The organism is Nocardiopsis sp. NPDC006198 (genome assembly GCF_040613895.1).
In the GTDB taxonomy this organism is placed as follows: domain Bacteria; phylum Actinomycetota; class Actinomycetes; order Streptosporangiales; family Streptosporangiaceae; genus Nocardiopsis; species Nocardiopsis tropica.
Genome location: NZ_JBEXSY010000026.1, coordinates 1 through 56,471, shown reverse-complemented (window position 1 = coordinate 56,471; position 56,471 = coordinate 1). Strand labels below are relative to the sequence as shown.

Sequence of the window (56,471 nt, the reverse complement as noted above, 5' to 3'; positions counted from 1 at the left end):
CTCGACACCCCGCCCGTGGCGCACACCTTGATGACGTCCGCGCCGTCGCGCATGAGGCGCCGCGCGGCCACCCGCGCCTCCTGGGGGGAGTCGACGATCTCGGTCACCGACAGCCCGTGCGCGTGGGGGTCGTGGCCCGAGGGGAGCGTGAAGTCGGCATGGCCGCCCGTGTGGCTCATCAGCCGCAGCGCCACACGCATGCGCGGGCCGGGCACGAGCCCGCTCTCCTGCGCGGTGCGGAACCCGGCGTCGGCCCCGCCCAGGTCGCGCACGCCGGTCACGCCCGCCGCCAGGGTGACCCGCATGCGCTCGGCGGTCTCCAGCGCGTGCAGGCTCAGCGGGATGTCGGCGTGGTTGACCGCCAGCGCCCGGCCGTCGGCCACGCCGAGGTGCACATGGGTGTCGATGAACCCGGGCAGGACGGTGCGCCCGCCCAGGGACACGGTCTCCGTCGCCCCGTCGGCCTCCGGGGCCCCGGCCGCGGGGCCGGCGTAGGCGACCGTGCCGTCCTCGACCAGCACGGCGGCGTCGGCGACCGGGCCGGCCCCGGTCCCGTCGATCAGGGTCAGGTCTCGGTACAGGGTCCTGGTGCCGGTCATGACGACTCCTCACGTCGGTGCTGCGCGGCGGCGCCGCGCGGTGCGGTGGTGCGGACGGTGCGCGTCCCCGGCGGGGAGCGCCCGGGACGTGCGGGGCCGGGGCCCGCGGACGCGGGCCCCGGCCGGGCGGTCGGATCAGATGCGCACGTTCATCCCGGGGCCGACGGGGATGCCGCCGAAGTAGAACACGGCCAGCACGCCGATCCACAGGACGGTGAACACGACCGTGAAGGGCAGGCACCGGGCGATCACGGTGCCGATGCCCGCCCTGGGCTCGTAGGCGCGCAGGAACCCCAGCATGATCACCAGGTACGGGCTGAGCGGTGACAGGACGTTCGAGGTCGAGTCGCCGATGCGGAAGGCGGCCTGGATGAACCCGGGCTCGTAGCCGAGCAGCGCGAACATCGGCACGAAGACCGACGCGAGCAGCGCCCACATCGCCGACCCGGAGATGATGAACAGGTTCACCATGAACGCCAGGAGGATGAAGCACAGGATCGCGCCGAAGCCCGTGAACCCGGTCGCCTCCAGTCCCTCGGCCCCCTGGATGGCGATCCAGCTGGACATGTTGGTCCAGTTGAACAGCGCCAGGAACTGCGCCATCACGAAGGCCAGCACGATGAACGGCGACATCTCCTTGACCGTCTGGCCCATCACGAGGGCCAGGTCCGCCCCCTTGCGGATGCTCCCGGTCACGACGCCGTAGGTGACGCCGGGGAGGAGGAGCACCATGAAGACGATGAAGACCACGGAGCTGAGCAGCGGGGACTCCGGCAGGAAGGCGCCGTCCTCGTTGCGCATCGGCGCCCCCGGGGGCAGGCACAGGGCGAGGACCGCCGCGGCGGTCAGCAGCAGAGCCGCCCCGGCCCGGCGCAGGCCGCGCCGCTCGGTGTCGGTGAGGTTCGGGTCCATGACCTTGGCCTCGGACTCCTCGGTCCCCGCCTCGGCCCGGACCTTGTCGCGGGCGATCCCCCGGCGGACCAGGGACGGCTCCAGGACGCGGTCGATCATGAACCCCGCGGCGAAGCTGAGGATCAGCGCGATGGCGAGGGTGATGAAGTAGTTGGAGATCGGGCTGACGTAGGTGCCCAGGCCCAGCGGTTCGGCGGCGGCGTTGGTGACGCCCGAGAGCAGCGCGTCGGTGCTGGTGACGAAGGGGCTGCAGCTGAACGCGGCCGTGGCCGCCGCGTAGGCGCCGAGCAGGCCCGCCACCGGGTGCCGCCCGGCGGCCTTGAACACCATGGCGGCCAGCGGCGGGATGACCACCATGGCCGCGTCGCTCATGATGCTGCCGGAGACCGCGACGAACGAGGCCACGTAGGGCAGCAGCCAGCGGGGGGCGCCGCCGAAGGCGCGCCGCACCAGCGCGGTGAGCAGCCCGGTCCGCTCGGCCACGCCGACACCGAGCAGGACGGTCAGCACGACGCCGAGCGGCGGGAACGACACGAAGTTGGTGACCAGGGACGTGGTCAGCCAGGTGATGCCCTCGGCGGAGAAGAAGCTCCTGACGGGCTGGACGCCGTCCTCGCTCCCGGGCACCTCGACCGTGGCCCCGCTGAGCGACATGACCGTCGACAGGACCGCGATGATCGCGAAGAGGATCAGGAAGAGGACGAAGGGGTCGGGGATCTTGTTGCCGACGCGCTCGATGCCGTCGAGGGAGCGCGCGAGGAGGCCGGGGCGCGCCTGGGCGGTCCCACCGCCGGTCGCGCCCTTCTTCGGGCTCTGCGTGGTCATGGTCACCTCACGGGGGGATGGGGGGCGGGGGCTGGGGGGCTCAGGCGGTGGCCGGCGGCCGGCCTGGGGCGGTGGTGTCCTTGTGGACGACGCCGTCCTTGACGACCACCGTGATGTTGGCCGGGTCTCCCGGCAGCGTGATGTCCTCCAGGGGGTCGCCCGCGCAGACGACGATGTCCGCGCGCTTGCCGACCTGGAGGGTGCCGACCCGGTCGGCGACGCCGAGGAGCTCCGCGGCCTCGCGGGTCCCGGCGAGGATCGCGCCCATGGGGGTCATGCCGTGCTCGACGAGCAGGGCCAGCTCGTGGAGGTTGCGGCCGTGCGGGAAGATGCCGGAGTCGGTGCCCAGGGCGACGCGCACCCCGGCGGCCACGGCGGCGGAGATGTTCTCGCCGAGGTGCTCCTGGAGCCTGAGCTTCTTCTCCACCGCGTAGCCCGCCGACTTCGCGGGGTCGGGCGGCGTGGTGGCGGTGGCCAGGGTGGGGACGAGGAAGGCGCCGTCGCGGAGCATCGCCTCGATGCCCTCGGCGTCGATCTCGTAGCCGTGCTCGATGCTCGTGACACCGGCGGCGAGGGCGTTGCGGATGCTGCGGGCGCTCTGGGCGTGGGCGGCGACCGGGATCCCGTGCGCGGCGGCCTCGCGGACGACGACCGTCATCTCCTCGATGTTGAGCCCGTCGTGCCAAGGGGTGTCCTGGGGGCTCCACACGCCCCCGCCGGCCATGACCTTGACGACCCCGGCGCCCTTGCGCATGACCTCGCGTGTGCCGCGCAGGGCCTCGGCGGCGCCGTCGGTGTTGATGGACACCGCGCCGCCGGGGCCCAGGACGGTGCCGAAGTCGAACCCGCAGCAGGTGCGGAAGTCGCCGTGGCCGCCGGTGGGCCCGAGCGCGCGGTACGCGGTGGTGATGCGGGGGCCGGCGACGATGCCCTCCTCGACCGCGCGGACCACCGCGAGGTCGAGGCCCGCGAGGTCGCGGACGCTGGTCACGCCGGCGTCGAGGGTGGCGCGCAGCCGGGGGATGGCCGTGTAGTAGCCGTAGTGCGGCGGCTGGTGGAGGAACGCGGCGGGGTTCATGCCGTCGCCCCCCATGGTCATGTGCACGTGGGCGTCGACGAACCCGGGGAGGACGGTGCCGCCGCGGGCGTCGATCTCCCGGTGCGGCGCGGTGATCTCGGGCGCGTCGGCGGCGGGTCCCATCCAGTCGATGCGGCCGCCGCGGGCCACGACCACCCAGTCCTCGCGCGGTCCGGCACCGGTCGCGTCCACGACCGTCCCGTTGCGAAAGACGACAGCGGTGTCCTCCGAAGCCATCGGCGCCACCTTCACCCTTCTCCTCGCCAGATCTCCGACATTGATTCCACAATGCGAAATCAATGCTCCGGCCATGGTTAACATTCTGGAAATACGCAGCTCAGAGCCGTTTGACGGCTGTGCGAAAACCTACGCTCGGCCACCCCTAAGATGCCCAGATCGCCGGAAAAGAGTTTTTCGAGGTCGCTGATGCAGGAATCCACCACACCCAACGAGTTCGACCTGTCGCTGGTCAACGCCCTGCAGATGGCGCCCCGCGCCTCCTGGGCCGAGCTGTCGCCGATCCTGGAGGCGGACCCGACCACGCTCGCGCGCAGGTGGAGGCGGTTGGAGGAGGAGGGGCTGGCGAGGATCGCCGTCTTCCCGCGGCAGCGCGTGATGGCGCGGCGCAACCTGTCCTACGTCGAACTCAGCTGCCGCAACGGCACCGTCGAGCGGGTGGCCGCCGCCCTGGCGCAGGACCGGGACACCCTCAGCATCCAGTTCGTGGCCGGGTCGCACCAGCTGATGCTCACCGTGGTCCCCGGCGCGGGGCTGGCCGACTACCTGCTCAACTGGGTCGGCGGGTTCCCCGACGTGGTGTCCTACCGGGTGCACGTCGTGACGGAGGTGCCCCGGGAGGCCTACCTGTGGCAGGTCCGCGCCCTGTCCCCGCACCAGCGGCGCCGGCTGCGGGCCCTCTCCCCCGTGCGGGGGCCCGGACCGGGCGACGAGCGCGTCACACCCCTCGACCAGCGGATCATCGACCTGCTGTGCGTCGACGCGCGCCTCGGGTACCAGCACATCGCCGAACGCCTCGACATCGCGCCCACGACCGCCGCGCGGCGCGTCAACCGGCTCCTGCGCCAGGCGCTCGTCGGGCTGCGCTGCGACATCTCCCGCGCCCGCATGGGCTGGCACGCGGCCGCCACCCTCTGGGGAACCGTCGACCCCCGCGTCCTGGAGGGCGCCAGCGACCTGGGCGAGCGCATCCCCGAAGTACGCCTGTGCACCACCATCGCCGGGCCCGAGAACACCCTCTTCATCCTGTGGCTGCGCAACGCCCCCGACCTGACCCGGGTGGAGCGCCAGCTCCTGGAGGAGCTGCCCGGCCTGCGCATCGCGGACCGGCGGATGACCCTGCGCACCTTCAAGTTCATGGGCGGGGTGATGGACGCCGAGCAGCGCTTCACCCGCTCGGTCCCCGTCCAGCTGCTCCCGGCCGGGACCCCCTGACGGCGGCGCGCCCGGTCAGTCCCCGGCGGCCCCGCCCGGCAGCGCGCCCAGCTCCACCAGCAGCTCCCGGGCCAGGGGCTCCCGCAGCTCCGCGTTCGCGTCGTCGTCCATCTCGATGCGCAGGGCGAACGTGTGCAGGTCCTCCCCGCGCTCCACCCAGCCGACCCACCAGCCGGGGGCCGGATCGACGTCCACCGCCCAACCGCTCTTGGCGAAGAGCGCGTGGCCGTCACCCTCCTCCACCAGGGCGATCTCGCGCAGCGCCTCCTGGTGGGCCGCGTCCACCGGCAGCTCCGAACGGGCCAGCGAGGCCAGGAACTCGGTCTGCTCCACGGCGGAGACCTCCAGCGGACCGTCCAGCCAGAACCGGTCCTCCACGTCCTCGCCGCCGATGTCCCGGTTCCCGTAGTCGAAGCGGTCCACCCAGGCCGCCATCCGCTCGTGCCCCACCCTGCGGGCCAGCTCCTGGTAGACGGGGAAGTTCGAGGCGGGGAAAGCCTCCCTCAGGGACATGTCCTGTTCCCACGCCTCGACGGGCTGCGGCCCGCCGCCGTAGGGCAGCACCTCGTCCAGTCCCGACACCGCGCCCGTCTCCAGGCCGATCAGGGTGTTGGCCAGCTTGAACGTGGACGCGGGCACAGCGCGCTCGTAGGCCGCCTCCGCCCCGACGAGGGTCGACTCCCTGGCACGGGTGTCGTGGAGCACGAACGTGCCCTCCACGCCGGCCTCGGCGAACACCGACTCCAGGTCCTGGCGCTCCACCGCGGCGACGTCGCCCCGCCGCTCGTGCGCGCTCGCCTCCAGCCGCCCCTCGGACGGCGCCTCCGGCCCGCCACCGCCGCCCTGCGCGCACCCGCTGCCCGCGGTCAGCCCGAGGACGCACGCCGCGGCCAGCACCGCCGTGCCGTGCACGGCCGCCGGCCGCCCCCCTCGGCGCGCCGCCCGCGCCCGTCCGCCCGTCTCCCGGTTCCCGTCGGCTCGCACCCGTCATCCCTCCCACGCAGGAAGTCCGTCCCCGGATCACGCTAACCCCCGGAGCCCCCCTCCGCGACGGGTTCGGCCCGACTCCTGCGGCCGGGCGGCGGCTCCCCCCCGGGGCCCGTGCCGGGCCCCGCCCCCGGCTCCCGCCCCGGCCCGGGCACCTTTGGGGGCCGTGTGCGCCCGCTGCTAGGCTGAACGTGTTGCTGACCCCGTACGGGAGAGTGCCCGCGTAGCCATCTCGGGCCGCCGAAGGAGCAATCCCTCCCCACGACAACCTCTCAGGCACAGCGGACCGTACGGGCGAGACCACTCTGGAAAGCAGGGACCAGCGTCCCTCGCCGAAGGTGCAAGCCACGCCGAGCGCGCGGCGAAGCTCTCAGGCACAGATGACAGAGGGGGAGGATGGCAACGCCTCTGCACGACACGACGCCCATCCTCTCGGGAGTGCCCATGTCCGATCCCGCATCAGCGCCGCGCGCCACCGCGCTCCGCGAGGTCCACGAGAAGGCCGGCGCCACGCTGGTCGACTTCGCCGGATGGCTCATGCCGCTGCGCTACGGCAGCGAGACCGCCGAGCACAAGGCGGTCCGCGAGGCCGCCGGGCTCTTCGACCTCTCCCACATGGGCGAGATCCGCCTCACCGGCCCGCAGGCCGCCGAAGCCCTCGACTTCGCCCTGGTCGGCCACCTGTCCCAGGTCAAGGTCGGCCGCGCCCGCTACACCATGATCACCGACGCCGGGGGCGGCGTCCTGGACGACCTCATCGTCTACCGGCTGGGCGAGGGGGAGTACCTCGTCGTGGCCAACGCCGCCAACGTGCCCGTGGTCGCCGCCGCGCTGGCCGAACGCGCCGAGGGCTTCGACGTCGAGGTGGCGGACGAGTCCGCCGACCACGCCCTGATCGCGATCCAGGGGCCGCGCGCGGTCGAGATCCTCGCGCCGCTCACCGACGCGGACCTGGACGGCATCCGCTACTACGCGGGGTACGAGCACACCGTCGCCGGCCAACCCGTCCTGCTCGCACGCACCGGGTACACCGGCGAGGACGGCTTCGAGATCTTCGTCCGGCCCGCCGAGAAGGCCCCCCTGGTCTGGGACGCCCTGATGGCCGAGGGCGAACGGCACGGGCTCGTCCCGGCCGGGCTGTCGGCCCGCGACACCCTCCGCATGGAGGCCGGGATGCCGCTGTACGGGCAGGAGCTCACCGCGGAGCTCACCCCCTTCGACGCCGGGCTGGGCCGCGTGGTCAAGTTCGAGAAGGAGGGCGACTTCGTGGGCCGCGGCGCCCTGGAGGAGGCCTCCCGCACCGCCCGCCCCCGCCGCCTCATCGGCCTCGTCGCGCGCGGGCGCCGCCCGCTGCGCAAGGGCCAGGACGTCCTCCGCGACGGCGAGACCGTCGGAACCCTCACCAGCGGCGCGCCCTCCCCCACCCTGGGCCGCCCCATCGCCATGGCCTACGTGGACGGCGACCTCGACACCTCGACCGGCGCGTTCACCGTGGACGTGCGCGGAAGGGACGAGGACGTCGACGTGGTCGAGCTGCCGTTCTACAAGCGGCAGCCGTAGCAGCAGGGGCCTTCACACCCCGAAGGCCCGCGCGCCCCGCGCGGCCGGATCCCCTGACCGGGGACCGGCACGCACGTGGCGCGACCGGGCGTAGGCCGGGCCGGGCAGCACAGGTGCACGGCAGGAAAATGGAACACCTCCAAGGAGAGTTGAAGTGAGCGTTCCCACGGAGCTGGGTTACACGGCCAAACACGAGTGGGTCGCGGTCGAGGACGGGATCGCCACCGTCGGGATCACCTCGTTCGCCGCCGAGTCCCTGGGCGACATCGTCTTCGTCGAGCTGCCCGAGGTCGGCAGCGAGGTGACCGCCGGTGAGCCGAGCGGCGAGGTGGAGTCCACCAAGTCCGTCAGCGACATCTACTCGCCGGTCAGCGGCGAGGTCGTCGAGGTCAACGAGTCCCTCGAGGACGCGCCCGAGACGATCAACACCGCCCCCTTCGAGGGCGGCTGGCTGTTCAGGGCCCGGCTCGCCGAGGAGCCCTCCGGGCTGCTCTCCGCCGAGGAGTACACGAAGCTGACCGAAGGCGAGGAGTAGGCCCCCGATGGCTACTGACAACACGCTCAACCAGACACTGGGCGAACTGGACCCCGAGGTGTCGGCCGCGGTCGACGCGGAGCTGGCCCGCCAGCGCGACACCCTGGAGATGATCGCCTCGGAGAACTTCGCCCCCCAGGCGGTGATCGAGGCGCAGGGCACCGTCCTGACCAACAAGTACGCGGAGGGCTACCCCGGCCGCCGCTACTACGGCGGGTGCGAGCACGTCGACGTCGTCGAGCAGCTCGCGATCGACCGCGCCAAAGCGCTGTTCGGCGCCGAGCACGCGAACGTGCAGCCGCACTCGGGCGCGCAGGCCAACACGGCCGTGTACTTCGCACTGCTCAAGCCGGGTGACACCATCCTGGGCCTGGACCTGGCCCACGGCGGCCACCTCACCCACGGCATGCGGATCAACTACTCCGGCAAGATCCTCAACGCGGTCGCCTACCACGTGCGCGACGAGGACGGCACCGTCGACTACGACGAGGTCCAGGCGCTCGCCAAGGAGCACCAGCCGAAGATGATCGTCGCCGGCTGGTCGGCGTACCCGCGCCAGCTGGACTTCGCCCGCTTCCGGGAGATCGCGGACTCCGTCGGCGCCCTGCTGATGGTGGACATGGCGCACTTCGCCGGCCTGGTCGCCGCCGGGCTGCACCCCAACCCGGTGCCGTTCGCCGACGTGGTCACCACCACCACGCACAAGACGCTGGGCGGGCCGCGCGGCGGCATGATCCTCGCGAAGTCGGAGTACGGCAAGAAGATCAACTCCGCGGTGTTCCCCGGCATGCAGGGCGGCCCGCTGGAGCACGTGATCGCCGCCAAGGCGGTCTCGTTCAAGGTCGCCGCGGGCGAGGAGTTCGCCGAGCGCCAGCGCCGCACCGTCAGCGGTGCGCGCCTGCTCGCCGAGCGCCTCACCCGGCCGGACATGGCCGAGGCCGGCGTCAAGGTCGCCTCCGGGGGCACGGACGTGCACCTGGTCCTGGTCGACCTGGTGGACTCCCGGCTCAACGGCCAGGAGGCCGAGGACCGCCTGCACGGCATCGGGATCACGGTCAACCGCAACGCGGTGCCCAACGACCCGCGCCCGCCGATGGTCACCTCCGGTCTGCGGATCGGCACCCCGGCCCTGGCCACCCGCGGGTTCGGCGACGAGGACTTCGCCGAGGTCGCCGACGTCATCGCCGAGGCGCTCAAGCCGGAGTTCGACGCCGAAACCCTGAGCGGCAGGGTCCGTGCCCTGACCGCCAAGTACCCGCTCTACCCCAACCTGTAGGGCGCCCGCCGTGCGGGGCCCCGGGCCCCGCACGGCACCCCTGCTCCCCGGGCCCTGTACTCAACGAGGAGGACAGCCATGGCCATCAGCGCGTTCGACCTGTTCAAGATCGGCATCGGGCCGTCCAGCTCGCACACGGTCGGCCCGATGAAGGCGGCCCGCACGTTCGCCACCGGGCTGCGCGAGGCGGGCACGGCCGACCGGACCGCCCGTGTCCGGGCCGAGCTGTACGGATCCCTGGCGCTCACCGGCAAGGGGCACGGCAGCGACACCGCCGTGGTGCTGGGGCTGATGGGCCACACCCCCGAGCACGTGGACGTGGACGGGGTTTCCGAGCTCGTCGAGGGGGTCCGGGACGACCGGGGCCTGTACCTGGGCGGCCCGGACGGGCCGCGGGTGGCCTTCGACCCGGCCGTGGACATCGACTTCCGCCGCCGGGAGAGCCTGCCCGACCATCCGAACGGGATGCGGTTCGCGGCCCTGGACGCCGACGGGGGCGAACTGGCCTCCAAGGTGTACTACTCGGTGGGCGGCGGCTTCGTCGTGGACGAGCGCGCCGCCGGAGCCGACCGGATCACACCCGACGCCACCGTCGTCCCGCACCCGTTCGACAGCGCCGAGGAACTGCTGGCGATCTGCGCGGAGACGGGGAAGTCGATCAGCGCGGTGATGCTCGACAACGAGCAGGCGTTCGGACGCACCCCCGAGCAGATCCGCGAGGAGCTCCTGGTCATCTGGACCGCGATGCGCCAGTGCGTGCGCCGGGGCGTGATGACCGAGGGCAGCCTCCCCGGCGGCCTGAAGGTGCCGCGCCGGGCGCACCGCCTGTACCGGCAGCTGGGCGGGAACTGCGACGAGGCGGGCCTGCTGGCGCCGACCGGGGTGGACCCCGACCCGATGCGCGGCAGCGACTGGATCACCCTGTACGCCCTGGCCGTCAACGAGGAGAACGCGGCGGGCGGCCGTGTGGTGACCGCTCCGACCAACGGCGCCGCGGGCATCGTCCCGGCCGTGCTGCACTACTACCTGCACTTCAGCCCGGGGGCCGGCGACGAGGGCGTGGTGCGCTTCCTGCTCACGGCCGCCGCGATCGGCATCCTGTTCAAGCAGAACGCGTCGATCTCGGGCGCGGAGGTCGGCTGCCAGGGCGAGGTGGGCTCGGCCTCCTCGATGGCCGCCGCCGGCCTGGCGGAGGTCCTGGGCGGCACCCCGGCCCAGGTGGAGAACGCCGCCGAGATCGCCATGGAGCACAACCTGGGGCTGACCTGCGACCCGATCGGCGGCCTCGTGCAGGTGCCGTGCATCGAGCGCAACGCCCTCGCCTCCGTGAAGGCGATCAGCGCGACCCGCATGGCGCTGCGCGGCGACGGCAGCCACTTCGTGTCGCTGGACAAGGTCATCCGCACCATGCGCGACACCGGCCGCGACATGATGGACAAGTACAAGGAGACCTCGCGCGGCGGCCTCGCCGTCAACGTCATCGAGTGCTGAGGCTCCGGCCGCCCGCGTCGACCGGGAGCCCCGCCTGCGGCTGCGCGGGGACGCCGGCCGGGCCGCGCGTGAGCGCGGCCCGGGGGCGGGTCACTTCGAGGCGTCGGCCTCGGCGCCGGTGTCGGCTTCGGGCGCCGCGACGGCGGCGGCCACCCTCTCCGGGTCCGGCGCCTTCGTGAGGAGGCTGACGACGACCAGGGCGACCAGGGCCGCGGGCAGGGCCGCGATGACCCCGTTCAGGCCGGCCGGGGTCCCGGCCAGCTGCCAGCCGATGGTCGTGGCCGCGCCCACGACGAGGGCGGCGACGGCTCCGGCGGTGGTCGCACGCTTCCAGAACAGCACCGACAGGACCACCGGGGTGATCGCCGCGCCGTAGACGGTGTACGAGTACATCTGGAGCTCGAGCACGGTCGGGAAGTACAGGCTCAGGGCCAGGCCCGCGAGCGCGATGCCCAGGACCGACAGCCGCTGGACCACGAGCTTGCTCCGCTCGCTCACCCGGTCCCCGACGAACCGCGCGTACAGGTCGTAGGCGACGTTGGAGGCTCCGGACAGCATGTACGACGAGCCCGTCGTGATGACGAAGGCGACCGCGCCGGCCAGGATCAGGCCGCCCAGGACGGCGGGCAGGTAGCCCTCGGAGGCCAGGGCGAGAACTGCCATGTCCCCGTTGATGCCGGGCATGAGGACGGCGGCGGCCGTGGCGAGCAGGACGACGGGGATGAAGACGAAGAAGCTGCCCACCAGCATGCCCAGCGTGGAGGACCTGGCGTCGCGCTCGTCCTTGGCAGCGGCGAGGCGCTGGTACATGTTCTGGTCGGCGAGGAGCAGCAGGAACAGCGGGAGGAAGTAGCCGAGGAGCTGGAGCGCGCTCAGCCCGCCGCTGAAGGTCCGCGCCTGCTCGGGCAGCCCGTCCCAGTAGGCGCCCGGACCGCCGACCGCGGCGAACACCAGGGGCAGCGCCATGCACAGGCCGAGCACGATGAGGATGGCGGACACGAAGTCGGTGTAGGCGACCGAGAACAGGCCGCCGCTGATCGTCAGCAGGGTCACGACGACGGCGATGAGCACGGTCCCCTGGGTGGCGGACAGCGGGGTGACCAGGCTGACGACGTACCCGCCGCCGACGAACTGCGAGGCGGTCAGCCCCAGGAAGGCGATGGTGGTGACCACCGCCGCGACGGTGCGGACCCCGATCCCGAAGCGCACCTCCAGCAGTTCGGGGATGGTGTGCCTGGACGCCCTCCGGATGCGGCGGGCCGCCAGGAGCAGGACGAGGATGCCCAGCGGGGTGCCCGCGAAGAAGACGAGCCCGGCCGTCGGCCCGTAGGTGTAGGCGAAGTTGGCGCCGCCGATGATGGTTCCGGACCCGACCCAGGTGACCAGCATGGTGGCGATCATGACCGGGCGGGGGAGGCTGCGTCCGGCGAAGAGGAAGTCGTCACCGCCGCTGACCCTGCCGGAGCGCAGGAAGTAGAGGGCGATCCCCAGCATGGCCAGGATGTACACGGCGAGGATCACGAGATGGGTCGTCTGCATTGGCCACCTGCGAGGTTCGGTTCAGGGGATGGGCACGGGGGGAGACCACCGGCGGTGATCCGTCCGCCATGAAAGCAGCCGCGCCAGTGAAGTGCAACACTTATTGCAAAGAACGTGATCCTGATCACGTCATGTGCGCGTCACTCCGTCGCCGCAGGTCATCCACCCGGCCGTCGCTCAGAAGAGCTCCGTCTCCTCCCACAGGCGCTCCGTGTCGCGCACGGCCCGCAGCACCCCGTCCCCGCCGATCCGCGCCAGCTCGGCCAGCACCGCGTGGATCACCGACATCGCCGGGACCAGCGAGGGGAACATGCCCACCCCCTCGCTCGGGACGAGCAGCAGGTGCGCGGCGCCCTCCGCCAGCGGGGAGTCCCTGCGGTCGGTGATGACCGCGACCGGCACCGACCGCTGCCCGGCGACCCTCACCGCGGCGCGCAGCGCGGTGGGCAGCCGCCACAGGTCGCACGCCAGCAGCAGGTCCTCCGGTCCCATCCGCCCCAGGGCGTTGACCAGCGCCGTCCCCCCGACGTCGAACCGCTCCACGTCGTAGCCCATGATCCCGGCGGCGTGCGCCAGTTGCAGGCCGGGCGCCGCGAAGGTGCCCGAACCCACCACCCTGGTCCTGCGCGCGGCGTGGATGGAGGCGGCGAGCGCGCGCACCCTGCCGGGTTCGAGCGTGAGCTCCAGGGTCCGCAGCCCCTCGCGGTCGGCGCGGACCGCCGCCCGGACCGGGTCGGCGTCGGACCCGGCGTGCTCGGCCAGCACCTCCCCCGCGCTGAGGGAGGCCAGGTAGCGCGAGCGCAGTTCGACGCGGAGCGCCGGCCAGCCGCTGAACCCGAGGGCCTGCGCGGCGCGGACCACCGTGGCGACGTTGACCCCGGCGCGCTCGGCCAATTCCGCGGTGCTCGCGTAGGACGCGAACCTCGGCTGGTCCCGCAGCACCCTGACCACGCGCTCGGCCGCGCGGCCCAGGCGCCCGTCGCCGAGCGCGGCCTCGATCCAGTCCGCCATCACCCCTCCGTCCCGGCGCGGCCGGAACACCCCGGGCCGCGCGTCCACCAAGCGATACCACCCCCTGGCCGTCCGCGCGCCTTTGATGCAACATATATTGCAGATGCGTGGCCCACACGCCGAGCCGTTCCATCGGAGGTACACATGACCCGCCAGTCCCAGCCGCCGCTCCTCTTCACCGGGGCGGGCCTCCTCGACCCGGAGGCGGGCACCAGGACGCCGGACTCCTGGCTGCTCGTGGAGGACGGGCTCATCGCGGGCAGCGGCCGCGGCCCCGCCCCCGAGAAGGACGGGGCCGTCGAGGTCGTCGACCTGGGCGGAGCCACCCTCATGCCGGGCCTCATCGACGGCCACATCCACGCGACCGCCTTCAGCGCCGACCTCGGCGCGGCCATGGACCACTCGCCCTCCTACATCGCCAGCTACGCCGCCACGTCCCTCAACGCCATGCTCAAGCGCGGCTTCACCACCGTCCGCGACGTCGCCGGGGGCGACTGGGGCCTGGCCCTCGCGGTCGAGGAGGGGCTGGTCGACGGTCCCCGGCTGATGTTCGGCGGCAAGGCCCTCTCCCAGACGGGCGGGCACGGCGACTTCCGGGGCCCCGGCCGCCAGGGCAACGACACCCACGCCTGCTGCCCCGGCGCCGGCGTGGTCTGCGACGGCCCCGACGAGTTCCGCCGGGCCGCGCGCGAACAGCTCCGCACCGGCGCGCACCACCTCAAGATCATGCTGTCGGGCGGGGTCGCCTCCCCGACCGACCGCATCGACTCCACGCAGTCCTCCGAGGACGAGATCCGCGCCGTGGTGGAGGAGGCCGAGGCCGCCAACCGCTACGTCACCGGCCACGCCTACACCGCCCGCGCCGTCAACCGGGGCCTGCGCCTGGGCGTGCGCTGCATCGAGCACGGCAACCTCATCGATCGGAGCAGCGTCGAGCTGTTCCTGGAGCACGACGCCTTCCTGGTGCCCACGCTCGTGACCTACGAGGAACTGTCCCTCCAGGGCGCCGCCTACGGCCTGCCCGCCGCGAGCCAGGAGAAGGTGGACACCGTCCTCACCCGCGGCATGGACGCGCTGCGCATGGCGCACGAGGCCGGGGTGAACCTGGTCTTCGGCAGCGACCTCCTCGGCGGTATGCAGGACCGCCAGAGCCGGGAGTTCGCCATCCGCGGCCGGGTCCAGCCCGCCGCCGACGTCCTGCGCTCGGCCACCGTCAACGCCGCCCGGCTCCTCGGCCTGGAGGGCGTCGTCGGCACCCTGCGCGACGGCGCCCGTGCCGACCTGCTGGTCGTGGACGGCGACCCCCTCGCCGACATCGGGGTGCTCGCGGACCCCGAGCGCAACGTGCGCACCGTGCTGCGCGACGGCCGCGTGCGGCACGAGCGCGGCGACGCGGACGCCGTCCTGGCGTAGGCCGTGTTCCGCGGGTCGTCCCGGGCCCGCGGCGATCGGCGCGAGCGCCGGGCCCACCGAAAGCACCCACGGACCACGCCCAGGTGTGCTGGCCACTGAGGTCGGGAACCGCCCACCCCGCCCGGCCCAGGCGAAGAGGGCCTCCGGTATCGGTGTGGATCGTCTGGATCTGCACCGACTCACCGGAAGGCCCTCTGCGACCCGCACCACCCGTGCCGACGCACCCCTGGCCCCGTGGGCGCCTCGCGCCGGCCCGCTGCGTGGTCGAGGACGGATGGTCGCCGCGCCGAGCCGGGGAGGGTCCGCCCGGGCCCTCCCCCTCAGGCGAGGCCCCGCCGGGGGTTCTTGGCCGGAGCGGTCATCGACATCCGCACGACGGCGGGCACCCTCTCCAGGTCGAGAGAGCTGCGCAGGTTCGCCAGGGCGTCCGAGCGCACCCGCTGCCACACCCCCCTGACGTCGGCGTCGTCGTCCAGGGTGAGCGCCAGCCGCAGGTGCGGCGCGTCGGAGGACTCCGTCAGCCTCGCACGTGCGCGGCGCACACCCGGGTAGTCCGCGACCTCCTGCTCCAGCGCTCCGCGGGCCACGCTCTCGGACATCTCCACCCGGCCGTCGTTGCCCTTGTCCAGGACCAGGCGCCCCACGGTGTCGTTGAGCCCCTGGATCATCAGCCAGCGCAGCGCCAGGAACCCGGCGACGAACGCCACCGCGACCGCCGCGTACGGCACCCACGGCCGTCCGAGGAAGTCGGCCGCCGACGCGCTGAGCAGGGGGCTCTCCGCGAGGGACGCGCCGAACAGCCCGCGCCCCGCGGCGAGCGCCGCCAGCCCCGCGGCGAGCGGGACCGCACCCACGACCGCGAGGCCCCACCGGTTCCCCCGGGCTGACCTGCGGGCCCTGTCTCGCACCACGGTCACACCTCCGCGTACCTGACATGGGTGGCGATCCGCATGCTGCGCAGCGGCGCCAGCTCCTCCAACCGCCGCTCCACGGCCGCGGTCACCTCCGCGGGCAGCCCCGCGGCCTCCCGCATACCGGTGCGCACGTGCACCCGGAGCCTGTTGCCCCGGACGGCGACGTTCACGGCGTCGACACCGCTGACCTCGTGCGCCGCCGCGGCCACCGCACGGCGCAGCGCGGGCCTGGTGAGCCCCACCACCAGTGCGGGGTCGTCGGTGCGCAGCGCGGTCCAGTGCCCGTGCCCGGGCGTGAGGGCTGCCACGATCAGCGCCAGGCCGATCAGCGCCAGGACGGCCGACGCGATCTGCACCGAGGGGGCGGACCAGGTGGTGGCCCCGGCGTATCCGGTGGCCGCGCCCACCGGGATGAGCCGCAGCGGGCTCCCGGCGAGCGCGGAGATCACCTCGGCGGCGGCGACGACGGCCACGAGGAGGATCACGAGCCCCGTGATCACCGCGGGCCACGACCTCCTCGGCCGGAAGGTATGGACCGCCACCCGCTTCGCCCGACGGTCGACGCCCTGGTCCGGGCGGCCGAGCACCTCTTCCACGGTGGTCATGTCAGCGCACCAGCTCCGCGATCTCGATGTCGATGTGGTGGACTTGCTTGCCGGTGGTCCGCTCGACCCGGTCCTTGACGTGTCCGCGGACACGGGCGGCGACCTCCCGCGCCGAGCGCGGGTAGCGCACGGTGATCCGCAGCCGCAGGAGGACCACGTCACCGCTCACCTTCGCCCGTGCGGCCCTCGACCTGGCCGCGCGGGCCCCCTCGACCTCGCGGACGGCCCGGGCCGCGACCTTCTCGACCACTCCGGGCTCGATGACGGTGCGGCCCGCGGGGCCGTGTCCGCGCTCGTGCCGCCCGTGGTCCGGCCCGCCGGGCGGGTGCTCCCTCTGCCTGGGGACCGTATCGGTCCGCACTCCGGCCACGACCGCTCCTTCCCTCCGGGGCGTGTGTGTCGGCGGCGCCCTCGCCCGTCCGAGGGGCCCGCCTCAGGCCGATCGCCGCGAGAACATCTCGCCGAGGTCGATCTCGCCCTCCATCGCCCGGCCCGCGACGAACCCGACGAGGCCCAGAACCAGGACCAGCGCGAAGGCCGCGAACCCGCCGAAGGCGGCGGCGAGCCCCAGTACCGTCCCGTAGGACAGGCCGACGATGGGCCACATGGCTTCCCCCTCTTGTCCAGCACCTGTTGCTTCCACGTTCAGAGCCCCGTCCGGCTGCCGTCGCCGAGACCGGCGACCACGTCCTCCACCGAGATGTGGACGGTGCGGCCGCCGGCCAGCGGGGCCAGGCCCCGGCGCAGCTCGGCTGCGATCTCCGGCAGCGGTCTCCCGAAGCGGACCACGACGCCCACCTCGACCCCGTCCGAGCGCACCGCGACGCCGTGCACGCGTCCGCCGGGCACGGGGGTGGCCAGCGTTCCGAACCCTCCGGACGACAGCTCCACCACGTCCGGGAAGCGGACGGCCTCCTCGGCCACGCGCCGGGCCACCTCGCCCGGGTCCCCACCGCCGGCCGCCACTACCGGACCCGGGGCCCGGAGTCGTCGGAGTCGTCGTCCTGGTCCTCGTCGGGCAGGTGGATGTCGTCCACCCTGATGTTGATCTCGGTGACCTCCAGGCCGGTCATGCGCTCCACCGCCGTGGCGACGTTGCGCCGCACGGAGGCCGCGAGGTCCTGGATGGCGGCCCCGTACTCGACGACCAGGTCGATGTCCACGGCGGCCTGGCGCTCGCCCACCTCGACCGAGACCCCGCGCGAGACGGAGCCGCGGTCGGCGCCGCCGCCGGTCACGGCGTCCCTCACGGCGCCGACGGCGCGCGCCGTCCCGCCGCCCATCGCGTGGACGCCGCCGATCTCACGCGCGGCCATCCCGGCGATCTTCGCGACCACCCCGTCCGCGATCTGGGTGCGTCCTCCCCCGTCGCCGGAGGCGTCCCCCCTGCCCGCCTCGCGGGCGCCCGGCACCTTCGCTTCGGTCCTGATGTCCGACACTGGTCCCCCCTGCGCAGTGTGCAGAAACCCCGTGGTCACAGCGGTCGTCAGCGCTTGAAGACGTTCTTGGCCTTCTCGCTCGCGTCCTTGGCCTTGTCCTTGGCCCGGTCGGCCTTGTCCTTGGCATCGGCCTTGGCCTGGTCCGCCTTGCCCTCGGCCTCCTTGCCGCGGTCCCCCGCGGCCTTGCCGTAGGCCTCCTTGGCCTTGCCGGCGGCGTCGTCGAAGTGCTTGCCCATGTTTTCTGCCCCCTCCTCCGAGCGCATTGCTCTCGGAGATTTCGGACCGAAACCCGGTATCTGCGCCAAGGGATGGCCAGATGAGTTCCGAACTAAACACACCATATACACACTGTACGTAGCGGCCAAGATACTTTGAGTAACGAATCGCTGGTCAGAAGAGGAGAGAGTCTTTCCCATCCCGCCTCCACGGGCACGACACACCCCTGCGTCGCGGGAAAACGAAAAGGGCGCCCCGGAAGGCGCCCCTGAGTCCGAAAAGCGGTCCCGCCCGGCGATCCGCCGAGGAGGCCGTGTCCCCGGCGTCAGCCGAAGACGACCGTCTTCCCCCCGTTGAGGAGGACCCGGCGCTGCGCGTGCCAGTTGACCGCGCGTGCCAGCGCCACCGACTCCAGGTCCCGGCCGATCGCGGTGAGCTGCTCCGGACTGTGCGTGTGGTCCACCCGGGACACCTCCTGCTCGATGATGGGCCCCTCGTCCAGGTCGGCGGTGACGTAGTGGGCCGTCGCACCGATCAGCTTGACCCCGCGCGTGTGGGCCTGGTGGTAGGGGCGCGCACCCTTGAAACTCGGCAGGAAGGAGTGGTGGATGTTGATGATCCGACCGGACATCTTGGTGCACAGCTGCTCGGAGAGCACCTGCATGTAGCGGGCCAGGACGACCAGGTCCACGTCGTAGGAGTCCACCAGCTCCAGGAGCCGCGTCTCCTGCTCCGGCTTGTTCCCCGCGGTGACCGGCAGGTGGTGGAAGTCCACGCCGTAGGAGTCCGCGAGGAACCCCAGGTCCGGGTGGTTGGACACCACCGCGGCGATGTCGGCGTCCAGGAGCCCGCTGCGCTGGCGGTAGAGGAGGTCGTTGAGGCAGTGGCCGAACTTGGACACCATGACGATCATGCGCGGGCGCACGTCGCGGGGGTTGAGCGTCCACTCGACGAACGCCTCGCCCGAATCGGACCCGAAGTCCCCCGCCAGCGCCGCGAACGCCCCGCGCAGCACGTCCTCGCCGACCGGCCCGTCGCCGCCCCGCTCCGCCACGAACTGCATCCGCAGGAAGAAGCGGCCCGTGTAGTGGTCGCCGTACTGCTGACTCTCGGTGATGTTGCAACCGTGGTCGGACAGCAGGTTGGCCACTGCCGCGACGATGCCCCTGCTGTCGGGACACGAAAGGGTCAGGACGTACTCGCGCTCACTCATGGGAAAGAACCATTCCTGGGGTCGGACCGGCTGATCAGCCGTGACGCCCCAGGATATCGACCCGGGCCGCCCGGCGGAGCGGTTCCGGGGCGTCGTCCCGGCCACAGGGTTCACCGAACCGTTCACCACCGGGAATATGAAACACATTCATGTTCTGGCATCCTCGGACGCATGACAAGCCTGCGTGAGAAGTACGAGGCCGCGACGCGCGAACTCCAAGCCCCCTTCGCCATGGTCGACCTGGCCGCCTTCCGCGCCAACGCGGCCGACCTCACCCGCCGGGCCCACGGCAAGCCCGTCCGCATCGCCAGCAAGTCCGTGCGCAGCCGCGCCCTGCTCCGCACCGCCCTCGCCCTCCCCGGCTACGCGGGGATCATGGCCTTCACCCTCCCCGAGGCGCTCTGGCTGGCCGAGGGCGACTCCGAGGGCCCCTTGGACGACGACATCCTCGTGGCCTACCCCACCGTCGACCGGGAGGCCCTCACCCGGCTCGCGGGGGACCCCGCCGCCGCCCGGACCGTCACCGTCATGGTCGACGACACCGCCCACCTGGACCTGATCAGCGCCGCCGTGGCCGACGCGGCCGCCTCCGGCGCGCGCGGAGCCGGGGCCCCGCCCGTCCGCGTCTGCCTGGACATCGACACCAGCTGGCAGCCCCTCGGCTCCCGCGCCCGCATCGGCTCCTTCCGCTCCCCCGTGCGCACCCCCGCACAGGCGGCGGCGCTCGCCCGCGCCGTCGTCGAGCGGCCCGGGCTGGAACTGGCCGGGATCATGGCCTACGAGGGGCAGATCGCCGGGGTGGGCGACGCCCCTCCCGGGCGCCCCCTGTACGCGCGCGTCCTGCGCGCCGTCCAGCGAAGATCGGCGGTCGAGCTCGCCCGGCGCCGAGCCGCCGTCGTGCGGGCCGTGGGCGCCGTCGCCGACCTGCGCTTCGTCAACGGCGGCGGCACCGGCAGCCTCCACACCACCGGCCGGGAGAAGGCCGTCACGGAGCTCGCGGCGGGGTCCGGCCTCTTCCACCCGCACCTGTTCGACCACTACCGGGCCTTCCGCGGCCGCCCCGCCGCCCTCTTCGCGCTCCCCGTCGTGCGCCGCCCCGCCCCGGGCGTGGTGACCGCCCTCGGGGGCGGCTACCCCGCCTCCGGGCCCGTCGACCCCCACCGGGCGCCCATCCCCCACCTCCCCGAAGGACTGTCCTACACGGCCAACGAGGGCGCGGGAGAGGTGCAGACCCCCCTCGTCGGCGCCGCGGCCGACGGCCTCGCCGTCGGCGACCGCGTGTGGATGCGCCACGCCAAGGCGGGCGAGCTCTGCGAGCGCTTCGACACCCTGCACCTGGTCGACTCCGACACCGGCGAGTACGTCGGCGCCGTCCCCACCTACCGGGGCGAGGGCCGGACCTTCCTCTGAGCCGGGCGGCGGCCCGGGCTCCGGGCCGCGCCACCGGCGCCCGCGGAGCGGCCCGGAGCCGCCTGAACACAGGACCGCCCGTACGACGAGGGGCCCGTGCACCGAGCGCACGGGCCCCTCCCACCGGTTCCGCTACCCGCGGCGGCGGACCGCCCAGGCCACCACGCCCACGGCGATCACCGCGCCCACGCCGACCGCGAGGATCAGCGCCTCCGGGGGCAGCCGGCGGCGCGACTGGTAGGTGGTCACGACCTCGTCATCGCCCTTGATGACGATGCTGCCCTCCTCGGGGGCCACGAGGTGGCTCTCCACACGCACAGCGCCTCCGCCGACCACGAGGGCGCGTGCCTCGTCGACGATCCGTGCGCCGCGTTCGCGGGCCCTCCCGATCTGTCTACGGGCGATGTTGGCAGGCCGGGCCTGCTCACTCAGCTCGTCCAGGGTCTCCGCCAGCCGCCGCTGTTCGCGGGTGATCTCGGCCTGGATCTCAGCCGGGGTCTGGCGCGGTTCGGTGTCGCGTCCCGTCATGGGGCTCCGCCTCTCTCCACTGGCGCAGGGTCGTCTGAGAGCCCGAGTCCGAGTCCGAGCCGGAGTCCCGGCTCTCCTCCGCGCCGTCGGACGGACCGGAGAATCTCAGCGCGCCGTCGATTCCGTCGACCACGCGGAAGAAGTCCCGCGTGGACAACCACAGTTTATAGATGATGGCTATCTCGAAGGCGAGAAGCAAAACGCCCGCGGCGGCGGTGATCCAGCCGATCAGCGACGTGGCGCCGAGGACCGCGACGGCCAGGGGAGCCACCACGAACACCGCCAGCTGGAACTCGATACCGCCCACCAGGTGCGTCCTGATGCGCCTGGCGTTGAGCGCCGACCAGAAGCGCTGGTACCAGGGGAAGCGGGAGCGGAACTCCTGGTGGAGGTCCACCTTGGGCAGCGTCAGGTCCGGCTGCTTGCCCGCCGTGCGGTGGTTGCGCGCCTCCCGCTCGTTCTGGCTGTGCAGTATCTGCTCCAGCACGCCGATGCCGTGGCGGAGCACCGCCTGCTCTCCGCCGTCGCTCATCGTGCGTCCGCCGCCGCCGGTGGCCGAGGCCGTGTCGTCGTCCTCGGGCTCCAGCATCGACAGGGTCGCACGGGCCCTCTCCAGTGCGGCCGCCAGGTGCGAGCGCATCTCCCTGCGCACCTTGTAGACCTGCAGGGCGTTGAGGTACCGGAGCATGTCCAGGAAGACGACGGCCAGGGCCAGCCACACGAACCACACCGGGTTGGAGTCGGGGGCGACCTCCTCGGACACGACGTACTGCCCGCCCATGAGGGCGACCGCGCACACCAGCACCCGGAACCGGTCGGACACGTAGTCCATCCACGACCCGAACAGGGACTCCGAACCGGTGAGCCGCGCCAGCTTGCCGTCCACGCAGTCCACGAGGAAGCACAGGATGTACAGGACCGCGCCCAGGGCCAGGAACTGCCGGTAGCCCAGGGCGAAGCAGACCGCCGCGCCGAGCCCCAGGAAGAGCGCGACCACCGTGAGCTGGTTGGGCGTGATCGAGGTCCGGTTGGCGACCAGGCGGACGAGCCGGACCGCGACCGGGTCCACGAGGGAGACCGTCAGCCAGGAGTCGCGCTCCTTGAGCGTGCGCTCCCTGACCTCGTCGAGTGTGAATCCAGGCATCGTCGCCAATACTCCCCAACACGAAGCGGATGTGTTCCGGCCCGGAGGCCGTGCCGACCACCACCGGAGGGGCGTGGCGCCCGGGTGCGCGAAGGGCGTCACCAGCGGGTCGACCGAAAGCACGAGTGCGGTCAACAATAGGTGATCGAACCGCTGGTCACCCCCAAAGCGGATGAACCGAACCGGAATCGCAACCGAAGCCGGTAAACCCAGCCTGACACAGGTGAAGAAGCGCCGATCCCCGGGGCACCCCGCGCGCTCGCTACGGTAGGAGCAGTGAGCGGGCGGGGCCCCACCGCCCCGCCGACGAGCAGATGGGAACACCACGTGAGCGACCCGATCCGCCTGGCGCCCGGCGACCAGGCCCCCGACTTCACCCTCGACGACGCCGACGGCAAGCCCGTCACCCTCAGCGAGGTGCTGGCCTCCACCGGGCAGCGCGTCGTCCTGTACTTCTACCCGGCGGCGATGACCCCCGGGTGCACCACCCAGGCCTGCGACTTCCGCGACAACCTCCGCGAGTTCGGCTCGGCGGGCCTCACCGTCCTGGGCGTCTCCCCCGACACGACCGACAAGCTGGCCGCGTTCCGGGAGAAGGAGGGCCTGACGTTCACCCTCCTCGGCGACCCCGGCAAGGAGACCCTGCGCGCCTACGGCGCCTTCGGCGAGAAGAAGAACTACGGCCGCACGGTCCAGGGCGTCATCCGCTCCACCGTCGTCGTCGGCGCCGACGGCAAGGTGGAGAAGGCCTTCTACAACGTGAAGGCCACCGGGCACGTCGACCGCCTCAAGAAGGAACTCGGCGTCTGACCCGCCGGCCTCCGGCGGCCCGGCCGGGCCCGGCCCTGCGGGGCCTGGCGGCCGGGTCCGCCCGCGTCCCCGGTACAGTTGTCCCGACGGGGCCGTAGTCCAACCGGCAGGAGACGACAGCTTTAGGTGCTGTACAGTGCGGGTTCGAATCCCGCCGGCCCTACGAGGTGGCATGCGCTGGTCGGTGGGCTCCGCCCACCCTCCGCACGACCCGCAACACCCCGGGGGACACCCCCCACCCCGAACCGCAGGTGGCATGCGCTGGTCGGTGGGCTCCGCCCACCCTCCGCACGACCCGCAACACCCCGGGGGACACCCCCACCCCGAACTGCAGGCGGCACGCGCCGATCGACGGTCCCGGCCCGCCTCCTGCGCACCGCGGTCCCGCACGGCGGGCCCCGGCGCCGAACCCCGCCACGGGCACAGGACCGGTGAGGACAGGGGCGTCGGGCCGCGACGGCCGCTCCCGCGGCCGGCCCGCTAGCGGCCGAGCAGGGCCCAGAGCACGACGGCCAGCAGGAGCACCACGCCGAGGGCGACGCCGGCGAACACCGGCAGCATGCTCTTCTCCGCGTGCCGGCCCGAACTCGTCAGCCCCAGCGTGTCCGTGGACTCGCGGATCGACGTCATGATCGAGTTCATCGCCTCGGGGCTGTTGCGCAGCCGCTCGTTGATGGACTCCGCCAGGACGTGGGCGCCCGCCTTGAAGTGCTCGCGGGCCGACTCCCGGTCCTGTTCGTCCCCGCCGCCCTCGCCGGGACGCGGCTCGGCCGGACGGGCCCCGGAGGCGGCCGTCTCCACGCTGGTCTCGGGCGCCCACGGGGCCAGGGCCGCGATCCGCAGCATCTTGGTGGCGTTCTCCGCGGTCAGCCGCTCGCCGGGCTCGACGCGGAGCAGGCCGGCGAGCACCGGCGCGAGCGGGCCCGCGTTCGCGGCCTCCGCGGGCTCGTCCAGCTGCTCCTGGCGCAGGATCTTGATGTAGCCCTTGCGGTCGTAGGGAGGGTGGCCCTCCACCGCCGCGTACAGGGTGGCGCCCAGGGACCACAGGTCCGACTCCGGCCCGACCGGTCCGGCCTTGGCCCTCTCCGGCGGGATGTAGGCGGGAGAGCCGATGATGCGGCCCGACGCGCTCAGCGCCGACTCGCCGTTCCAGGCGGCCAGCCCGAAGTCGGTCAGCACCACGCGCCCGGCCTGGCTGATCATCACGTTCTCGGGCTTGACGTCGCGGTGGACGATCCCCTCGGTGTGCGCGACCTTGAGGGCGTCGATCAGCTGGAGCCCGATCTCCGCCACCCGCTGGTAGGGCAGCGGGCCGCCCACCTGGATCAGCTCCTCCAGGGTGGAGGCCTCGACCAGCTCCATGACGATCCACGGCCGGTCGTCCTCGTCCACGACGTCCAGGACGGTGACCAGGCTCGGATGGGTGAGGCGCCCGGCGACCCGGGCCTCACGCGTGGTGCGCTGGAGGAGGGACTCGCGCTCGGAGCGGCTCAGGTCGGCCGGGAGTCTGAGCTCCTTGACGGCGACCTCGCGGTCGATGACCAGGTCGACGGCGCGCCACACCGTGCCGACACCGCCCCTGGCGATCTCCGACACCAGCTGGTAGCGCCCTTTGAGCAGGCGCCCCTCAGGACCGGAGTCGCCCATACCGGCTACCTCCGGACCTTCGGAAGAGCGCGACGCCCGGGGCCGCTGTGTGTGAGGGTTGTCTAGGGAGGACACGGTTATCCACGGGTCCATTCACCGGCCATGGTGGCCTCCTGCGGAGCATTGCGGTCGCTGTCACCATGTAGGTGCACGGATCACTCGTTATACCAGCAGGACGCCGAGTCCACGCTGGTAGTTGCCATAACACTGGCACATAGGTTCGCTTTCGTTATGTCCGACGAAAACCTGCGCATGCCATGACCTGCCTCTCCTTTACCCGTCCTTGCCCCGGCCATGGGGCGGGCGTGCGGGCGCGACACGCCCGCACGCCCCGGATCAGGACCAGAGGGACTCCGGGTCGCGGACCTCGACGGGGCCGATCCCGGTGTCGGTGAGCGGCTGCCGGAGGCGGTCCGCGTCGCCGACCACCACGACGACGGCCTCCTCCGGGTGCAGGTACTCGGTGGCGGCCGAGTCCAGGCTCTCCTTGGTCAGCCTCTCGTAGCCGGCCCGGTTGCGGTCCACGTGGTCGTCCGGCAGGTCGTGGACGACCATGTCGACCAGGGCCCCCGCGAGGGAGCGCGCCGTCGAGTAGCTGACGGGCAGGCCCACCGTGTTGGACTCGCGCACCGCGGTGAGCTCCTCCTCCGTGACGCCCGACTCGCGGAGCTCGGCGACCTGCTCCAGCGACGAGGTGACGGAGTGGGCGGTGGTGTCCGCCTCCACCTGGGTGGACATGAAGAACACGCCGCTGTCGCGTCGCAGGTCGAACCGGGACCCGGCGCCGTAGGTGTAGCCGAGGCGTTCGCGCAGCTCCATGTTGAGCCTGGACGTGAACATGCCGCCCAGCACCTCGCTGATGCCCTCGGCCCTGGGCAGGTCGACCTGCGAGCGGGACGGGGCGCGGTGCGCGATGACCAGGGCCGACTGGACGGAGCCGGGGCGGTCGACGATCAGGATGCGGGGCAGCTCACCGGGCGGCGGCGCCGGGACGGAGGACTCGCGCTCCGGGACGGAGGCGGCGTCGCCGAAGACCGTCTTGCCCAGCTCCTCCAGGTCGATCCCGTCGAGGTCGCCGACGACCACCAGGGTCCCGGCGACGGAGGCGATGGACTCGGCGTGGAAGGACGCCACGGTCTCCGGGGTGATGTCGGCCAGCCGGACCGGGCCTCCCCCGAGCGGGGTGGCGTAGCGGCCGGTGAACAGCTGGCCGCCGAGGCTGCGCATGGCCAGGGTCCCGGCCGTGGCGGCCTCCAGCCAGAACCGCTCCAGCAGGTGCTCGCGGCGGCGGACGACGTCGTCCGGGTTCAGGGCGGGGCGCCGGACCGCGTCCGCGAACAGGCGGACGGCCTCGTTGACGCGGTTGGCGGGGGCGTCCAGGCCGGTGATGAATCCGTCCCAGTTGACGCGGGACATCCACTCGGCGCCGTGGCGCTCCAGGGCGGGGGCCAGGGAGCTGTTGCCGTCGGGGCCGTCCTCCAGCACCTCGCTCGTGAGCACGTTGACGCCCATGGCGTCCAGCGGCTCCACGGCGCCCCCGTGGGGGTGCACGAGGCGGAGGGAGACCAGTCGCTGGCCGGGCACGTCGATGGCGACGACGGTGCCGCCCCCGACAGTGACCCGTTGGGGCTTCGGGAAGGAGTAGGACGCTACGGCACCGAGTGGCGGGCGGGTCTGCGGCATGCTCTGCGGCTCTTTCTGCGGCTTGCGGTGACAGGGCCAGGGGTGGCGGCGCGCCCTAGGAGGCGCCGGCGGCGTTCGCCTCGGCGTCCGCCTGGAGGGTCTCGGCCTCCGAGGACTCCTCGGGGTCGAAGCGGACGACGAGCAGGTTGTCGTCGACCAGCAGGCGCTCGGCGGCGGCCCGCACCTCCTCCGCGGTGATGTCGTCCCAGCGCCGGGGCCAGGTGTAGGCGAGCTCCGGGTCGTCGAACAGCTGCGTGCAGCTGCTGATGCTGTCGGCCAGCCCGGCGGGGCTGGAGATGGACTGGAGGTGGTCGCGCTCCATGACGGCGCGGGCGCGCTCCAGCTCCTCCTCGGTCACGCCGGAGGCCAGCTTCGCGATCTCCTCGCGCACGGCCTCCTCCAGCACGTCGCCGTCGACGCCCTCGCGGGCGAGCATGTTCACCAGCAGGAGGCTGTCGGTGTAGCGGAAGGGCAGGATGTCGGCCGCGGCGCCGCCGTCGTCGGCGGCGATGGGGCGGTCCACCACCAGTGAGCGGTAGAGGCGGCTGCCCTGCCCCTGGCCGAGCACGGCCGAGGCCAGGTGCACGGCGTCGAACTCCCGCTCGCCGTACGGGGGGACGCGGTACCCGATGAACACCCCGGCGGCGGGCACCGTCTCGGTGACGGCGTCGCGCACCGGACCGCCCAGGGGCGCTCCGAGGGAGGCGTCGGGCGCCTCGGGGACGAAGTCCCTGGCGGGGATCGACCCGAAGTACTTCTCGACGCGGGCCAGGACGTCCTCGGGGTCGAGGTCGCTGACCACGGTGAGCACGCAGTTGTCCGGCCCGTAGTGGGCCTTGTGGAACGACTTGACGTAGTCGAGGTCGGCGGCGTCCAGGTCGGCCATGGAGCCGATGGTCGGGTGGTGGTACGGGTGGCCCTCGGGGTACGCCAGGCGCAGGATGCGCTCCAGGGCGGTGCCGTAGGGCTGGTTGTCGTAGCGCTGGCGGCGCTCGTTCTTGACGACGTCGCGCTGGTTGTCCAGGACCTCCTGGGTCATGCCGTCGCGCAGCGTCTCCAGGCGGTCCGCCTCCAGCCACAGCACCCGGTCCAGGGCGTGCTCGGGGACCGTCTCGTAGTAGTTCGTGCGGTCGCTCGACGTGGAGGCGTTGATGTCGCCGCCGAGCCGCTCGATCTCCTCGAAGTGCTCGCCCTTGGACACGTTGCCGCTGCCCTGGAACATGAGGTGCTCGAAGAGGTGCGCGAAACCGGTGCGCCCGGGGACCTCGTGCCGGGAACCCACGCCGTACCACAGGTTGACCGCGGTGACCTGGCCGGTGGAGGCCGCCGCCGTCACCAGGCGCAATCCGTTGTCGAGCGTGTACTGACCAACCCGTCCCGCCGCTCCGATGGTGGTCACCAGTGCTGCACCCCGCTTCGCGCTGTCGCCTGAACTGCCGTCGTCCGCGCGGCCGTGCGCCGCCCCGGACGTCCTCTGCCGTGACGAGTACGACCCTATGGCCTAACGGGACCCGGGGGACACTGGAACGGCGCAACCGGTGGCCGAATCCGGGACGGACGCGCCAGGTGTCAGCTCCGGTACTCGGTCGTGTCCATGGAGGCGGCCATCTGGTCGTAGACGGCGGAGTGCTGGGAGTCGGCGGACCAGACGTACAGGAGGACGTCGCTCGTGGGCAGGAACCACATGCGCACCTCGAAGGTGTCGTCGTTGGCGCAGGTGACGTCCCAGACGGAGTGGTGCGACTTGAGGGTGTCGGCGTGTTCGGTGAAGTCGGAGACCCGCAGCTCGGCGTCCTTGATCCCGATGTCGCCGGAGGCCGCGGTGTTGAGGCTGCGGCAGCGGTCGGTGTTGTCCGCCCAGCCGTCCGCCTTGCTGTGGGCCCCGCCCCTGGAGGGCCACTCCTGCGGGTGGTTCTCCGCCGCGTGGGCGGTCAGCTGCACCGACCCGTAGGCGCAGGCGGCCTGGCCGGGAGGGCTCGCGCACAGCGTGCCGCCCTGGTTCTGGACGTCCCAGCCGTCGGGGACGTCGATGGTGATGCCCTCGACCGTCTGGGGGGTGAAGCCCTCCGGGCCGGGCGGTTCGACCGCCGGGACCATGCCGCTCTCGCCGCGCTCCAGCTCGATCGCGGTGCCGCCCTCCTCCGCGCCGCCCGAGCAGGCGCCCAGTAGCAGCAGTGCGGAGGCCGCTACGGCCGTTCCCGCCCCGGCGCGCACGCCTCGCGCCCGATGCCGTCGCCCGTGGATGCCCGCCATGCGTCGTCCCTCTCCCGCGTCCCGTGGTCAGAACCCAGTCGACCATAGCGCCCCCGGCACACGGTGCGAACCCGAGGATCCCGGCACGTTCGCGACAACCGAGGCGCCGCCGGGACGGGCGAGGGAGTCGCTGGACAGCGGCCACTACGCTGGGGCCATGGTGGACCTCGCGAAGATCACAGAACCCTTGTCCCTCACCCGGTTCGGGCCGCGCCCCCGGGGGCCGCTGGTACTGGAGCTGGACCTGACGGAAGGGGTGGCCGACGAGGCCCCCGGGGACCCGATCAGCCAGATCGTGAACCGGCGCCGGCAGCACTACCTGGACATCGTCGAGGGCATCCGCCGCGGTGCGCGCGACCCGGGGGTGGCCGCGCTCCTGGTCCGCGTGGACGCCAGGTCGCTGGGGTTCGCGAAGGTCCAGGAGCTGCGCGACTGCGTCGCCGACTTCCGCGCCGCGGGCAAGACCGCCGTGGCCTGGGCCGACTCCTTCGGGGAGACGGGCGAGGGCAACCTCCCGTACTACCTCTCCTGCGCGTTCTCCCGCGTGGTCATGGCCCCCACGGGGGTGCTCGGGCTGACCGGCCTGATGATGCGCGTGACGTTCCTCAAGGGCGCCCTGGACAAACTGGGCGTGTCCTACGAGGTCGGCAGGCGCCACGAGTACAAGAACGCGCTCAACAGCGTCACCGAGACCGGTTTCACGGAGGCCCAGAGGGAGGCGTCCGGCCGCATCGTCTCGTCGCTGGGCGACCAGCTGGTGGAGGCGGTGTCCGAGGCGCGCGGCCTGCCCGAGGAGAAGGTGCGCGAGCTGGTCTCGCGCGGTCCGTTCATGCCCAAGGAGGCCCTGGACGCCGGCCTGGTCGACGGCCTGGCCTACCGGGACGAGGTGTACGCCGACCTCCTCGGCGAGGTCCGGTCGCAGGCGGACGGGGCCGGGGACGGCTCCGCCCCGGAGCCCTCGCTCCAGTTCGTCACCCGCTACCACCGCAAGCACACCCCGGCGCCCCGCCCCCGCGCGGCGGGCGGACCGGGGTACATCGCGCTGATCTCCGCGACCGGGGCCATCAGCCTGGGACGGACCCGGCGGTCCCCGCTGGGCGGCGGCACCGTCATGGGTTCGGACACCGTGACGGCGGCGTTCCGGGCCGCCCGCAAGGACCCGCAGGTCAAGGCGGTCGTGTTCCGGGTGGACAGCCAGGGAGGGTCACCGACCGCCTCCGACGCGATCCGCCGCGAGTCCGAGCTGACCAGCCGGGCCGGCATCCCGGTGGTGTCGGCGATGGGCGACATCGCCGGTTCGGGCGGCTACTACGTGACGCTGGGCTCCGACGCGGTCGTCGCGCAGCCCGGCACCCTCACCGGGTCCATCGGCGTGATCACCGGCAAGCCGGTCCTGGGCGGGCTGCTGGAGCGGTTCGGCGTGACCAGCGACTCCGTGAGCACCGGGGAGCACGCGGGCATGTTCGACACCCGCAAGCCGTTCACCGAGTCCGAGTGGGAGCGGGTGAACGCGCTCCTCGACGAGATCTACGAGGACTTCACCGGCAAGGTCGCCGAGGCGCGCAAGATGACCCGCGAGCAGGTCCACGAGGTCGCCCGGGGACGGGTGTGGACCGGTCGCGACGCCAAGGAGCGGGGCCTGGTGGACGAGCTGGGCGGCCTGGAGACGGCCGTGCGCCTGGCCCGGGAGAAGGCGGGCGCCGGCCCCCTGCCCCTGCGCGCCTTCCCGCGCGCGCACCCGCTGGACCGGATCCGCCAGCACGAGTCCAGCGAGGACATGGCGGCCTCGCAGCCGCAGACGGTGCTCGGCGCGTGGGGCCCGCTCCAGCACGCGGCCGTGGCGATGGGGCTGCCCGCGGCCGGTCCGCTGACGATGCCCGACGTCTGGGACATCCGTTGACCGGTCCGTACCTGGACGCCATGGCGCTGCTGCCCGCCGGGGTCACCGTGGTGACCGTCGCCGACGGCCGGGACGACGTGGGCGCGACCGTCACCGCGTTCGGCTCGGTGTCGGCCGACCCGCCGATCGTGTGGGTGGGCGTGGGCGCCGAGGGCTACATGGCCGAGGTCATCGGGGCCGCCGGGGCGTTCGCCGTGAACGTGCTCGGCGCCGGACAGCGGGTGGTGGCGGGCCGCTTCTCGGCCGAGGGGCGCCCCAGCGCCAGACTCCTGGTGACGGACCAGCCCCACCACCGGGGCGGGCACACGCGCGCCATCGTGCTGGACGACGCGCTGGCCGCCCTGGAGTGCACGGTGCGGCAGCGCCTGGAGGTCGGCGACCACGTGGTGTACCTCGCCGACGTGGTCGGCCTGGCCGGTGTGCGGGGCGAGGGTCCGGCCCTGGTGCGCCGCTCCGGCCGCTACCACGCCCTGGACTGACCGCGGGGGCCGTGCCGGGACCGGAGCCCTCCGGTCCCGGCACGGCGCTCACTCACGGGCGATGAGCTCCCGGAAGTGGGCGTGCAGGTGCTCCGGCGAGGGTTCCAGCCCCGTGATCAGGCCGAACGCGTCACTGGCCTGGAAGACGGCCATGCCTCCGCCGCTCAGGGTCCGGCAGCCGCGCGCCTGCGCCGCGCGCAGCAGCTCGGTGCGGACGGGCCGGTAGACGACGTCGGCGACCCACAGGGACGGGCGCAGCAGGCCGGGGTCCAGGGGGATCCCGGGGTGGTGCGCCATGCCCGTGGGCGTCGCGTGCACCAGGCCGTCGGCCCCGGCCAGGGCGGCTCCGAGCCCGTCCGTCCCCGCGGGACGGCAGACCGCCCCGGGGAACCGCTCCGCCAGACGGGCGGCGAGGGCCTCGGCGCTCGTCCCGTCGACGTCGACCACGGCCAGCTCCCGCACACCGGACACCAGCAGGGCGTAGGCCACGGCCGCCCCCGCGCCGCCCGCCCCCAGCACCACGACCCGGTCCCCGGGCGCGTCCGGCAGCTCCTGCCGGAGCGACCGCGCGAACCCGGACCAGTCGGTGTTGTGCCCCACCGCTCCCCCGGCCCCGAACACGACGGTGTTGACGGCCCCCAGGGCCTCCGCCTCCGGGGAGAGCCCGTCGAGGGCCGGCAGCACGAGCCGCTTGCACGGGTGGGTGATGTTCAGCCCGTCGAAGCCGAGCCTGGACGCCGCCTCCACCAGGTAGCCGACCGACCCCGGCTCCATGCCGAGCCGGTCGATGTCGATCGTCCGGTAGACGAGGCGGCGTCCCAGCCTCGCGGCCTCCCTCTCGTGCATGGGGGGTGTGAGCGACGGGCCGATCCCCGCGCCGATGAGCCCCGCGAGGAAGGACCGCCCCGGGGCGCCGGACGCGCCGCTCACCGGGAGCGCTCCGCCCGCTGCGCGGCCATGCGCACGGTGCCGTTGGCGGCCCCGTACCCCTGGTAGCCGCCGACGCGCTGGACCACCTCGAAGAACAGCCGCCCGTCCACGGTCGGCGTGTAGAAGTGCAGGAACTCGCCCTCCTCCGACCGGTCGTGGAGGATGCCGCCCTCGCGCATGCGCTCCCTGGTGTCGGGGCGCAGGTCGGTCCGGCAGGCGAGGTCGTCGTAGTAGTTGTCCGGGATGGCCAGGGGCGCGACCCCCGCCTCGCGCAGGGAGCGCGCGACGGCGAAGACGTCGTCGCAGCCCAGCGCCACGTGCTGGGCGCCTCCGCCCGTGTCCGCGTGCTCGCCGCCCAGGACGGACACGTGCAGGGCGACGCGCAGGGCGGACGCCGGGTCGGTGAGGGCCCGGCTGCGCACGAGTCCGTCGGGGGCGGCCATCTCCACGCTCGTGTCCGGGCGCAGGCCGAGCAGCGAGCGGTAGAACAGGGACGCCTCGTCGAAGTGGTCGAAGGGCTGGAGGAGCCCGACGTGGTCGATGCCGGTCAGCCGTGCCCCGCCCCCCTCCCGGTAGCCGTCGACGGGCGGGGCCGAGAAGTCCTCCAGCCACGGCTCGCCGTCGCCCGGACCGTCCGCGCAGAAGAAGACCGCGGTCCCGTCGGGCGCGGCGACCGCGCTGAGCGCGGACTCCGCCGGGTCGCGTCGGCGCGGCAGGGAAGGCGCCAGGAGCCGCTCCGCGCGGCGCATCGCGTTGGCGGGGTCGGGGACGGAGACGCCCAGGGCGGTCACGGAGGCGGCGCCGCTCCAGGTGTGCCCGAGCCGGGGGTCGCTGGAGTTGAGCAGGACGCGCGCGTCGCCGTTGCTCCACAGCTGCACCGGTTTGGAGCGGTGGTCCCGGGTGTGGGCGAAGCCGAGCGCGCCGAGCAGCACGCGCACGCGCTCCGCCGACGACGGCTCGGCCGCCACCTCCACGAACGCGAACCCGGACGGGCGGACCGGTTCGGGCAGCCGGCGCAGCCGCACGGCCCCGCGCGCGCCCTCCCCCTCCGCCGCGGCGGGTTCCTCCCCCGCGGACCGGCTCAGCCCGTCCTCCAGCAGCGACAGGGACCGCAGGGCGTCCGCGGCCGTGCGCCGCGCGTCCGAGGCCCTGAACACGTCGTTGAAGACCTCCAGGGACAGCGGGCCCGTGTAGCCCGCGGCCAGGACGTGGCCGGTGAAGGCGGTGAGGTCGAACCCTCCCTGGCCGGGGAAGCAGCGGTAGTGGCGGCTCCACTGCAGCACATCCATGGCCATGCGCGGCGCGTCCGCGAGCTGGAGGAAGAAGATCTTCTCCCCCGGGATGTCGCGGATCCCGGACGGGTCGCCGTCACGGGAGAGGATGTGGAAGCTGTCCAGGCAGACGCCGAGGGACGGGTGGTCCGCCTCCCGGACGAGGCGCCAGGCGTGTTCGTGGTCGTCGACCCGGGTTCCCCAGGCCAGTGCCTCGTAGGCCACGCGCACCCCGTACTCCGACGCCGTCTCGGCGAGCAGGCGCAGCTGGGCCGCGGCCCGGGCGTCGTCGTCCAGGGCCGCCGCCGTGGCGTTGGAGCACACGAGCACCGTGTCCGCGCCGAGTTCGACCATGAGGGCGAACTTGTCCCGGGCACGGCGCAGGTTGCGCCGGAACCGGTCGTCGTCCACCCCCTCGATGTCGCGCATGGGCTGGTAGAGGTCGATGCCCAGGCCGAGCGAGGCGGCGAGCGCCCGTATCCGCCGGGGCCTGAGCGGCGACGCTATGAGGTCGTTCTCGAAGATCTCGACGCCGTCGAAACCGGCCTCGGCCGCCGCCCGGAGCTTCTCCTCCAGCGTGCCGCTCAACGACACCGTGGCGATGGAACGCCGCATGTCCGTCTCCCCCGTCCTTCCGTGTTCCGTCCGGTCCGCGGCCGTCTACGACCCGGAGTGCAAGGACTCGTACAGGGCCCGCTGCCCCTCGTCGAGGTGCTCCGCGAAGTAGTCCCTGGACCTGGTGCGGAACGCGTCCACGTCGACGTCGTCCACGACCTCCATGGCCCCGTCGGCGGCCCACCGGTCGAGGATCTCGGCCTCCGACTCCTCGATGCAGGCGCGGTTCTCCTCCCGGACCGTGCTGACCGCCTCCTGGAGCGCCTCCTGCTGGCGTTCGTCCATGAGTTCCCAGCTCTGGCCGGAGACCACGACGAGCTGCGATCCGATCTGGTGGCTCGTGAGGCTGATGTGGCTCTGGACCTCGTCGAAGCTGTCGGCGGAGATCGTGGGGATCGGGTTCTCCTGGCCGTCGGCGGTCCCCTGCTGGAGGGCGAGGTAGACCTCCTCGAAGGCGACGGTGGTGGGGGTGGCGCCCATCGCCTCTGCGTTGGCCAGGTAGATCGGGGAGTCGGGGAACCGCATGCGCAGGCCGCTGAGGTCGTCGGGGGTGCGGATGGGCCGGTTCGCGGTGAAGTGCCGGTCGCCGAAGTACCAGACGTCGAGGATCCTGACGCCGGTCGCGGCCTCGAAGTCCGCCTTCAGCTGCTCGGACTCCTCGGAGTCGAAGTAGCCGAACATCTGGTCGACGTCGTCGAACGCGTAGGCCGCGTCGAGCACCCCGATCGGCTCGTACGCCGAGCCGAGCGCGGCGGAGCCCTGGACGTCCATGTCGATGTCGCCCGACATCACCGAGGTGAAGGTCTCGGTGTTGTTGCCGAGCTGGCTGTTGGGGAAGGTCTCGACCGTCACTCCGACGCCGGCGTCCGCGACGCGCTCGGCGACCAGGTCGAGACCGCAACGGGTGTGGGGGTGGTCCGCGGTGTAGCTGTTGGCGAAGGAGAGGGTGATCTCGCCGTCGGCGGCCTCGTCGGCGCCGCAGCCCGCGAGGGCGAGGACGGCGACGGGGACCAGGGCGGTCCAGCGGTGGGGGGTGCGCATGCGGTGCTCCCTGGGGGGGTCGTGCCGCCGTACGGCGGCGGTGGTGGTGGCGGTGTGTCGGGGCCGGCCCCGCTCCCCGGAGCGCGGGGCCGCGCAGGGGCGCGCCCCGGGGAAGCTCGGCTCAGAGGCCGAGGTACCGGGGCAGGAAGAGCACGAGGTCCGGCACGAAGGTGAGCAGGACCAGGATGAGCAGCAGGGGCACGAGGAAGGGCGCCGTGCCGCGGAACACCTCGTGCATGGGGCTGCGGGTGGCCGAGCCGAGCACGAAGAGGACGCCTCCGATCGGCGGCGTGAGCAGCCCGATCATGAGGTTGACGATGACGATGATCCCGAAGTGGACGGGGTCGACCCCGAACTGCGCCGCGATGGGCAGCAGGACGGGCACGGTGATCATCAGTGCGGCGACGGGCTCCAGGACCGTGCCGAGGAGGATGAGCACGAGGTTCACCAGAAGCAGGAACACGATCGGGCTGTCGGTGAGCCCCAGCAGGAACGACGCGATGTCCTGCGGCACGCGTTCGCGGGCCAGGATCCAGCCGAGCAGGCCGGACGCGGCCAGGACGATCGCGATCGACGCGGTGGTCGTCGCGGTCTCCACGAGGATCCGCCACAGGGTGCGCGGGTCCAGCCGGCGGTAGAGGAGGCCGAGCGCGAGCACGTAGGCGGCGCCGACCGCCGCGGCCTCGGTGGGGGTGAAGAGCCCGCTCAGGATGCCGCCGAGCAGGATGAGGGGCGCGCCCAGCGGGCCGAGGACGCGTACGACCGCGGTGCGGACCTCGCCGGCGGTCGCCCGCTCGCCGGCCAGGTGCGGCTGCTTGCGCGCCCACAGGTGGACGGCGAGGGCGAGTCCGGCGGCCACGAGGAACGCCGGGACCACCGCCGCGGCGAACAGTGCGGCGGTGGAGACCGCGGCGACGGAGGCGTAGACGATCGCGGGGATGCTGGGCGGCATGATCGGGCTGATCAGGCTGGAGGCGGCGGTGAGCCCCAGGGCGAAGCGCTTGGGGTAGCCGCGGTCGGTCATCGCCGGGACGAGCATCTTGCCCATGCCCGCGACGTCGGCCAGGGCGGTGCCGCTCACCCACGAGAAGCCGACGCTGACACCGATGTTGACGTAGCCCAGGCTTCCCCGGAGGCGCCCCAGCAGGACCTGCGCGAAGCCGAAGATGCGGTCCGCGATACCGGTGTGGTTGGCGGCGACGCCCACCAGGATGAACAGGGGGATGGCCAGCAGCGGGAAGCTGTTGATCTCCTGCGTCGCGGTGCGCAGGCTCAGGCCGGTGGACTGGTCGGTCAGGAGCATGTACGCCAGGGACGGCCCGAGGATGGCGAAGGCGATCGGTACGCGCAGGGCCAGCAGGACGACGATTCCCAGGAGGACGAGGCCGGCGCTCATCGGGTGGGCTCCTCGTGGTCGGTCGGTGCGGGGGGAGGGGTGCCGGGCGCGGGCGGCCCCGGGACGAGGACCGCGTTGGCCAGGGCGCGCAGCACGGCCACGGCGAGCCCGGCCATCGGGATCACGTAGGTCCAGGCCATCGGGATGCCCATCACCGGCGTGGTCTGCGGTCCGCCCGCGAACACGAGGTCGGCCGCTGCCGCGACGAGCAGGCCGCACGTCGCCGCGACGACGAGGTTGGCGAAGATCCACACGGCGCGCATCGCCCGGCCCCGGGCGACGAAGTCGACGAGCTTGAGGGTGATGTGCTCGTCGCGGCCGACGAGGTGCCCGACGAGGGAGAAGGCGAGCCAGACCAGGCCGAACCGGGCGAGCTCCCCCACCCAGACCCAGCTCTCACCGGGGACGTAGCGCTGGCCGGCCTGGACGAGCATCAGGACGAGGAGCATGGCCAGGAGCAGCGCGCCGAGGACGAGTTCCGCGGTCTCCAGCCATCGGACGGGTGCCGGGCGCGAGCCCGAGGGCCCGTCGCCGGACGTACTGGGGGGATTGGTCATCCCGGGCTCCACTCGACAAACGGGGGGTTGCATACGCCCTGTTCAGAGACGTGCTCCTGGAGGCCGTATGTCGTGGTTGTGAACTCTAGGTTTCGGTCGTCGCGCATGGCAAGCGATTGCCAAAAGTTGCCGTCCGGCGTAGAAAGTCCCCATGAGCCCGGTCAGGAGAAGCACGGTCTACGACGTGGCACGGGAGGCGGGCGTGGCCGCGTCCACGGTGTCCCGCGCCTTCAGCGACCCGCGGCGGGTCAACGCGGTCACCCGCGAACACGTCCTCAACGTCGCCGAGCGCCTGGGCTACCGGCCCAACCCGCTGGCGAGCGCCCTCCAGTCCGGCCGCACGGCCACGATCGCGCTCCTGGTCCCCGACATCGCCAACCCGCACTTCTTCGGCACGATACGGGGCGCCGAGGCCCGGGCCAGCGCCTCGGGGATCACCTTCATCCTGGGCTACACCCAGGAGTCCGCGGACAACGAGCGCGAGCAGATCCTGCGGCTGGACCGCTCGGTGGACGGCTTCGTCCTCGCCTCCAGCCGGATGAGCGACGCGACCACCGTCGAACTGGCCCGGGAGCACAACATGGCCCTGGTCAACCGCCAGGTCGAGGGGCTGCCCAGCGCGATCGTCGACAACGGCGGCGGCAGTCGGCAGATCATCGACCACCTGGCCTCCCTCGGGCACCGGTCGGTGGTGTACCTCAGCGGGCCCGAGCAGTCGTGGCAGGCGAAGGAGCGGTGGAGGGGGCTGAGCGCGGCGGCGGGGCGGTGCGGCATGGCGGCGACACGCCTGGGCACCTTCTCGCCCCGCGTGGCGGGCGGCGCCGCGGCGGCGGACGCCGCGCTGGTGTCGGGGGCGACGGCGTTCGTCGCCCACAACGACCTGCTGGCGATCGGCATGCTGCGCCGCCTGGCGGAGCGCGGGATCCGCGTGCCGCGGGACCGCAGCGTCGTGGGGTACGACGACATCTTCGGCGCGGACTTCTGCGTGCCGGCGCTGACCACGCTCGCGGGCCCCCACGAGGAGGCCGGGCGCGCGGGTGTGGAGCTGCTGCTGAACCGGGTCTCGCGGGCCGCCGCCGGGGAGGCCCCGCGGCAGGTGGTCCTCCCGGCGCACCTGGTGGTCCGCGACTCGACCGGCCCGGCGCCGGACTGACCGCGCGCCGTCCCGGAGGGCCGGCGCCGCCCGAGCGGCGGGGCCCGTGCCCGCGCGCACCGTCCCTCTCCGGGACGGCGGGAGGGCGCCGGGCCCGGCGCGCCCTCGCACCGGTCCCGACGCCCTCCGTCACGCCCGGGGGTCCGCCGTCACGCCCGCGGACCGGCCGGAGGCACGGCGGGTGTGAGGGCGGCGCCGGCGTGGGCGATGTGGGCCGCGGAGGGCCTCCTGACCTTCCGGTGTCGATCTCGACGATCCACGCCCATGTCGGAGGCCCTCACTTGCCGTCACATCGCTGCCGGACTGTATCCGACCTCTGTGGTCGGTACAGCTAGGCGAGCCCCTCCTCCTCCAGCCACTCCTGGGCGACGTCGGCGGCGTTCTCGTTCTGGACGACGACGCGCTCGTTGAGCGAGGTCAGGGCCTCCGTGGTGAGCGCCGCCGAGACCGCGTTCAGGGCGCCTCTGGCGGTCTCGTCGACCTGCTCGCCGTTGATCAGCGGGGTGATGTTCTGGGCGCCGAACAGGTTCTCCGGGTCCTCCAGGACCACGAGGTCCTCCACCGCGATCTGCGGGTCGGTGGTGAACAGGTTCGCGGCCTGGATGTCGCCGTCCAGGAGGGCCTGGGTCAGCAGGGCCACCTCCAGGGAGCGGAACTCGCCGAACTCGATGCCGTAGACGTCGGCCAGGCCCACCACGCCCTGCTGGCGGGTCTCGAACTCCGGCGGCCCCCCGAGGGTCAGCTCGCCGGCGACGCCGGCCAGGTCGGCGAGGGTGCTCAGGTCGTGCTCCTCGGCGGTCTCGGCGGTGACCGTCACCGAGTCCTTGTTCTCCGCGCTGGAGGAGTCCAGGATCTCCAGGCCCTCGGGGAGCGCCTCGGTGATGAGCGCGTTGGTCTCCTCGCTGTTCCCGCTGGGCGCCTCGTCGTCGAGGTAGGCCAGGGTGGCGCCGTTGTACTCCGGGAACACCGACAGGTTCCCGGACTCGATCTGGGAGTAGTACACCTCGCGGCTGCCGATGTTGAGCTGGTAGGTGACGTCCACCCCCTCGGCCTCCATGGCCCGGCCGTAGATCTCGGCGAGCAGGGTGCTCTCGGGGAAGTCGGCGGAGCCGATGACGACGGAGCCGGATTCGGCGCCGCCTCCTCCCTCCCCGTCCTCCGCGTAGGGGTCGCTGCCGCCGCAGGCGGTCATGAGCACCGCTGCGAGTGGGAGCCCGACGAGGGCGAGCCTCTTGTCCATGTCCGAACCTTCTCTTCTCTCAGTACTGCGTCAGCATGCGGCGCCCGAGACCGCCTAGCGCGCCGACGCGGCCTCGGCGCGCAGCCCGGGTGCGACGAGCAGCAGCCGCAACCCGGCGAACAGGAGTGTGGTGAGCACCGCGAGCAGCACCACCAGCACGGAACCCCCCAGCATCATCGTCAGGTCCTGGCGGGCCTGGCCGTCGACGATGTAGCGTCCGAGCCCGCCCACGCCCACGTACGCGGCGATGGTCGCGGTGGCGACCACCTGGACCGCCGCGGTGCGCATCCCGATGAGGATGAGCGGGGCGGCCACGGGCAGTTCGAGCTTGAACAGCACCTCGCGGCCGCGCATCCCCATGCCGAACGCCGCGTCGCGCAGGCGGGGCTCCACCCCGCGCACGCCCTCGTGGGTGTTGACCAGGATCGGCGGGACGGCCAGCGCCACCAGCGCGCAGACCACGGGGACGAGCCCGATCCCGGCCGCCAGGACGATGAGGAACAGGACGCCGATGGTCGGCAGGGCGCGGGCGAAGTTGGCGAGGCTCGCGGTGAGGAACCCGCCCACGCCGGTGTGCCCGGTGAGCAGTCCCAGGGGGACGGCGATGACGGCGGAGATCAGCAGGCCGAGCAGGCAGAAGTAGACGTGCTCGGCCATGCGCGCGGGGATGCCCGCGCTCCCGGTCCACTGCGCCGGATCGGCGAACCACGCGACCAGCTCGTTCAGGATGTCCATGGCTGCCTCTCCCCCGGCGTGGTGCGTTCCCCGGCCGGGGTTCCCGACCCGGCACGCGCGGCGGCCCCGGCGGACGCGCGGGCGACCGCCCTGCGTCCCCGGCCGCTCCTCCTGTCGTCCCGGCGGGCCCAGGGGGTGAGCCCGCGCTGGGCGAGCACGAGCAGGGCGTCGGTGACGAAGGCCAGCAGGACGGTGAGCAGGACGCCGACCACGATGGGCGCGTCGAACTGGCGGCGGAACCCCTCGCTGAGGATCAGCTGGCCCAGTCCTCCCAGACCCACCAGGGAGGCGACGCTGACCATGCTGATGGTGGCGACCGAGGCCACCCGGAGGCCGGCGATGACCACCGGCACCGCCACCGGCATCTCCACGAACACCAGGCGACGCAGCGGACCGAAGCCCATCGCCACGGCGGCCTGGCGCACGTGCTCCGGCACCTGGCGGAGCCCGTCCACCACGTTGGGCAGCAGGATCACCAGCGTGTACAGGGCGAGCGGCACGACGGCCGTCCAGTCGCTGAACCCGGTGTAGGGCAGCATCAGGAAGAACAGGGCGATGGACGGCACCGCGTAGAGCACGTTGACGCCGGTCAGCACCGGCGGGTACAGCGCCTTCCAGCGCACGCACGCCAGGCCCAGCGGCACGGCCACCGCGAGTCCGATGAGGATGGACAGGTAGGCCAGCCGCATGTGCTCGGTCAGGCGGGGCAGGATCCCCCGGTCCGGCTCACCCGGGTAGCTCCAGTTCGCCACGCCCCAGTCGAGGACGCCGGCCGCCCACTCCCAGGCCCCGCCCATCACTCGGCCACCGACCACAGTGCGGTGCCCAGGTCGTCCTGGGTGACCACGCCGGCCACGCGCCCGTCGGAGTCCACGCCGACGGCGCGGCCGGCCGGGGAGAGCACGGCGGCGTCGAGGGCGGCGCGCAGGGAGTCCGCGCCGACGTCGAACGTGTGGCCGTAGGGTGCGAGGTCGAGCGAGCCGAGGGCGGCCCCGGCGGGGGCGCGGTCGAGCCGGTCCGCCGCGGCCCACCCCAGCGGCATGCGGTCGCCGTCGACGACCAGCACCCAGGGCTCGCCCTTGCCGCGTGCGACGGCGGCCGCCTCGGTCACCGGGGTGCCGTCGCCGAACACGACGTCCTCGCGCAGCGACAGGTCGCGTGCGGGGAAGAACGACAGCCGCCGCACGCCCCGGTCGTAGCCGACGAAGGACTCCACGAACGCGTCGCGGGGGGCGGCCAGCAGGTTCTCGGGGGTGTCGTACTGGGCGAGCCTGCCGCCGGGCCGGAAGACGGCGATGCGGTCGCCCAGGCGGACCGCCTCGTCGATGTCGTGGGTGACGAACACGATCGTCTTGTGCAGGTCGGCCTGGAGCCGCAGCAGCTCGTCCTGGAGGCTGGCGCGCACGACGGGGTCGACGGCGCTGAAGGGCTCGTCCATCAGGAGGATGGGCGGGTCCGCGGCCAGCGCGCGGGCCACGCCGACGCGCTGCTGCTGGCCCCCGGAGAGCTGGTGCGGGTAGCGCCCGGCCTGGGAGGGTTCGAGTCCGACCAGCTCCATGAGCTCGTCGGCCCGGGCCCGGGCCCGGGACCTGTTCCAGCCGAGCAGCAGCGGCACGGTCGCGATGTTGTCGCGGACGGTGCGGTGCGGGAAGAGCCCGGCCTGCTGGATGACGTAGCCGATGGATCTGCGCAGTTCGGCGGGGTCGCGGCCGCGGATGTCGTCGCCGTCGATGAGGACGGCGCCCCCGGTGGGCTCGACCATCCGGTTGATCATCCGCAGCGACGTGGTCTTGCCGCTGCCGGAGGGACCGACGAAGACCGTGGTCTGTCCGGTCTCCACGGTGAGGTCCAGGTCGTCGACGGCGACCGTGCCGTCGGGGTAGAGCTTGGCAGCGCCCTCGAATGTGATCATCGGCCGGGCTGTCTCCGTTCGGGGACCGGGGTGGTGGTGAGACGGCGGTGAGCAGGCCGTCCGCACGTTACCCGTGTGCAGGTGGATCAAACGGTATGGTCTCGGCCGTGACCCGACCGGGACCTCGTGTCCGCGGCGGGTGGCGTCGGCGGCGGGGCAGGACGTCGCCGTCCCGGACGCGGCCGGGCCCGGGGGCGCCGGCGGGGCCTTCCGGGTCCGGACACGCGAACGGGCCGGGCCCGTTCGTGGGCCCGGCCCGTGGGCCGGTTCCGCGGTGGTGGCGGCTCAGTCCTGAGCGGCGATCCACGCGGCGAGCTGGTACAGGTCGTCCAGGACGGCGTCGGCCCGGGCCGCGTCGTCCATGGCCGAGTGGCGGTAGCCGTAGATGCCGCGGCGGAGCAGGACCGCGCGCATCCCGGCCTTGAGCGCGGGGACGACGTCGTTGTCGACGCGGTCCCCGACGTAGAGGATCTCGCCGGGCGTGATCCCGGGGCGGCTCCGGCCGGCGAGCTCCGCGACCCGGTCGAAGAACTCGGGGGCGGGCTTGGCGACGCCCCAGTCGTCGGAGATGCCGATGCCGTCCACGCCCAGGTCCATGGCGGCCAGGGCGGGTCCGGCCTCGGGCGGCTGGTTGCCCGCGACGACCAGGGAGAGCCCGGCGTCGCGCATGGTCGCGAAGGCCGGGCGCACGTCGGGGTAGAGGTCGCGCACGCCGAAGTGCTCGCGCTCGCCGCCGGGGTCCTCCGCCCGCCACCGGGCGCTCTCCCGCGCCAGGTCGAACCCGGGCACGAGGAGCCGGAAGCCCTCGGTGAGGGTCCCGCCCGAGGCGATGACACCGCCGATGGTGCCGAAGAACGCCATGTGCGGGATGCCGAAGCGGTCGGCCCAGCGCGCGAAGATGCGCGTCTCGTCGACGAGCGTCTCTCCGACGTCGAACACCACGGTACGAATTGTCACGGTCAGGGAGTCTACAAGCACCCCTGTACCGTTCCGGGGGCGGACGGAGCCGGTGACCGTCCCCGGGACCCCGGTCAGCCGGGCGGTCGCAGCACGGCGAACGCGTCGGTGATCTCCAATCCCCGTGTGCGGAAGCGGAAGAGGGCCGCGGGGCGCCCGCCCGAGCGCCCGGAGGGCACGGAGCGGCCGGTCTCCTCGATCTGCCCGCGCCGCAGCAGGACCCGGCGCAGGTTGGTGGCCGCCACGTCGTGCCCGAGGGCCGCCCGGTAGTAGCCCGACAGCTCCGACATCGTGAACTCGGGCGGGGCGAGCGCGAACCCGACATTGGTGTAGCTGAGCTTGGCGCGCAGCCGGTGGTGGCCGGAGCGGACGATGGACGCGTGGTCGAACGCCATGGGGGGCAGGAGCGCGGCGGGGTGCCAGCCGGTGTCGGCCGGCACGACCGGGTCGATGTTCGCGGGCACGAGCCCGAGGTAGGCCGTGGCCAGGGTGCGGCGCTGGGGGTGGCGGTCGGGGTCGCTGCGCGTCTCCAGCTGCTCCAGGTGGGAGAGGTCGCGCACGTCCACCTTCTGGGCGAGCTGGCGCCGGATGGAGGCGCCGAGGCTCTCACCCGCCCCGAGCCGCCCGCCGGGAAGGGCCCACTCCCCCTCGCACGGGGGGAGGGCCCTGCGCCACAGGAGGACGCACAGTTCTCCCGCGCGGATCTGGAGGACGACGGCGAGCGCCTCGTGCGCCGACAGCACCGCGTGGTCCGCCTCGCCGCAGACGGAGGCCCTGACCTGTCCGTTTGCTTCCGGGTTGTCCACCCTGTCCCTTCCGTTCCTCGTCATGTTAAGCTGCACCAGGTTTGTGCCTGACAGACGAAAACCTGTTCATCCGCATCGACCTCTCACGGCACGGAGTCCGTACGACGTGCCCACAGCCCCAAGGAAGTAGTTGGACATGGCACCGGTCACCGCCACGGCGGACACCATGACCAGGCAGGAATGGGCCACCGAGGTCCGCCGCCTGGCAGAGGAGCGCGACGCTGTCATCCTCGCGCACAACTACCAGCGCCCGGAAATCCAGGACGTGGCGCACTACACCGGTGACTCCCTCGCGCTGTCCCGCCTGGCCGCCACCGTGGACGCCGGGACCATCGTCTTCTGCGGCGTGCACTTCATGGCCGAGACCGCGAAGATCCTCGCCCCGGAGAAGACCGTCCTCCTGCCGGACCCCGCCGCGGGATGCTCGCTCGCCGACACCGTCACCGCCGCGGACGTGCGCGCCTGGAAGGCCGAGCACCCCGACGCGGTCGTCGTCGCGTACGTCAACACCACCGCGGCGGTCAAGGCCGAGACGGACATCTGCTGCACGTCCTCCAACGCCGCCGACGTCATCCGGTCCATTCCGGAGGACCGCGAGATCCTGTTCCTCCCGGACCAGTTCCTCGGCGCCCACGTCAAGAGGGTCACCGGTCGCGAGAACATCCACATCTGGATGGGCGAGTGCCACGTGCACGCGGGGATCGACGGCCACACCCTGCGCGAGCGGGTCGCCGCCGAACCCGACGCCGAGGTGTACGTCCACCCCGAGTGCGGCTGCGCCACCTCCGCCCTCTACCTCGTGGGCAGCGGCGCCGTCCCCCAGGAGCGCGTGAAGGTCCTCTCCACCGGCGGCATGCTGACCGCCGCCGAGAACACCACCGCCAAGAAGGTGCTGATCGCGACCGAGACCGGCATGCTGCACCAGCTGCGCGGGGTCAACCCGACCACCGAGTTCGAGGCGGTCAACTCCCGCGCCGAGTGCCACTACATGAAGATGATCGACGCCGACAAGCTGCTCGGCTCCCTCCGCCACGGCACCACGGAGATCACGGTCGACGCAGACACGGCCGAGCGCGCACGGCGCTCCGTCGAGCGCATGGTCGCGATCGGCTCGCCCTCCCGGGGCGGCGAGTAGCACCGGCCCCGCCCCTCTCCGGCCGGCCGGGTCCGGTCCGCCCCCGCGGCCGCTCCCGGCCGGCCACGAAAATTCGGGTAACAGAACTCTTACCTTCGGGACACAGCTGTCTCTTTATCTCCACGCCGCTCCCCTCCCCTCGCTACCGTCACGGTTGAGCGGGGGAGAATCGTGACCAGAGATGGCGAAACAGGCGAACCAGCACGGACGGCGATCGAGGCGCTCTACGACGCCTTCGCCCCACCCCTGTACAGGTACGCCTGGGCGCTCCTGGGAGACGATCCGGAGCAGGTCTCCGATGCCGTGCACGACGGGCTGGTGGCGGGCGTCGTCCTCGACGCGCGCCGCTCCGACCCCGCCGACCGGGGCCCCTGGCTGTACGCCCTGGTCCGCTCCGCCTGCCAGCGGCGCGGCCTGGCCCACGTCAGCCCCTACACCGGCCTGGCCACGGTGCCCGCCGAGGCCCCGGTCGCCCGCATGTTCGCCGGGCTGCCCGCCAGCCACCGCGAACTGGTCGAACTGCACCTGCGGCACGCGCTGCCCACCTCGGCGACCGCCCGCGTCCTGGGCCTGGACCCCGCGATCTGCGGTGAGCTGACCCGCTCCGCGATCCGCCGCGCGGCCGAGTGCCTGGCGGAGGAGACCGGCGGATCCGCCCTCGCCGACCGGGGGGAGGCCCCTCCCGAGGGGGCCCGGGCCGGGGAGGCCCTGCCCGATGCCCCCGGGGGGATCGGCTCCCCCGGCTCCGCGGCGTGGCGCGCCCAGGTCCACGAGGTCTCCTCCGCCCTCGCGCTGCTGCGCCCTCCCGGCCCGCCGCCCGGCCTCCGCGAGCAGGTGCTCCTCACCTGCCTCGACCCCGGGTCCTCCGGCGTCCGCGACCGGATCGCCGCCCAGATGCACCCGCTCACCGGCGAGGGCTACCCCCTGCACCGGTCCCGCGTGCCGGGAGAGCCCGAAGAGGTCCCGGAGGCCTTCGAGCCCGGCCCCGACCCCCTCCCCCGGGCCCTGCCCGGAGACCGCCTGACCACCGCGGACCACCCGGCGCACGAGGAGGGGGCGACCCCGCTCCCCGGTCCGCGCCCGGAACAGGACGACGAGGGGGCGCGGCGCCGCCGGGCCGACCACCGCCGCTGGTCGCTGCCCGCCGTCTCCGGCCTGGCCACGGTCGCGGTGGCGGTCTCCCTGTGGGCGTGGGCGAGTGCCGTGGGCGGCCCCTCCACGATGATCGGCACGGCCCCCGCCGAGGCCGAACGCGGTCCCGGCGCCTCGGACGTGGAGACCGCCTCGACCGCCTCCGACGCCAAACCCGAGGCCGGGCCCACCGGCCCGGACTCCGAGCCGACCGCTCCCGCCTCCCCCGAGGTCCCGGGGAAGCCCGGGGACGAAGCTCCCGGGGAGGAGGCCTCCGGGGAGGGCACACCGGACGGGGGCGCCGCGCCCGCGCCGCCGGCCGGGGAGCAGAGCCCGCCCGCCGACGGCGGACCGGACGACGACCCCGACGGCTCGGACAGGGACGGCTCCGGGGACGACGACGCCCCCGGCGACCCGCCCGAGGAGGACGGGTCCGACGACGGGGGCGGTGGCGGTGGTCTGTTCGACGGACTGCTGGGGCTGCTCTTCGGCGGTGGCTGACGCCGGGGCGCCCCGACCTCCCGCGCGGCCGTCGCGGCCGGACGTCTAGGCGGGTGTCAGAAGGCGACGAGGAGGTGCTCGGCCGCGGTCCGCAGCCGCCGCTCGACCTCGTCGACGTCGCGCCGCCCCTTGAGGACCTCGACCAGCTCGAAGATCCACACGCTGGTGAGCGAGCCGACCAGGACGTACCCGGCGCCGGTCCGGTCGACCCCGGCGGCGGGGTCCTCCTCCGGCGGGGCGGTTCCGGCGCCCTCCAGGTTGCCGGTGGCCACCCGCCACACCAGGTCGGAGATGCGCACGTCCAGCTCGATCTTGACCTCGGCCATGATGAGCGACCGGATGAGCGCGTCGGCGAGCTCGGGCTCGCGCATCAGCCCGCGGGTGGCGCGCAGCAGGACGTCGACGGCGCGCTCGGCCGGGGAGTCGGCCGTGGGCGGCCGGCGGACGATCCCGCCCTCCAACAGGTCGAGCTCCTCGGTGACCACGGCGACCACGAGGTCCATCTTGGAGGGGAAGTACCTGTACAGGGTGCCGAGGGCGACCCCGGCCCGCTCGGCGACCGACCGCATCTGCATGGCCTCGACGCCACCGCGCACGGCGAGCGCGGCCGCCGTCTGCACGATGCGCTTTCGGCGCTGGGTCTGACTTCGCGACATGGTTCCGCTCGGCGCCTGCACCGCCACAGGATCTCTCCCATTCGTCGTCAGTCCGCGCGCTGCCCGCTCGCCACGGCGCTGAGGGCCAGGACTCGGCCGAGGCTCCTGTGAACCCCGGCCGTACGAGAACACGTTATCCAACGGTTTCCCTCCCGCGCAGTTCTTCACGCCCATGATCCACACCTCATCGCACGACGTAGCAGTAGCAATACGAAGAGGACGCCAGGCTTTTCGGATATCCCGTCCAAGCTTTATAGAATATGTTCTATTTAGGGGGCTCGCTTGACCCCCGCCCCCTATGCCCCACCCGGCCCCCTCCGGCCGCGGCCCCGGAACGACCACATCCTAGAATCGAACCGGATTCGGTTTCTAGTGAGAGGTCGCCCCCATGCCTGACGTGCCCCCCGTCGAGGACCTCGGGGACGGGGTGTGGAGCCTTCCGGTGCCCATCCCCGGCAGCCCCCTCGGCTTCACCTACGTCTACGTCCTGACCGGCCAGGACGGCCCCGTCCTCGTCGACACCGGCTGGGACCACGACGAGTCGTGGGAGGCGCTCGTCCAGGGCCTCGGGCGGACCGGGCACGCGGTGGAGGAGGTCCGGGGAGCGGTCCTCACCCACTTCCACCCCGACCACTCCGGCCTGGCCGGCCGCCTTCGCGAAGCCTCCGACGCCTGGATCGCCATGCACCCGGCCGACATCGCCGTGACCGAACACCTGGGCTCGGTCCCCGCTGAGACCCGCCGCGCCTCGATCGCCGACCAGCTGCGCCGCTCGGGCTTCCCCGACGAGGACGTCCGGACCCTCCTGGACGGACCGCGGCCGTTCACGCCCTCCGCCGTGCCCGACCTCGCCCTGGAGGACGGCGCCGCCGTCGACCTCCCCGGCCGCGACCTGCGCGCGGTGTGGACCCCCGGCCACACCCCCGGACACCTGTGCCTGCACCTGGCCGACGGCGGCAGGCTGTTCACGGGGGACCACGTCCTGCCCCGCATCACCCCGCACGTGGGCCGGTTCCCGCTCCTGTCCGACACGGGCGACCCCCTCGGCGCCTTCCTCGACTCCCAGGCGCGCATGGGACGGCTCCCCGACGCCGACCGACTGGTGTGCCTTCCCTCACACGAGAGCCGCTTCACCGGACTCACCGCCCGCTCGGAGGAGATCACCGCCCACCACGAGCAGCGCCTGGACGAGATGGCCGCGCTCCTCGCCGAGGGCCCCGCCACGCTGTGGGAGGTCACCTCCCGCCTCGCGTGGAAGCGGCCCTGGACCGGCATGCGCGTCCAGGCACGCCACATGGCCGCCGCCGAGACCGCCGCCCACCTGCGGCTCCTCGAAGCGCGCGGTCTCGCACACCGTTCCGAGAAGGACGGCCTGCCACGCTGGGTCGCCGTCGCCCCGGCACGGCGCCCGGCATAGGATCCCTTACCAACCGGCCCGACGCCGCCGCCGACCCAACTGCCGAGTAACATATGGGGCGCTCATGCCCGTCACCGGCGAACACGCGCGTCCGCGACGGCGGCCACCCCGCCCACACACCGGCGGCACGCAGCGGCGAGCGGGCCAGCGACCCAACGAAGAGGTGGACTCTTGACCCAGCCGGGCAACAACACGGGACCGGGCCCACGGCCGTCCGCCGAGCGCCCCCTCCGCGTCGCCCTGCTGTCCTACCGCAGCAAGCAGCACGTGGGAGGACAGGGCGTGTACGTCCGCCACCTGTCGCGGGAGCTGGCCGCCCTGGGCCACGAGGTCACCGTCTTCTCCGGCCAGCCCTACCCGGCCCTGGACGAGGGCGTCACCCTGGAGAAGGTCCCCTCCCTGGACCTCTACAACGACGCCAACCCGTTCGTCGCCCCGCCCGTGCGCGAATGGCGCGACTGGATCGACGTCCTGGAGGTCGCCACCATGTGGACCGCCGGATTCCCCGAACCCCTCACGTACTCCCTGCGCGCCAACCGCGAACTGCGCCGGCGGCTGGACGAGTTCGACGTCGTCCACGACAACCAGACACTGGGCTGGGGCCTGCTCGGCATCAAGTCCGCCGGCCTCCCCCTGGTCACCACCATCCACCACCCCATCAGCGTGGACCGCAGGATCGAACTGGAGGAGGCCAAGGGCCTCCAGAAGCTCTCCAAGCGCCGCTGGTACGGGTTCGTGGGGATGCAGGCCCGCGTCGCCCGCAGACTCGACCCCATCCTCGTCCCCTCCCGGTCCTCGGCGGAGGACATCGCCAGGGAGTTCGGGGTCGACCCCGCGGCCATGGAGGTCACCCCCCTCGGCGTGGACACCCGCTACTTCCACCCGCGCCCCGAGCTGGAGCGCGTCCCCGGCCGCATCGTGTGCACGGCCAGCGCCGACAGCCCGCTCAAGGGCGTGGCGGTCCTCCTGCGCGCCGTGTCCAAGCTCGCCACCGAACGCGACGTCTCCCTGACCGTCGTCAGCCGGCCCCGGCCGGGCGGCCCCACCGACCGGCTGGTGGACGAGCTGAGCCTGCGCGACCGCGTCGAGTTCGTCAGCGGCATCGACGACACGGAGCTGGCCGAGCTGATCGCGAGCGCCCAGGTCGCCGTCGTCCCGTCCTTCTACGAGGGCTTCTCCCTGCCCGCCGTGGAGGCCATGGCCTGCGGCACCCCCCTGGTCGCCAGCCACGCCGGGGCGCTGCCCGAGGTCGTGGGAACCGACGGCGACGCCGGACGGCTCGTCCCCCCGGGAGACCCGGAGGTCCTGGCGGACGCGATCGCCGCCCTGCTCGACGACGGCGCCGAGCGCGGGCGCATGGGCGCCGCCGCCTGGCAGCGCGTCCAGGAGCGCTTCACCTGGCGTGCGGTCGCCGAGCTGACCGCGCGGAGGTACGCCTCCACCATCGACCTCGTCAGGGGCGGCCGCCCCGCCGACGACACCCGTCCCGCGCCCGCGCGGGCCCGCGCGAACGGCGCCTGACCCGGCGGGCCGCGCGCACCACCACCCGCGTCCGCACCACCTAGGGAGCCTCCACTGATCACCGTCGACTTCAACCTGTTCCCCGTCGGACCGGGCGACCGCGTTCTCGACCTGGGCTGCGGCGGCGGCCGGCACGCCTTCGAGGCCTACCGCCGCGGGGCCGACGTCGTGGCCTTCGACCAGAACGTCGGCGACCTCGCCGAGGTCGAGACGATGTTCGCGGCGATGCGCCACGAGGGGGAGGCCCCCGAGGAGGCCAGTGCCGAGACCGTCAAGGGCGACGCCCTCGACATGCCCTTCGACGACGACAGCTTCGACCGGGTGGTCGCCGCCGAGATCTTCGAGCACATCCCGCACGACACCGCCGGGATGAAAGAGCTGTTCCGGGTGCTGAGACCGGGCGGGATCGCCGCGGTGACGGTTCCGAGCTTCCTGCCCGAACGCCTCTGCTGGGCCCTCTCGGAGCAATACCACACCAACGAGGGCGGGCACATCCGCATCTACACGCGCGCCGAGCTGGAGGCCAAGCTCAAGGCCACCGGGTTCGAGATCGGCCCGCACCACCACGCGCACGCCCTGCACGCACCGTACTGGTGGATCAAGTGCGCGGTGGGCACGGACAACGACGACCACCCCCTCGCCAAGGCCTACCACGACATGCTGGTGTGGGACATGCTCCAGGCCCCGAAGGTGACCCGGATCGCCGAACGCCTCCTCAACCCGGTCATCGGCAAGAGCGTGGTCGTGTACGTGCGCAAGCCGCACGCCGCCTGATGGCCGCCCCGCACGCCACCGCACCCGCCCCGGAAGGGACCCTGCGCCTGCCCGGCGTGCTCAGCACCGAGCAGCTGCACCGCTCCGCCCACTACCTGGCGCGGAGCCAGGAGGAGGACGGCGCGATCCCCTGGTTCCCCGGGGGCCACACCGACGTGTGGGACCACGTGGAGTGCGCCATGGCGCTGACCGTCACCGGGCTGAGCGTGCCCGAGCACGGTGAGGCCGCGAGACGCGCCTATCTGTGGCTGGAGCGGACCCGCCACCCGGAGGGCGGCTGGCCCGCCAAGTTCCGGCAGGGCGTACCGGTCACGGAACTGCGCGAGGCCAACCACGCCGCCTACCCCGCGGTGGGCCTGTTCCACCACCTGCTCGTCACCGGCGACACCGGGTTCGCCGAACGGACCTGGCCCGTGGTCGAGAGCGGCCTGGAGTTCGTCCTCGGACTGCGCGGCGAGCACGGCGAGATCCTGTGGGCGCGCTCGGAGGACGGTTCGCCGGGCGACCACGCCCTGCTGACGGTGTGCGCGAGCGTGCACCACGCCCTCCGGTGCGGCGTCGCCCTGGGCGCGCGGCTGGGCCGCGACCGGCCCGAGTGGTCGGCCGCGGCCGACCGGCTGGCGACGCTGATCAACGAGCGGGAGGACCTGTTCTCCGACCGCAGCAGGTTCTCCATGGACTGGTTCTACCCCGTCCTGGGCGGGGCCGTCCGCGGTGCCGCCGCCAAGGAGCGCATCGGGGAGCGCTGGGACACCTTCGTCATGCCGGGGCTGGGGGTGCGCTGCGTGAGCGACCAGCCGTGGGTGACCGCGGCCGAGTCGTCGGAGCTGGTGCTCACCCTGGCCGCCGTGGGTGACGTCGAGGGGGGAGTCCGCGTCATGCGGGACGTGCAGCACCTGCGCGACCCCGACGACGGGGTCTACTGGACCGGCTACCAGTTCGCCGAGCAGGTGCGCTGGCCCGTGGAGCGCAGCACGTGGACGTCGGCCGCCGTGATCCTGGCGGTGGACGCCCTCACCGGGACCACGCCGGGGTCCCGGGTCTTCCTGCACACCTGGGACGAGGAGCCCGCGGTCCGGTAGCGGAACCGCGCCCGGCCCGCGTCCGCGTACGGACGGGGAGGGCGGCACGGGACAGCCCCGGCGGTGGATACCGCCGGGGCTGTGCCTGTCCCGGGCCTTCGCCTCGGCCCTGTGCCGTGGGGGCGCCGCGGGCGCCCGACAGCGCGGGAACCCCCGGTACCTGCTGCGGGTCGGTCCGTTCCCCGCGAACCCGCCTGCGGCGCCTCCCGAACCCCGCGGACACCCGGGCCGTGCCCGCGTGGGGCCTCCGCTCTGCTAGGGGATGCCCCACTCCTCGGACCGGCGCGTCTCCTCGCCCCCGCCCGGCGGCGGGACCTCGCCCCCTCCGCCCGGGTCCGGCTGCTCCGGGATCCCCGGCTGCTCCGGGTCCGTCGGCACCTCGGGCTGCTCCGGGATCCCCGGCTCGACCGGGTCCGTCGGCACCTCGGGTTCGGCGGGCTGCTCCGGCTGCTCCTCGCCCTGCGGGGGAGCCTCCGGCTCCTGGGTGGACGGGTCCGGAGCCCAGTACTGCGTGGACCCGGCGAAGGCCGGCTCCGGGAACTGGACCACCTCGCGCCCCTCCATCGCCCTGGTCATGTAGTTGCGCCAGATGGGCGCGGCCACACCGCCGCCGGAGATGTCGTACCCGGGGATGCTGAAGCTCTGGTTGTTCTGGTTGTAGACGCCCACAGCTGTGGACAGCTGCGACGTGTACCCGACGAACCAGGCCGCGACGCTGTTGTCGGTGGTACCGGTCTTGCCCGCCGCCGGGTGCGTGTAGAAGTTGGCGGACGAACCCGTGCCCCCCTCGATCACCTGCCGGAGCGCATAGGTGACGTCGGCCGCGGTGGACTCCTCCAGCGCCCGGGTGCTCTCGACCTCGGGGCGCAGGTCCTCGCCCTCGGTGTCGATGATCTCCTTGACCACGTGCGCCTCGACGTGCTCCCCGCCGTTGGCGAAGGTCGCGTACCCGCTGGCCTGGTCGACCGGGCGGACCGTGGAGACGCCCAGGGCCATGGTGGGCACGAGCTGGTTGTCGAGGATGCTCCCGTCGGGGAGGCCCGCCGCGTAGGCGGTGTCCCGGACGTTCTCGTAACCGGTCTCCATCGTCAGCTCGATGTAGCCGAGGTTGTTGGAGACCCGGGTGGCCTGGACCAGGTCCATGGGGCCGCCCGGAGCGTTGCCGGCGTTCTGGATCGTGGAGCCGGCGATGCTGCGCGGGCCGCTGCCGTTCACGATGCTGCGGAGGCTGTACCCCTCCTCCAGCGCGGTGGCCAGCACGTAGGGCTTGAACGCCGATCCGGCCTGCGCCCCGCCCAGGAGCGCGCTGTCGTACTGGTTCTCGTAGTAGTCGTGGCCGCCGTAGAAGGCCAGGACCTCGCCCGTGGCCGGGTCGATCGTGGTCAGGCCGACGTTGACGCCCTCGGGAAGGGCCTCCGGGGGGATCGACGCCTCGACCGTCTCGTAGGCGGCGTCCATCAGCTCCTCGTCGAAGGTCGTGACGATGGAGTAGCCCTGGCGGTTGATCTGGTCCTCGGTGTAGCCGAGGTCGGCCATCTCCCGCATCACGGCCTCGTACATGTACCCCCGGTACCCGCTGAGGTCGGTGCCCTCCAGGGGCTTCTCCGGCTCGGGAGCGGGGAACTCCATCGCGTCGGCCTCGGCCTGGGTGATGGCCTCCGTGGTGACCAGACCGTTGACGACGTAGCGCCAGCGCTGCTCCATCTCGGGGGTGGTCTCCACGTCGGCCTCGCCGAACGGCGTCGGCTGCTGGATCGCCGCGGCCAGGAACGCGGCCTCCTCGGGCGTGAGCTCGTCGACGTCCTTGTGGTAGTACGCCTGGGCCGCCGCCTGGATGCCGTACGCGTTGCGTCCGAAGTAGATGGTGTTGAGGTACTGCTCCATCACCCACTCCTTGGACTCGCTCTGGTCGACCTTGATGGAGATGATGATCTCCTGGATCTTCCGGGAGACCGTCTGCTCCAGTGACACGCCCTCGTAGTAGTTGCGGACCATCTGCTGGGTGATCGTGGAGCCGCCCTGGACCTGCTGCCCGGTGACGGTGGACCACACGGCCCGCGTCGTCCCCCGGATCGAGACCCCGGGCTCCTCCCAGAAGCCGCGGTCCTCGGCGGAGATGACGGCCTCCACGATGTGGTCGCCGCCGGCCACCATCTCGTCATAGGTGACGGGTTCGCGGTCGGTGCCCCGGTACGCGAACTCCGTCTCGCCGTCGGCGAAGTAGAAGGTCGACCCCTGTTCGAGCGCGTCGGCCTTGGCCGCGTCGGGCACCTCCACCGTGGTGTAGAAGAACGCGAACACGGCGGCGCCGAGGACCACGAACAGGCCCGTGACGATGAGGAAGACCCGGAGGATCCGCCACCACAGGGGCTTCTTGGCCTTCTCGCCCTTGGCCGCCTTCGGGTCTCCGGGGCCCTTGGGGCCGCCAGGTCCCGTACCGCCGGGCCCAGCGGGGCCCTTGGGGCCCCCGGGACCGTTGGAACCGCCCTTGCCGCCCGAACCGTGCGCGGCCGAGGCCCCGGTGGGTTCCTGGCTGCCGGACCGTCCCCCGGGCGTCTCGCCCGGGGCGCCGGCGGCGGTTCCGGCGGCCGCGGCGGCACCCGCGGCGCCGAGTGCGCCGACGCCCGCCGAAGCGGAGGACCCGTGCGTGCCCTGGCCCCCCTCACCCGCACCGGACTCGTCGGTCACGTAGTCCGAGAGGCGGCGCGGCGCGGGCCAGAGCGCGGCGGTCTCGGCGGCGGAGGACTCGTCGATCCTCTCCGCCTCGGCCTTGTCCGGAGCGACGGCTCCGGGCGCCGGGAGCTCGTCCCCGTACAGGGGCGCCGACTCCGCGGCGGACACACGGTCCGCGGGCCACGAAGCGCGGGGTCCGGGGTCCCCGGCGACGACCACGGCGTCGGCGGACTCCCCGCCGTCGGCCCCGGCCGCACTGTCGGTCGCGCCGTCGGCCGCGTCCTGCGGCACGGGGAAGGCCTCGGTCCTCGGGGTGGGCCCCTCCTCCGCGTCTTCCTGGGCGGCCTCGGAGGACACGGTGCGAACGTCCCGGGAAGTGGGGGCCTCCCCGGCGTCGACCGCGTCATCCGTCTCCGGCGCGTCCCCGCCCGGGGCGTCGACCGCGTGCGCGGTACCCTCGCCCGGGGACGACGGGCTCCGGTCGGAGCCGTCTTCGCCTGTCCCGGCGGACGAGGACCCCTCCATCAGGTCGGGATCGTCGTAACCCTGCTCGGCGAGGGTCTGCGCGACCCGCTCCCGGAAGAACGTGCCGCTGGTCTTGAAGGTGATCGGGCTGATGAACTCCGGCTCCGGCTGCTCGCCCGTTCCGCCCTGCGCCTCGTCGGCGTCGTCGGGGGACTCGGTCTCGCCACCCCGTGCGGCGGGCGCGCCACTCTCAGAAATGTTCTTGCTGGACAGCTCTTCGGCAGAGGTGTCTTTTACTTCCGGCGTGTGCTTCTCGGGACGCTGTCCATCCGCCCCGCCTTCGCCGTGTGTGCTCTCGCTCAGCTCCCCGCCCCCATGGCAAATCACGTCCGGCACCGTGCCGTCCTTGTGTTTGACGCGCGAGTGCCCCTGATCGTTCAGTTCGAGTCAGGACTGAAGCGGTAATGAGGGGAATAACGCCACCATCGCTCCGCCCTCCACGCAACGATACCCGCCCGTAACCAGGTCGAGGTCGAATCCGTTACGGCGCTGTCACTTCTTACCGAGGGCTTACCCTCGCCAAGCGTGTTTCGGGCCAGTTGTTGAATGCCTCACTTTCTCATGACCGCGACAGTTCCGCGCACTCCGGGAACCACGCCACCTCCGCGGCGCGGGCGGTGTCCCCGGAGCACGCCCCCGTACGGGGCACGGGAGAGCGGTCAGGCGACGCGTTCGAGGACGCGCATCGACCCGAGGGCGCGCACCTCCTCGAACCTTCCGGACTCCAGCGCCCTGAGGTAGATGTTGTGCGGCGGACGTCCGCCGTCCGCGGGGTCGGGGAACACGTCGTGGATGACGAGGGCCCCGCCCACGGCGACGTGGGGGCTCCAGCCGGCGTAGTCGTTCTGCGCGGCCTCCTCGCTGTGCCCGCCGTCGATGAAGACCATCCCGAGCGGGGTCCCCCACACGGCGGCGACCTCGGAGGACCGGCCGACGACCGCGATGACCTCGTCGTCCAGGCCGGCGCGGGTGATCGTGCGGCGGAAGTGCGGAAGGGTGTCGAACCTGCCGGTCTGCGCGTCCACGAGCGAGGCGTCGTGGTACTCCCAGCCCTCCTGGTGCTCCTCCGAGCCCCTGTGGTGGTCCACCGTCAGGACCTTCGTGCCCGTGGCGCGTGCGGCCGCACCGAGGAAGATCGTGGACTTGCCGCAGTACGTGCCGATCTCCACGACGGGGCCGACGGCGGAGTACCGGACCGCCGTCTCGAAGAGGAGCGTGCCCTCGTCGGTGGGCATGAAGCCCTTGGCTTCCTCTGCGGCGGCCAGGAGGTCCGCGGGGATTGTCTTCGTCATACGGGAATTCTCCCACCGGTGGAAACGGGCAGGCCCTCCTGCCTCCCGGAAACGCAGAAGCACACAGGAAGAACACAAAGGCCGGTCCCTCTCCGACACATCCGGCCGTTCTTTTCACAAACGCACAAGCACAGGCGCAAAAAAGGAGGGGGCCGCCCACAAGGCAACCCCCTCCCTCACAAAAAACCGTGGCAGCGACCTACTCTCCCACCCCACCACAGGGCAGTACCAT

The 56,471-nt window shown here is 72.9% G+C and carries 51 protein-coding genes, 1 tRNA gene and 1 riboswitch (1 of these 53 running past the window's edge); of the genes, 18 read left to right on the top strand and 34 right to left on the bottom strand.

Annotated features, from left to right (window positions below; translation table 11 throughout):
* From ABZ234_RS19110 to ABZ234_RS19100, 3 genes are all read right to left on the bottom strand, one after another.
* On the bottom strand, positions 1-599 hold the beginning of the coding sequence (locus tag ABZ234_RS19110; protein ID WP_355012969.1) for an amidohydrolase family protein. It extends 643 nt beyond the left edge of the window; only the first 599 of its 1,242 coding nucleotides appear in the window; the start codon lies at positions 597-599; its stop codon lies off the left edge, out of view.
* A 135-nt stretch (positions 600-734) separates the two neighbouring features.
* Positions 735-2,336 (bottom strand): AbgT family transporter, encoded by a 1,602-nt coding sequence (locus ABZ234_RS19105; RefSeq protein WP_267946244.1) that lies wholly within the window; start codon positions 2,334-2,336, stop codon positions 735-737.
* Between the two features lie 40 nt (positions 2,337-2,376).
* Positions 2,377-3,651 (bottom strand): amidohydrolase family protein, encoded by a 1,275-nt coding sequence (locus ABZ234_RS19100; RefSeq protein ID WP_267946245.1) that lies wholly within the window; start codon positions 3,649-3,651, stop codon positions 2,377-2,379.
* Positions 3,652-3,840: 189 nt separating this feature from the next.
* Between ABZ234_RS19100 and ABZ234_RS19095 the strand changes: the two genes are divergently transcribed.
* Entirely contained in the window at positions 3,841-4,866 is a 1,026-nt protein-coding gene (locus tag ABZ234_RS19095) for an Lrp/AsnC family transcriptional regulator (RefSeq protein WP_344178228.1), read from the top strand.
* Between the two features lie 15 nt (positions 4,867-4,881).
* Here the strand turns inward: ABZ234_RS19095 and ABZ234_RS19090 are convergent, their stop codons facing one another.
* A complete protein-coding gene (locus ABZ234_RS19090; RefSeq protein WP_355012968.1) occupies positions 4,882-5,778 on the bottom strand; it encodes a penicillin-binding transpeptidase domain-containing protein in 897 nt (298 codons plus the stop codon).
* 273 nt (positions 5,779-6,051) lie between these two features.
* Positions 6,052-6,152, top strand: a riboswitch (glycine riboswitch).
* Between the two features lie 145 nt (positions 6,153-6,297).
* Between ABZ234_RS19090 and gcvT the strand changes: the two genes are divergently transcribed.
* The 4 genes from gcvT to ABZ234_RS19070 all read left to right on the top strand — a co-directional run bounded on the left by gcvT (position 6,298) and on the right by ABZ234_RS19070 (position 10,715).
* Complete coding sequence (gcvT, locus tag ABZ234_RS19085; RefSeq protein WP_355012967.1) at positions 6,298-7,413, top strand: glycine cleavage system aminomethyltransferase GcvT; 1,116 nt, start codon at positions 6,298-6,300, stop codon at positions 7,411-7,413.
* 154 nt (positions 7,414-7,567) lie between these two features.
* On the top strand, positions 7,568-7,948 hold the full coding sequence (gene gcvH / locus ABZ234_RS19080; protein ID WP_267946249.1) for a glycine cleavage system protein GcvH: 381 nt from the start codon (positions 7,568-7,570) through the stop codon (positions 7,946-7,948).
* Positions 7,949-7,955: 7 nt separating this feature from the next.
* The gene (gene glyA / locus ABZ234_RS19075; RefSeq protein WP_355012966.1) at positions 7,956-9,224 is read left to right on the top strand and encodes a serine hydroxymethyltransferase; all 1,269 of its coding nucleotides are present in this window, start codon (positions 7,956-7,958) and stop codon (positions 9,222-9,224) included.
* A 78-nt stretch (positions 9,225-9,302) separates the two neighbouring features.
* Positions 9,303-10,715, top strand: a complete 1,413-nt coding sequence (locus tag ABZ234_RS19070) for an L-serine ammonia-lyase (protein ID WP_344178221.1) — start codon at positions 9,303-9,305, stop codon at positions 10,713-10,715.
* Between the two features lie 90 nt (positions 10,716-10,805).
* On the opposite strand, the gene ABZ234_RS19065 is transcribed toward ABZ234_RS19070, so the two are convergent.
* Together ABZ234_RS19065 and ABZ234_RS19060 are read right to left on the bottom strand one after the other, a co-directional pair.
* Positions 10,806-12,254 (bottom strand): sodium:solute symporter family protein, encoded by a 1,449-nt coding sequence (locus ABZ234_RS19065; protein WP_355012965.1) that lies wholly within the window; start codon positions 12,252-12,254, stop codon positions 10,806-10,808.
* 177 nt (positions 12,255-12,431) lie between these two features.
* Positions 12,432-13,265, bottom strand: coding sequence for a MurR/RpiR family transcriptional regulator (locus ABZ234_RS19060; protein ID WP_267946254.1), 834 nt, complete (start codon positions 13,263-13,265; stop codon positions 12,432-12,434).
* Between the two features lie 144 nt (positions 13,266-13,409).
* Between ABZ234_RS19060 and ABZ234_RS19055 the strand changes: the two genes are divergently transcribed.
* Positions 13,410-14,678 (top strand): amidohydrolase family protein, encoded by a 1,269-nt coding sequence (locus ABZ234_RS19055; RefSeq protein WP_355012964.1) that lies wholly within the window; start codon positions 13,410-13,412, stop codon positions 14,676-14,678.
* Positions 14,679-14,998: 320 nt separating this feature from the next.
* On the opposite strand, the gene ABZ234_RS19050 is transcribed toward ABZ234_RS19055, so the two are convergent.
* The 8 genes from ABZ234_RS19050 to purU form a co-directional block, all read right to left on the bottom strand.
* Entirely contained in the window at positions 14,999-15,589 is a 591-nt protein-coding gene (locus tag ABZ234_RS19050; protein ID WP_267946256.1) for an alkaline shock response membrane anchor protein AmaP, read from the bottom strand.
* Positions 15,590-15,591: 2 nt separating this feature from the next.
* Positions 15,592-16,197: a DUF6286 domain-containing protein gene (locus ABZ234_RS19045; protein WP_355012963.1), complete on the bottom strand. Its 606-nt coding sequence runs from the start codon at positions 16,195-16,197 to the stop codon at positions 15,592-15,594.
* A 1-nt stretch (position 16,198) separates the two neighbouring features.
* Positions 16,199-16,567 (bottom strand): hypothetical protein, encoded by a 369-nt coding sequence (locus ABZ234_RS19040; RefSeq protein ID WP_355012962.1) that lies wholly within the window; start codon positions 16,565-16,567, stop codon positions 16,199-16,201.
* 63 nt (positions 16,568-16,630) lie between these two features.
* Positions 16,631-16,804, bottom strand: a complete 174-nt coding sequence (locus tag ABZ234_RS19035) for a hypothetical protein (RefSeq protein WP_267946259.1) — start codon at positions 16,802-16,804, stop codon at positions 16,631-16,633.
* Between the two features lie 38 nt (positions 16,805-16,842).
* Entirely contained in the window at positions 16,843-17,163 is a 321-nt protein-coding gene (locus ABZ234_RS19030; protein WP_267946260.1) for a hypothetical protein, read from the bottom strand.
* Positions 17,163-17,636 carry an Asp23/Gls24 family envelope stress response protein gene (locus ABZ234_RS19025; protein WP_267946261.1) on the bottom strand — a complete coding sequence of 158 codons (474 nt, stop codon included), beginning with the start codon at positions 17,634-17,636 and terminating at the stop codon, positions 17,163-17,165. The genes ABZ234_RS19030 and ABZ234_RS19025 overlap by 1 nt, the downstream gene beginning before the upstream one ends.
* Positions 17,637-17,683: 47 nt before the next feature.
* Positions 17,684-17,872 (bottom strand): CsbD family protein, encoded by a 189-nt coding sequence (locus tag ABZ234_RS19020; protein WP_267946262.1) that lies wholly within the window; start codon positions 17,870-17,872, stop codon positions 17,684-17,686.
* A 305-nt stretch (positions 17,873-18,177) separates the two neighbouring features.
* Positions 18,178-19,065, bottom strand: a complete 888-nt coding sequence (gene purU, locus ABZ234_RS19015) for a formyltetrahydrofolate deformylase (RefSeq protein WP_355012961.1) — start codon at positions 19,063-19,065, stop codon at positions 18,178-18,180.
* A gap of 171 nt (positions 19,066-19,236) precedes the next feature.
* On the opposite strand from purU, the gene ABZ234_RS19010 reads away from it, so the two are divergent.
* Positions 19,237-20,475, top strand: coding sequence for an alanine racemase (locus ABZ234_RS19010; protein ID WP_355012960.1), 1,239 nt, complete (start codon positions 19,237-19,239; stop codon positions 20,473-20,475).
* A 132-nt stretch (positions 20,476-20,607) separates the two neighbouring features.
* Here the strand turns inward: ABZ234_RS19010 and ABZ234_RS19005 are convergent, their stop codons facing one another.
* Entirely contained in the window at positions 20,608-21,003 is a 396-nt protein-coding gene (locus ABZ234_RS19005; protein WP_267946265.1) for a DUF3618 domain-containing protein, read from the bottom strand.
* On the bottom strand, positions 20,963-22,147 hold the full coding sequence (locus ABZ234_RS19000; protein ID WP_267946266.1) for a CDP-alcohol phosphatidyltransferase family protein: 1,185 nt from the start codon (positions 22,145-22,147) through the stop codon (positions 20,963-20,965). Before ABZ234_RS19000 ends, ABZ234_RS19005 begins: the two co-directional genes overlap by 41 nt.
* A 327-nt stretch (positions 22,148-22,474) precedes the next feature.
* On the opposite strand from ABZ234_RS19000, the gene bcp reads away from it, so the two are divergent.
* Both bcp and ABZ234_RS18990 read left to right on the top strand, forming a co-directional pair.
* Entirely contained in the window at positions 22,475-22,957 is a 483-nt protein-coding gene (gene bcp / locus ABZ234_RS18995) for a thioredoxin-dependent thiol peroxidase (protein ID WP_267946267.1), read from the top strand.
* An 88-nt stretch (positions 22,958-23,045) separates the two neighbouring features.
* Positions 23,046-23,120, top strand: a tRNA-Leu gene (locus ABZ234_RS18990).
* A gap of 317 nt (positions 23,121-23,437) precedes the next feature.
* Here the strand turns inward: ABZ234_RS18990 and ABZ234_RS18985 are convergent.
* The 4 genes from ABZ234_RS18985 to ABZ234_RS18970 form a co-directional block, all read right to left on the bottom strand.
* Positions 23,438-24,604, bottom strand: a complete 1,167-nt coding sequence (locus ABZ234_RS18985; RefSeq protein WP_344178195.1) for a serine/threonine-protein kinase — start codon at positions 24,602-24,604, stop codon at positions 23,438-23,440.
* Positions 24,605-24,940: 336 nt separating this feature from the next.
* Positions 24,941-26,287: a pitrilysin family protein gene (locus ABZ234_RS18980; RefSeq protein WP_355012959.1), complete on the bottom strand. Its 1,347-nt coding sequence runs from the start codon at positions 26,285-26,287 to the stop codon at positions 24,941-24,943.
* 55 nt (positions 26,288-26,342) lie between these two features.
* The gene (locus tag ABZ234_RS18975) at positions 26,343-27,686 is read right to left on the bottom strand and encodes a pitrilysin family protein (protein ID WP_267946270.1); all 1,344 of its coding nucleotides are present in this window, start codon (positions 27,684-27,686) and stop codon (positions 26,343-26,345) included.
* A gap of 170 nt (positions 27,687-27,856) precedes the next feature.
* Positions 27,857-28,540 carry a hypothetical protein gene (locus tag ABZ234_RS18970; protein ID WP_267946271.1) on the bottom strand — a complete coding sequence of 228 codons (684 nt, stop codon included), beginning with the start codon at positions 28,538-28,540 and terminating at the stop codon, positions 27,857-27,859.
* 157 nt (positions 28,541-28,697) lie between these two features.
* Here ABZ234_RS18970 and sppA point away from each other — a divergent pair, with 157 nt between their 5' ends.
* Positions 28,698-30,440: a signal peptide peptidase SppA gene (gene sppA / locus ABZ234_RS18965; protein WP_352986493.1), complete on the top strand. Its 1,743-nt coding sequence runs from the start codon at positions 28,698-28,700 to the stop codon at positions 30,438-30,440.
* A 20-nt stretch (positions 30,441-30,460) separates the two neighbouring features.
* The gene (locus ABZ234_RS18960; protein WP_267950490.1) at positions 30,461-30,919 is read left to right on the top strand and encodes a flavin reductase family protein; all 459 of its coding nucleotides are present in this window, start codon (positions 30,461-30,463) and stop codon (positions 30,917-30,919) included.
* A 48-nt stretch (positions 30,920-30,967) separates the two neighbouring features.
* Here the strand turns inward: ABZ234_RS18960 and ABZ234_RS18955 are convergent, their stop codons facing one another.
* The 5 genes from ABZ234_RS18955 to ABZ234_RS18935 form a co-directional block, all read right to left on the bottom strand.
* Positions 30,968-31,849 carry a shikimate dehydrogenase gene (locus ABZ234_RS18955; RefSeq protein WP_355012958.1) on the bottom strand — a complete coding sequence of 294 codons (882 nt, stop codon included), beginning with the start codon at positions 31,847-31,849 and terminating at the stop codon, positions 30,968-30,970.
* Positions 31,846-33,735, bottom strand: a complete 1,890-nt coding sequence (locus ABZ234_RS18950; protein ID WP_355012957.1) for a TIM barrel protein — start codon at positions 33,733-33,735, stop codon at positions 31,846-31,848. Before ABZ234_RS18950 ends, ABZ234_RS18955 begins: the two co-directional genes overlap by 4 nt.
* Positions 33,736-33,780: 45 nt before the next feature.
* Entirely contained in the window at positions 33,781-34,776 is a 996-nt protein-coding gene (locus ABZ234_RS18945) for a DctP family TRAP transporter solute-binding subunit (RefSeq protein WP_355012956.1), read from the bottom strand.
* Positions 34,777-34,897: 121 nt separating this feature from the next.
* Positions 34,898-36,172 (bottom strand): TRAP transporter large permease, encoded by a 1,275-nt coding sequence (locus ABZ234_RS18940; protein ID WP_355012955.1) that lies wholly within the window; start codon positions 36,170-36,172, stop codon positions 34,898-34,900.
* Positions 36,169-36,729, bottom strand: coding sequence for a TRAP transporter small permease (locus ABZ234_RS18935; RefSeq protein WP_355012954.1), 561 nt, complete (start codon positions 36,727-36,729; stop codon positions 36,169-36,171). The genes ABZ234_RS18940 and ABZ234_RS18935 overlap by 4 nt, the downstream gene beginning before the upstream one ends.
* A gap of 151 nt (positions 36,730-36,880) precedes the next feature.
* On the opposite strand from ABZ234_RS18935, the gene ABZ234_RS18930 reads away from it, so the two are divergent.
* Positions 36,881-37,882, top strand: a complete 1,002-nt coding sequence (locus ABZ234_RS18930; RefSeq protein ID WP_355012953.1) for a LacI family DNA-binding transcriptional regulator — start codon at positions 36,881-36,883, stop codon at positions 37,880-37,882.
* A 331-nt stretch (positions 37,883-38,213) separates the two neighbouring features.
* Here ABZ234_RS18930 and ABZ234_RS18925 read toward each other — a convergent pair whose 3' ends face one another.
* From ABZ234_RS18925 to ABZ234_RS18900, 6 genes are all read right to left on the bottom strand, one after another.
* Positions 38,214-39,122 carry an ABC transporter substrate-binding protein gene (locus ABZ234_RS18925; RefSeq protein WP_267946279.1) on the bottom strand — a complete coding sequence of 303 codons (909 nt, stop codon included), beginning with the start codon at positions 39,120-39,122 and terminating at the stop codon, positions 38,214-38,216.
* 54 nt (positions 39,123-39,176) lie between these two features.
* Positions 39,177-39,857, bottom strand: coding sequence for an ABC transporter permease (locus tag ABZ234_RS18920; protein WP_267946280.1), 681 nt, complete (start codon positions 39,855-39,857; stop codon positions 39,177-39,179).
* The gene (locus ABZ234_RS18915; protein WP_355012952.1) at positions 39,845-40,654 is read right to left on the bottom strand and encodes an ABC transporter permease subunit; all 810 of its coding nucleotides are present in this window, start codon (positions 40,652-40,654) and stop codon (positions 39,845-39,847) included. The genes ABZ234_RS18920 and ABZ234_RS18915 overlap by 13 nt, the downstream gene beginning before the upstream one ends.
* Entirely contained in the window at positions 40,654-41,769 is a 1,116-nt protein-coding gene (locus tag ABZ234_RS18910; RefSeq protein WP_355012951.1) for an ABC transporter ATP-binding protein, read from the bottom strand. Before ABZ234_RS18910 ends, ABZ234_RS18915 begins: the two co-directional genes overlap by 1 nt.
* Before the next feature lie 285 nt (positions 41,770-42,054).
* Positions 42,055-42,726 (bottom strand): HAD family hydrolase, encoded by a 672-nt coding sequence (locus ABZ234_RS18905; protein ID WP_355012950.1) that lies wholly within the window; start codon positions 42,724-42,726, stop codon positions 42,055-42,057.
* Between the two features lie 74 nt (positions 42,727-42,800).
* Positions 42,801-43,556, bottom strand: a complete 756-nt coding sequence (locus ABZ234_RS18900) for an NUDIX domain-containing protein (RefSeq protein WP_344178181.1) — start codon at positions 43,554-43,556, stop codon at positions 42,801-42,803.
* Between the two features lie 112 nt (positions 43,557-43,668).
* Here ABZ234_RS18900 and nadA point away from each other — a divergent pair, with 112 nt between their 5' ends.
* Both nadA and ABZ234_RS18890 read left to right on the top strand, forming a co-directional pair.
* Complete coding sequence (nadA, locus tag ABZ234_RS18895; protein WP_267946285.1) at positions 43,669-44,667, top strand: quinolinate synthase NadA; 999 nt, start codon at positions 43,669-43,671, stop codon at positions 44,665-44,667.
* A gap of 171 nt (positions 44,668-44,838) precedes the next feature.
* Complete coding sequence (locus ABZ234_RS18890; protein ID WP_355012949.1) at positions 44,839-46,299, top strand: sigma-70 family RNA polymerase sigma factor; 1,461 nt, start codon at positions 44,839-44,841, stop codon at positions 46,297-46,299.
* A gap of 56 nt (positions 46,300-46,355) precedes the next feature.
* Here the strand turns inward: ABZ234_RS18890 and ABZ234_RS18885 are convergent, their stop codons facing one another.
* Positions 46,356-46,982 carry a TetR family transcriptional regulator gene (locus ABZ234_RS18885; protein WP_344178177.1) on the bottom strand — a complete coding sequence of 209 codons (627 nt, stop codon included), beginning with the start codon at positions 46,980-46,982 and terminating at the stop codon, positions 46,356-46,358.
* A 361-nt stretch (positions 46,983-47,343) separates the two neighbouring features.
* Between ABZ234_RS18885 and ABZ234_RS18880 the strand changes: the two genes are divergently transcribed.
* From ABZ234_RS18880 to ABZ234_RS18865, 4 genes are all read left to right on the top strand, one after another.
* Positions 47,344-48,372, top strand: a complete 1,029-nt coding sequence (locus ABZ234_RS18880) for an MBL fold metallo-hydrolase (protein WP_355012948.1) — start codon at positions 47,344-47,346, stop codon at positions 48,370-48,372.
* A 171-nt stretch (positions 48,373-48,543) separates the two neighbouring features.
* On the top strand, positions 48,544-49,893 hold the full coding sequence (locus ABZ234_RS18875) for a glycosyltransferase family 4 protein (RefSeq protein ID WP_355012947.1): 1,350 nt from the start codon (positions 48,544-48,546) through the stop codon (positions 49,891-49,893).
* A gap of 54 nt (positions 49,894-49,947) precedes the next feature.
* Entirely contained in the window at positions 49,948-50,667 is a 720-nt protein-coding gene (locus tag ABZ234_RS18870; RefSeq protein ID WP_267950491.1) for a methyltransferase domain-containing protein, read from the top strand.
* Entirely contained in the window at positions 50,667-51,749 is a 1,083-nt protein-coding gene (locus tag ABZ234_RS18865; protein ID WP_355012946.1) for a prenyltransferase, read from the top strand. Before ABZ234_RS18870 ends, ABZ234_RS18865 begins: the two co-directional genes overlap by 1 nt.
* Positions 51,750-52,004: 255 nt before the next feature.
* On the opposite strand, the gene ABZ234_RS18860 is transcribed toward ABZ234_RS18865, so the two are convergent.
* Entirely contained in the window at positions 52,005-55,283 is a 3,279-nt protein-coding gene (locus tag ABZ234_RS18860; protein ID WP_355012945.1) for a transglycosylase domain-containing protein, read from the bottom strand.
* Between the two features lie 323 nt (positions 55,284-55,606).
* Complete coding sequence (locus ABZ234_RS18855; RefSeq protein WP_355012944.1) at positions 55,607-56,239, bottom strand: class I SAM-dependent methyltransferase; 633 nt, start codon at positions 56,237-56,239, stop codon at positions 55,607-55,609.
* Positions 56,240-56,471: the final 232 nt, after the last annotated feature.

Bases quoted from the DNA above. Each gene is read 5' to 3' on its own strand.
- ABZ234_RS19105 (WP_267946244.1), bottom strand. From the start codon at position 2,336: ATGACCACGCAGAGCCCGAAGAAGGGCGCGACCGGCGGTGGGACCGCC.
- ABZ234_RS19100 (WP_267946245.1), bottom strand. From the start codon at position 3,651: ATGGCTTCGGAGGACACCGCTGTCGTCTTTCGCAACGGGACGGTCGTG.
- ABZ234_RS19095 (WP_344178228.1), top strand. From the start codon at position 3,841: ATGCAGGAATCCACCACACCCAACGAGTTCGACCTGTCGCTGGTCAAC.
- gcvT (WP_355012967.1), top strand. From the start codon at position 6,298: ATGTCCGATCCCGCATCAGCGCCGCGCGCCACCGCGCTCCGCGAGGTC.
- glyA (WP_355012966.1), top strand. From the start codon at position 7,956: ATGGCTACTGACAACACGCTCAACCAGACACTGGGCGAACTGGACCCC.
- ABZ234_RS19070 (WP_344178221.1), top strand. From the start codon at position 9,303: ATGGCCATCAGCGCGTTCGACCTGTTCAAGATCGGCATCGGGCCGTCC.
- ABZ234_RS19065 (WP_355012965.1), bottom strand. From the start codon at position 12,254: ATGCAGACGACCCATCTCGTGATCCTCGCCGTGTACATCCTGGCCATG.
- ABZ234_RS19060 (WP_267946254.1), bottom strand. From the start codon at position 13,265: ATGGCGGACTGGATCGAGGCCGCGCTCGGCGACGGGCGCCTGGGCCGC.
- ABZ234_RS19055 (WP_355012964.1), top strand. From the start codon at position 13,410: ATGACCCGCCAGTCCCAGCCGCCGCTCCTCTTCACCGGGGCGGGCCTC.
- ABZ234_RS19045 (WP_355012963.1), bottom strand. From the start codon at position 16,197: ATGACCACCGTGGAAGAGGTGCTCGGCCGCCCGGACCAGGGCGTCGAC.
- ABZ234_RS19035 (WP_267946259.1), bottom strand. From the start codon at position 16,804: ATGTGGCCCATCGTCGGCCTGTCCTACGGGACGGTACTGGGGCTCGCC.
- ABZ234_RS19020 (WP_267946262.1), bottom strand. From the start codon at position 17,872: ATGGGCAAGCACTTCGACGACGCCGCCGGCAAGGCCAAGGAGGCCTAC.
- purU (WP_355012961.1), bottom strand. From the start codon at position 19,065: ATGAGTGAGCGCGAGTACGTCCTGACCCTTTCGTGTCCCGACAGCAGG.
- ABZ234_RS19010 (WP_355012960.1), top strand. From the start codon at position 19,237: ATGACAAGCCTGCGTGAGAAGTACGAGGCCGCGACGCGCGAACTCCAA.
- ABZ234_RS19005 (WP_267946265.1), bottom strand. From the start codon at position 21,003: ATGACGGGACGCGACACCGAACCGCGCCAGACCCCGGCTGAGATCCAG.
- ABZ234_RS19000 (WP_267946266.1), bottom strand. From the start codon at position 22,147: ATGCCTGGATTCACACTCGACGAGGTCAGGGAGCGCACGCTCAAGGAG.
- ABZ234_RS18985 (WP_344178195.1), bottom strand. From the start codon at position 24,604: ATGGGCGACTCCGGTCCTGAGGGGCGCCTGCTCAAAGGGCGCTACCAG.
- ABZ234_RS18980 (WP_355012959.1), bottom strand. From the start codon at position 26,287: ATGCCGCAGACCCGCCCGCCACTCGGTGCCGTAGCGTCCTACTCCTTC.
- ABZ234_RS18970 (WP_267946271.1), bottom strand. From the start codon at position 28,540: ATGGCGGGCATCCACGGGCGACGGCATCGGGCGCGAGGCGTGCGCGCC.
- sppA (WP_352986493.1), top strand. From the start codon at position 28,698: ATGGTGGACCTCGCGAAGATCACAGAACCCTTGTCCCTCACCCGGTTC.
- ABZ234_RS18960 (WP_267950490.1), top strand. From the start codon at position 30,461: ATGGCGCTGCTGCCCGCCGGGGTCACCGTGGTGACCGTCGCCGACGGC.
- ABZ234_RS18950 (WP_355012957.1), bottom strand. From the start codon at position 33,735: ATGCGGCGTTCCATCGCCACGGTGTCGTTGAGCGGCACGCTGGAGGAG.
- ABZ234_RS18945 (WP_355012956.1), bottom strand. From the start codon at position 34,776: ATGCGCACCCCCCACCGCTGGACCGCCCTGGTCCCCGTCGCCGTCCTC.
- ABZ234_RS18940 (WP_355012955.1), bottom strand. From the start codon at position 36,172: ATGAGCGCCGGCCTCGTCCTCCTGGGAATCGTCGTCCTGCTGGCCCTG.
- ABZ234_RS18935 (WP_355012954.1), bottom strand. From the start codon at position 36,729: ATGACCAATCCCCCCAGTACGTCCGGCGACGGGCCCTCGGGCTCGCGC.
- ABZ234_RS18930 (WP_355012953.1), top strand. From the start codon at position 36,881: ATGAGCCCGGTCAGGAGAAGCACGGTCTACGACGTGGCACGGGAGGCG.
- ABZ234_RS18925 (WP_267946279.1), bottom strand. From the start codon at position 39,122: ATGGACAAGAGGCTCGCCCTCGTCGGGCTCCCACTCGCAGCGGTGCTC.
- ABZ234_RS18920 (WP_267946280.1), bottom strand. From the start codon at position 39,857: ATGGACATCCTGAACGAGCTGGTCGCGTGGTTCGCCGATCCGGCGCAG.
- ABZ234_RS18915 (WP_355012952.1), bottom strand. From the start codon at position 40,654: ATGGGCGGGGCCTGGGAGTGGGCGGCCGGCGTCCTCGACTGGGGCGTG.
- ABZ234_RS18910 (WP_355012951.1), bottom strand. From the start codon at position 41,769: ATGATCACATTCGAGGGCGCTGCCAAGCTCTACCCCGACGGCACGGTC.
- ABZ234_RS18900 (WP_344178181.1), bottom strand. From the start codon at position 43,556: ATGACGAGGAACGGAAGGGACAGGGTGGACAACCCGGAAGCAAACGGA.
- nadA (WP_267946285.1), top strand. From the start codon at position 43,669: ATGGCACCGGTCACCGCCACGGCGGACACCATGACCAGGCAGGAATGG.
- ABZ234_RS18880 (WP_355012948.1), top strand. From the start codon at position 47,344: ATGCCTGACGTGCCCCCCGTCGAGGACCTCGGGGACGGGGTGTGGAGC.
- ABZ234_RS18865 (WP_355012946.1), top strand. From the start codon at position 50,667: ATGGCCGCCCCGCACGCCACCGCACCCGCCCCGGAAGGGACCCTGCGC.
- ABZ234_RS18855 (WP_355012944.1), bottom strand. From the start codon at position 56,239: ATGACGAAGACAATCCCCGCGGACCTCCTGGCCGCCGCAGAGGAAGCC.